The organism is Rahnella sp. AA, from assembly GCF_002834385.1.
Taxonomy (GTDB): Bacteria; Pseudomonadota; Gammaproteobacteria; order Enterobacterales; family Enterobacteriaceae; genus Rahnella.
Genome location: NZ_PITQ01000001.1, coordinates 576,714 through 634,384 on the forward strand (window position 1 = coordinate 576,714; position 57,671 = coordinate 634,384).

The following is a 57,671-nucleotide window of genomic DNA, read 5'->3' on the forward strand; positions in this document are numbered from 1 at the left end:
GCATGTCCCATGCTTTTATCCTCACTCAAACCTTGAATTGAGCAACGTCGAGCCGGAGAGTGAGTCATGCCGAGAAAAATGAAAACCATGGACGGGAATACGGCAGCAGCCTATGTGTCTTATGCCTTCACGGATGTTACCGCGATTTATCCCATAACCCCTTCGACTCCGATGGCCGAGAGTGTCGATGAATGGGCCGCGCAGGGTAAAAAAAACCTGTTTGGCCAGACCGTGAAAATCATGGAGATGCAGTCTGAGTCCGGTGCCGCCGGTGCCATCCACGGTGCATTACAGGCCGGTGCTCTGGCGACCACCTATACCGCCTCGCAGGGGCTGCTGTTAATGACGCCTAACATGTACAAAATTGCCGGTGAACTGCTGCCGGCCGTTTTTCATGTGAGTGCGCGTGCTCTGGCAACCAACTCGTTGAATATCTTCGGGGATCATCAGGATGTCATGGCTGTCCGTCAGACCGGCTGCGCTATGCTGGCGGAAAGCAGTGTCCAGCAGGTCATGGATCTGGCGGCGGTCGCGCATCTGACGGCCATTAAAGGGCGCATCCCGTTTATCAATTTCTTTGATGGTTTCCGTACCTCCCACGAAATTCAGAAAATCGAAGTTCTCGATTATGAGGAATTAGGCTCGCTGCTGGACTGGGATGCCGTTGCGCGTTTTCGCCAGAATGCGCTGCATCCGGATCATCCGGTTATACGCGGCACGGCGCAAAACCCGGATATTTATTTCCAGGAGCGGGAAGCATCAAATAAATTCTATATGGCTCTGCCGGAAATGGTGGAGTCCTGTATGTCCCAAATCAGTAAACTCACCGGCCGTGAGTACCACCTGTTCAACTATTATGGTGCGCCGGATGCTGACCGGATGATTATCGCGATGGGTTCTGTTTGTGAAACCATTCAGGAAACTGTGGATTATCTTAACGCCAGCGGTGAGAAAGTCGGCGTACTGACGGTGCATCTTTACCGGCCATTCTCCCTGAAGCATTTTTTCAAATACATTCCCAAAAGTGTCAGCAATATTGCCGTTCTTGACCGGACCAAAGAGCCGGGGGCACTGGCGGAACCGCTGTATCTGGACGTGAAAAGCGCGTTTTATAACAGCGACTGGCGTCCGGTGATTGTCGGTGGCCGGTATGCGCTGGGCGGTAAAGATATTCTGCCTTCCCACATTATTTCTATCTTCGATAATCTGGCTTCCGAACGCCCTCGTGATGGTTTTACCGTCGGGATCAACGACGACGTAACCTTTACCTCGTTGCCCCGCTCAGCCCGTGATCTCGACACGTCATCTGCCGGAACGACCGCCTGTAAATTCTGGGGGCTGGGATCTGACGGCACCGTCGGGGCTAATAAAAGTGCCATCAAAATTATCGGCGACAAAACCGATATGTATGCGCAGGCCTACTTTGCCTATGACTCTAAAAAGTCCGGCGGCGTTACGATGTCGCATTTGCGCTTTGGTCACAACCCGATTAAATCCCCGTATCTGATCGACAAGGCCGATTTTATTTCCTGCTCACAACAATCCTACGTCACCAAGTATCACCTGCTGGCAGGGCTGAAACCGGGAGGAACCTTCCTGCTGAACTGTAGCTGGGATGTGGCGGAGCTGGACGAAAAACTGCCCGTCGCCATGAAACGCTTTATTGCTGAAAACGATATTCAGTTTTATATCGTTAATGCCGTCGGGACAGCCCAAAAGCTGGGGCTGGGCGGGCGTTTCAATATGATCATGCAATCCGCTTTCTTTAAGCTGGCTGACATTATTCCACCGGCCCGCGCCGTGGAATATCTGAAACAAAGTATTGAGCATGCGTATGGCAATAAAGGCCAGAAGGTTGTGGATATGAACAATCTCGCCGTCGACAGCGGTATTGAATCGGTGGTGCAGGTCAGCGTACCCGGGGCATGGAAGCATCTGGAAGACAAAGCCGTGTCACCCAGAACCTTGCCTGCCTTTATCAAAGATATTCTGATCCCGATGAACCGGCAGGAAGGTGATTCGTTGCCGGTCAGCATGTTTAACGGCATCGAAGACGGGACGTTTCCGTCCGGCACGGCGGCTTACGAAAAACGCGGTGTGGCGATTAATGTACCCGTGTGGCAGACCGACAAATGTACCCAGTGCAACCAGTGTGCCTTTATCTGCCCGCACGCGGCTATCCGACCTGTTTTGATTTCTGAAGAAGAAATGCAAAACGCACCGGCAGGTTTCAGCGCCAAACTGGCCAGCGGCGCTGAAAATGCCTGGTATCGCCTCGCGATTTCCCCGCTCGATTGCTCCGGTTGTGGAAACTGTGCCGATGTCTGCCCGGTAAAAGGCAAAGCGCTGGCGATGCAACCGCTGGAATCGCAGGAACATGAAATTGCGCTGTGGGAACATGCGCTCAGCCTGGCACCAAAAGCCAATCCGCAAAACAAATTCACTGTGAAGGGCAGCCAGTTTGAACAACCTCTGCTGGAGTTTTCCGGTGCCTGCGGCGGTTGCGGCGAAACCCCTTACGCCAAGCTGGTGACACAACTGTTTGGCGACAGAATGATGATTGCCAATGCGACCGGATGTTCCTCCATCTGGGGCGCGAGCGCGCCTTCTATTCCTTACACCACTAACCATAAAGGGCAGGGGCCAACCTGGGCTAACTCGCTGTTTGAAGATAACGCTGAGTTTGGCCTCGGGATGCTGCTGGGGGTTGATGCCGTCCGCGATACCCTCGCAACGCATGTTAAAGCAGCACTCGATAATGCATCGGAAGCCCCGCTGGATACGGAACTCACCGCTTGCCTGAGTGACTGGCTGGCAAATAAAGATCAGGGCGAAGGCACCCGCGAGCGGGCGGAAAAAGTCGTGGCGCTTCTGGCCGGGCAAACACCAGGGAAAAACCCGCATACCGACAGTATTTATGCGCACCGTGATTATCTGGCAAAACGTTCTCACTGGATATTTGGCGGAGACGGCTGGGCCTACGATATCGGCTTCGGGGGGCTGGACCATGTGCTGGCATCAGGCAAGGACGTTAACGTTCTGGTGTTTGATACCGAGGTGTATTCAAACACCGGCGGTCAGTCGTCTAAATCGACACCGGCTGCCGCCATTGCGCAGTTTGCCGCCAACGGCAAGAAAACCAGGAAGAAAGATCTGGGAATGATGGCGATGAGCTACGGCTATGTTTATGTCGCACAAATTGCGATGGGAGCTGACAGGAATCAAACATTACGGGCGATTGCTGAAGCTGAGGCGTATCCGGGGCCTTCACTCATCATCGCCTACGCGGCCTGTATCAACCACGGTTTGCGTATTGGTATGGGATGCAGCCAGCGTGAAGCCAAACGCGCTGTCGAAGCCGGATACTGGGCAAACTACCGCTATCACCCTCAGCTAAAGGAGACGGGTAAAAATCCGTTCATCCTCGATTCAGATGAACCTGAAGAGGATTTCCAGGAGTTTCTGTCTGGCGAAGTGCGCTATTCGTCGCTTAAAAAACAGTACCCGGAATTTGCCGAATCTTTGTTTAAAAAGACCGAAGACGACGCACGCGAAAGACGCGAGGGCTATAAAAAACTCGCGTCATCCTGAGTGGAAACGGCGGGTCGTAATGGCGATAACGTTTTAATAAACCTATGATATATAAGGAGATGATTATGGCTACAATCGGTATTTTTTTTGGGTCTGATACCGGACAAACAAGAAAAGTCGCAAAACTTATTCACCAGAAACTGGACGGGATTGCTGATGCTCCTCTGGATGTCAGGCGCGCCACCAGCGAACAGTTTTTGTCCTACCCGGTTTTACTCTTAGGAACGCCAACGCTGGGGGATGGCGAGCTGCCGGGTGTCGACGCCGGCAGTCAGTATGACTCCTGGCAGGAGTTTACAGACACGCTTTCAGAAGCTGACCTGACCGGTAAGACGGTGGCATTATTTGGGCTGGGCGATCAGCTTAACTATTCCAAAAATTTTGTCAGCGCTATGCGCATCCTGTATGACCTCGTTATTTCGCGTGGTGCCAGCGTGGTCGGTAACTGGCCGCGTGAAGGCTATAAGTTTTCGTTTTCCGCCGCGCTGCTGGAAAGCAATGAATTTGTCGGCCTGCCGTTGGATCAGGAAAATCAATATGATCTGACGGAAGAGCGCATAGACAGCTGGCTGGAGAAGATTAAGCAAGCTGTACTCTGACGGAGAAAATAGCATTTGTACGCCATCTGAAGACCAGCTAAAAGGCTGGTCTTTTTACAGATCTTTCACACGCCTCTGCGTTTTCAGACTGACATGCCCGCATTTTTATTCCCTCGTTTTTTATTCGTCAATCAGACTGTTGTCTGCCCGACGTTTTTTATTATTTATCCCTGTTATTTGATAACCTCCTGCAAGTGAACGCGATAAAGCATGACTTAAGTGAAATATTTAACATTTGGTCTGTGATTATTTAAGATAACTCTTTATAGCTTCAGCCCGTAAAAATCGGATAATTGCCTTTATTTTATTGAAATATCGGCCATTAGGCTATTAGTCCATCTTATTAAGATATCTCTTAGAGATTTTAAAGATAAAGGAAAAAGTTAATTAAGATACATATCTGTGTATAAAAAACCAATAGTTTAGTATTCCTGCGTTATTTTTCAGAAAATAACCTATTTATGGTGTTTTAGTGTTTATTTTTGGTAAAAAATTAAAGCTAAATTTACTCTCAAAATAGAGTATTCTCCTGTTTTAATGTAAAGATTTAGGTAGATCAGTGTTCAAATGAAACACTGTGAATGAGAGGTATTCTTAATGAGATAGTTCTTAGATTTTACCGGATATTAATGTCAAAGCGTCGTATAGCTCACATTTCCGAGGGTGATAACTAGCTTGCATAGGAATTCGCCTAGTAAAGAGTGATGAATTTAACGATAAGATAGTGTAAATCGATCGGCAAAACCTATTGTTTGGTGTGATTATGAGCGAGAAAAACGATTTGAAGAGTTTCGGCTGCGTATTACTCTACATACAGTTACTGAAAAGGTTTAAATATGATTTAAGACGAATTTAATGATTCGTTTTTCTTATATTGTTCTGAGAGTGCTTTATTCTTTCCTGGATTTTCGGGGCAGAGTTTGAGCGTTTTTAAACCCACATGATTAGGCGGCCCAATGCCTCGGGTAATAATCTGGAGTGAGTGCCAATTTACCAAATTGGCGTTGAAAGAAATAATCTCCAAGAAGCTACCTTACGTTAACGGTGTCATCTCGTTTGATCAGGATGATGAGGTAAACTTCTATACAAAAGATTATCTGATCATCGACCCATCAGGCGGTGGTTTCCATAAATGCTACGAGTTTTTGAGAGAGAATTTGAATGTTTTAGACCCGGAGAGGATCCTCATTGTATCTTCTGCGGTCGATGTATTGATGCTGGAACTGTTGCTAAAAAAAGAGTTTAAGTTTCTTAAAAAGAAGAAAACACTTTCTGCAATAGCCGGTGAGGTCGAGCAGTTTATCCAGCTGCAGGGCATCGCAATTAACAAGGAGTCGTTTAATTACAATATTACGAAAATGGAAGAAAAAGTTTTAGTGATGATGATGTCCGGCCTGTCAGTCACGAGCATTTCAAATATTTTAAAGCTCAGTGTGAAGACCATAAGCGTTCACAAATGCAATTCATTAAGAAAGATAGGCGTTGATGCGAGCAGCAGCTCGGCTTTGTTCTTTTTGCATAAACATACTGTGGGAAACAGAATTGTCAGGTAAAAAATAATTATTTTCTAAGCGATAATCGCATTTTTTGAATCGCATTTTTTCAGGGGGAGTAGATGCATCCGGTGAAGAGGAGTTTTCCAGGCTATATCTATGAACCCATTGTCTCTGTCGCCGGAGTCTTTCTGGGCTTTGAGCTGGTCAGGAAAATAGAAAGTAATGAAAGCCTAATAAACTCAAGTGATTATGACGATAATCTGGCAACGGAAAAGAGAATAAGGATATTTTATGATCAGCTAACTATCGCTTGTGTGAATGAAAGAGTGTTTATCGATAATAAATTTTTATTATCGATAAATATCGACTATGAAATCGCTGTTCATATAACCAATAATCAGGCAATACGAAAAATGCTCCAACAGTATTGCTATATCAGATTGGAGGTTAACGAAGATTTTCCGGAGTTCAGTAACGGAGCCGGGCGGCTGGTGCTTCAGTCTCTGTCAGCGTGTTGCCCGCTGTGGTTGGATAACTTTGGAGCAGGAAAAACCAACCTCACTCTGGTCATGCAGGAAAGGTTTGAATATATAAAAATTAGCAAGGTATTTTTTTGGCAACACCAGGGAACCATTTCACTTAGAAAAATGATAGATCATCTCAACCCGTATTGCTCAGGCGTGATAGTCAATGGTGTCGAAAATTCACAGCATCTTGAGTATTTAAGCGGCAGTAATATCCGGGCAATGCAAGGGGCCTTGTGGAACCCTTATTGTCAGGATGAATTAATACAGTCTTTTTTTTGATGACGTAAATATTTATGGTGATGAAATCACTAACATGGTTTGTTAGTGTCTTCGTTATTATAAATTTATGAATATATATCGCCTGAAATATTACGGCGAGGGGTGATTGCGTTAATTATTATTTGAGTTTGATAGGGCATATTGGTGGCCGTAAACCAGGGGCGGTAGCGTAGCAAAATTTAAGGAAGACATCAGAATGTAAAATAATTACGCATTTCTTCTCGCGACGTAAGTTAATCAGCGATAGTTTTATGTTTTCATTAAAAAGACTGATGCTGAGAACCTTCTCTTCGACATGATATTAATCATCATAAAAATCACTTCCTGCAACTCATGGGGCGGTGATAATTATCGCTAATTACTGTGAGGTGTATATGACATTTCTCACCAGGAACCTTTGGGCGAGCTTATTACTCGCTTTATCCGATTTTCTCAGCTTCACCCTTTCACTGTATCTGGCAAAGTGGATACTCAGTGGCGCGATGACACACTTTGAACAACGTATTCCCGATGCACAAACTTCAGGATGGATTGCACTGCACAGTGTATTAGCATTTTGTTGTGTAGCGTGGTTCCACTTAAGGTTAAGGCATTATTATTATCGCAAGACGTTTTGGTTCGAACTGAAAGAAATACTTCGTACGTTGTTAATTTTTGCTTTGATCGAAATTGCGGTGATCGCGTTTGCTAAATGGTACTTCTCCCGGTATTTGTGGGTGCTGACCTGGATGCTGGTACTGGTATTGGTACCGCTGGCAAGGATGATGACCAAACGGGCGCTGGACTCCTTTGGCCTGTGGGAACGGGATGCGATTATCATTGGCAGCGGCAATAACGCCAGAGAGGCTTACAGTGCGATAAAGAGCGACAGGAATCTGGGATTACGTGTCATCAGATTCATTTCAAGTGAGCGCGACGACCAGCCCGGCGATACGATTGAGGGCGTGGCGGTTATGCCTTCTGACGAAAACTGGGTACGGACCCGTGTCGATAAAAAGACCCAGTTTATTGTGGCGGTAGAATCGCATCAAAGCGGCATCCGTAATGCGTGGCTGCGGGTATTTATGATCAACGGCTACCGTTCGGTTTCGGTGATACCGACCCTGCGAGGTATGCCGCTGGATAACACGGATATGTCATTCCTCTTCAGTCAGGAGGTGATGATTTTTCGTGTGCACCAGAATCTGGCGAAATGGTCTTCGCGCGTGACCAAACGGTTGTTTGATATTGTTGCTTCTCTGGCGATTATCGTTTTGCTCTCGCCTTTGCTCATCTATATCAGCCGAAAAGTCAGAAAGGACGGCGGCCCGGCAATTTACGGGCATGAGCGGATTGGTCAGTCAGGTAAGCCGTTTAAATGCCTGAAGTTCCGTTCGATGGTAATCAACTCGAAAGAGGTGTTGGAAAACCTGTTAGCCACGAACCCGGAAGCACGCCAGGAGTGGGATCTGACGTTCAAGCTCAAGAGTGACCCGCGCATTACACCTATTGGCAATTTCCTGCGCAGAACCAGTCTGGATGAGCTGCCACAGCTATTTAACGTTCTGAAGGGGGAGATGAGCCTGGTCGGCCCACGGCCAATCATTACCGCTGAGCTTGGGCGGTATTACGATGAGGTGGAGTATTATCTGCTCAGCAAACCGGGTATGACCGGGCTTTGGCAGGTCAGTGGTCGCAGTGAAGTGGATTATTCAACGCGAGTCTACCTTGATGCCTGGTATGTAAAAAATTGGTCAATGTGGAATGATATTGCCATTTTATTTAAGACCGTCGGTGTTGTACTGAGAAAAGAGGGAGCTTACTGATTCATTTTAATCATTTTCTATCATCATATTTTGAAGCCGATATGCCAAGCTTCAGACTATTCATAAGATGACAATCTTTCTCAGTACTATTCTCTCCTCGATTTTAATATCTTCATGCCTCAGGTAGGGTTATCTGAATACTGCGGCATGAAAATATTTTAGTTTTTCTTACTATCTACACACAGGAATAAGAAATTGAGACTGTCGGATTAGAGTGGGGAGAACTCTGACTGGCAGATATTAAACCTGACTATAGATGACGTGATATAATGAAAAATAGTTTTTTGAGTCTTTCGCTAATGGTATCAACATTGGGATTGTTAAGTGGTTGTACTGTCATTCCTGGACAGCACCTTAATACGACGGGGAAGAACGTCGTAGAACAGCCTGATAATAACTACAATATTGATAAGCTAGTCAATATTTATCCCCTGACCCCCTCTCTGGTAGATAGCCTTCGCCCTGAATCGGTCACGGCACGCCCTAACCCGCAGTTAGACCTTCAGCTAAAAAATTATGAATATCGCATTGGCGTCGGTGATGTATTAATGGTGACGGTATGGGATCACCCGGAGTTAACGACGCCAGCGGGGCAATACAGAAGTGCAAGCGATACGGGTAACTGGGTTAATTCGGATGGAACAATTTTTTATCCCTATATTGGTAAATTAAAAGTAGCCGGAAAAACGGTCAGTGAAGTCAGAAGTGAAATTAGCAATCGTCTGGCAACGTATATTGAAAGCCCGCAGGTCGATGTCAGCATAGCGGCTTTCCGGTCTCAGAAAATTTATACGACAGGGGAAGTCGTTAAATCGGGCCAGCAACCGATTACGAATATCCCATTGACCATTATCGATGCAATCAATGCCGCAGGGGGGCTGGCGCCGGATGCTGACTGGCGTAATGTCGTGCTGAACCACAACGGTAAAGATAGCCAAATCTCGCTGCATGCCCTGATGCAAAAGGGGGACCTGACTCAGAACAGGCTGCTTTATCCCGGGGATATCCTCTTTGTACCGCGCAATGACGATTTGAAAGTGTTTGTGATGGGCGAGGTGGGTAAACAGAGCACGCTCAAAATGGACCGTAGCGGTATGACGCTTGCTGAGGCGTTGGGGAGCTCAGAAGGGGTTTCCCAGAGCATGGCCGATGCGACCGGGATATTTGTTATCCGCGCGTTGAAGGGGGATAAACAAGGAAAGATCGCCAATGTCTATCAGCTGAATGCGAAAGATGCATCTGCAATGGTGATGGGTACGGAATTCCAATTGCGACCTTACGATATTGTCTATGTGACGGCTGCGCCTGTTGTCCGCTGGAACCGTGTTATATCGCAAATCGTGCCGACCATCTCTGGTGTGCATAATACCATTGAGGCCATTCGTTATATTAACAACTGGTAACAACTGGGATTTAATATGTTTGACTCTGTCTTGGTGGTGTGCACAGGTAATATTTGTCGCTCGCCGATTGCCGAGAGGATCTTAATTAGTCACCTGCCAGAGCTGAATGTTAGCTCGGCAGGAATAGAGGCGCTAAAAGGTAAGGATGCGGATGTCTCAGCAATAGCTGTTGCTGAAAAACACGGGCTATCCTTATGTGGTCATAAGGGAAAACAATTTAACTTCACGCAAATGCAAAAATATGATCTTATTTTAGTCATGGAAAGATTACATATCGAATACATCACTAAAAACCACCCAGAGTGCAGAGGGAAAACGATGTTGCTTGGACATTGGATGGATAAAAGAGAAATTCCCGATCCTTACATGAAGGGGCCGGAGGCATTTGAGTTTGTTTTTCGATTAATTGACCAAGCTTGTCAGTATTGGGTTGATAAACTCAGTACATAACTAATCAGGGAATTAACGCATGCGGTCAGCAATTTCAGTTACTCCACATGATAATGAATCGAAAGAGTTTGATTTAAATCGCTTGTTTGGTGCGCTATTAGACCATTATAAGCTGGTTGTCAGCATTACGGTGACAATAACTATACTTGCTGTTATATATACATTATTGGCTACACCAATATACAAAGCTGATGCTTTAATCCAGGTTGAGCAAAAACAAGGTAATGCCATTCTTGACAGCATTAGCCAGATTTTGCCCGAGACCCAGCCGCAATCACAACCTGAAATAGCATTGCTACAATCGAGAATGATTCTTGGTGATACAATTGATGATCTTAATCTTCAAGCTGATGTATCGGAAAAGTATTTTCCGATCTTCGGAAGAGGCATTTCCCGCTTAATGGGTGAAGAAAATCAAAGCATTAAAGTAAGTAAGCTATTTATACCTAAGCACAGTTCTGCTACACCAGAAGTCACCCTGACAGTCATAGATAAAATGCATTACACAATTAGCGTCGATTCTAATGACTACAATGGTCAGGTAGGTGTCCTCGTAGATAACCCGCAGGTTTCTATTTTAGTCGACAGAATAGATGCGAAACCTGGTACGAAATTTTCGGCAAAATATTCAAATAAGCTGGATGTGATTAGTGATCTGCAAAAAAATATATTAGTTGCGGATGAAGGGAAAGATACCGGGATGCTCACACTGACATTGATGGGAAGCGACCCTGCGAAAATATCCCAGATACTGAACAGCGTGAGTAACAATTATTTAGCTCAGAATATTGCCCGACAAGCAGCACAGAATGAGAAGAGTCTAGATTTCTTACAAATCCAATTACCGAAAGTACGTTCAGATCTCGACAATGCCGAGGATAAAATGAACGCATATAGACGCGAAAAGGATTCTATTGACCTTTCTCTGGAAGCCAAATCAATACTCGATCAGATTGTTAATGTAGATGATCAACTCAACCAATTAACATTCAGAGAGGCTGAAATTTCTCAATTGTATACAAAAGAGCACCCTATTTATAAAGCTCTTTTAGAAAAACGTAAAACACTACAAGATGAGAAAGATAAACTGAGTAAACAGGTATCTGCTATGCCTGTGACCCAGCAGGAAGTTTTGAGATTGAGCCGCGATGTTGAATCCGGGCGTGCCGTCTATATGCAACTGCTAAATCGTCAGCAGGAGCTAGAAATAGCTAAATCAAGTGTTATTGGCAACGTCAGAATCATCGACCATGCAGTGACAGAAACTAAGCCAGTCAAACCGCAAAAAATAATCATTGTCGCAATTGCTTTTATTTTAAGCTTGGTGTTGTCTGTCATTATTGTGGTGTTAAAGGAATTCTTGCATAAAGGCGTTGAAACACCTCAGCAACTGGAGAACCTGGGATTAAATGTCTATGCAAGCATCCCTAACTCTGATTGGATGATGAAAAATGCCAAAATAATGTTAAGCAAAAAAAATAAAAATGTAATAAATGGGGCTGAAGAAATGTTGGCTATTGATAACCCTACTGATATTGCCATAGAGGGAATAAGAAGCCTGCGAACAAGTTTGCATTTTGCCATGATGGAATCCGATAATAATGTCGTAATGATTTCCGGGCCAAACCCAAGAGCAGGAAAATCATTTATCAGTGCCAACCTGGCTGTTGTTATGGGACAGGTCGAGAAAAAAGTCTTATTGATCGATGGTGATATGCGTAAAGGCCTCTTTCATAAAGTCATGGGTCTCCCAGACAGCATAGGACTCTCGGATCTTCTTGCGAAAGACATTAATTACGAAGATGTCATAAAACCAATTAAAAATTTGAATATTGATTTTATAGGGAGAGGAAAGATACCCCCAAACCCTGCGGAACTCCTGATGAGTACCAGATTTGAGAATTTTATCAAATGGGCAACTAAAAATTATGATTTAATTATCATTGATACGCCGCCAATACTTGCTGTAACAGATGCTGCAATAATCGGTCGATTTGCTGGAACAAGCTTGATCGTAGCCAGGTTTGAAGAGACAACGACGAAAGATATAGAATTAAGCATGAGGCGTTTCGAGCAAAGCGGCGTGAATATATCCGGGTGCGTATTGAATGGTATTATAAAACGGCATAGTAGTTACTATAATTATTATGGTTATGAATATACCAGTGCATCTAACAAATAGAATATTATGCATTTAATTCTAAGGGTATTGTAAATTAGAAGGTTAAAATATGCATAGGCGAAGTTTCCTTACCTTAACTTTGCTGACTCTGGGGCTAAAAGGGCGGTTGTCCCTAGCCTCAGAGGAGGGGAAGCCTCTCAATATAACTCAACATTTACTGGATCTAATTTCCTCAGGTCAATCAGTAAATATCCCTGCAGGGAATTACGTTATTGATGCTGCGTCTATACAACTTCAGTCAAACAGCAGAGTCGCATTTTCAAAAGACGCCGTTTTCAAAGTGAATAAAACAGGTAGTGGCGAAGTTTGTATATTTTTAATCGATGGGAAAAGTGATATAGAGGTTAGCGGCGGTGTTTTTTATTATGATGACGATACTGTGGATGTCATTAAAATAGTAAATCACTCTGCGGATATATCAATAAATGAAATTATCTGCCAGGGGTGCCGATTGGTTGTGTCAGATGTGATGAAAAGTTATGACTTGATCAGTGACGGTGACCTTAATTCGCGTATTAACATAACAGGATGTAAAGGCTCTTCATCGATAATAAACACGAGGAGAGCTTTTATTGAATTGCACTATACCAAAGAATCTGCTTGTGAACATTGCATTATAGATGGTTATTATCATGGAATGATGTTTTGGGGGGGGGATTCAAATCCGCAACAAAATGGGGCGGTTGGCAACGCAAGAAAAGCATTTCAACTGAGATTCAAAAACAACAACATAAAGAATGTCCAGCTCGGAGGCATTTGGGGGTCTATGGGTGACTCTGTTTCAATAGAATCTAACTATCTCGATAATGGCAGAGATGTTGGGATTGATTTTGAAGGTTGCAATAACTCTTTTGCAATAAACAATGAAGTAAAAGATTTCCGGCATGGGGGATTAGCTACGTTTTTTTTGTGTAATAACATCAGATTTGAAAATAACGTATCAATATCCACTAAAAAGGAAAATATTGTTGCTGCGATATTTAATTCGACGCTAAAGCAAGAAAATAAAAACATATCATTTATTAATAATAACTTTATCGGTGATGGTGTACTGTCTTCATTCACTCAGAATGGTTCTGTGAGTGAACTGCTGATCAAAAATAATAAATTCACCAATGTATTGATAACCTTGATAAGTCCAAATAATGGTCGTATTGAAATTTCAGGTAATAATTTAGGGTTTACTATATTACCCCGTGAAGGGGATTTTATCGTTAATGTCTCAAATTCGCTAACGACTGAAAGTATGTTAATTCTACAAGAGAATAACATTCATAGCGACAAGAAATGGTTTTCAGGTGAGCCTGTATTTCATATAAAGACTTTGGAAATGAGAAATACAGGTGTTAGACCTCTTGTAAAAGACAATCTGATCGAAGAAAAATTACTGCCAAATCCTGCTGTTATATTAAAACTTATTCAGAAGTGAATGTATATATTATCTCTTCAGGGTACAAGATGATAAAATTAAGAAATTTTTTACTTTTCATAACATTCGCCTTACCTAAGGCGGGTGCGAAAATAGGTGGATTCCCTCTCTATGTCTCGTTGATTAGTAGCCTTTATTTCATGGTCTCTGGTCTGCCCTATGTCTTTAAGAGGAAAGCAGAGCTTGTATTTGTGCTCGTTCCCGTCATCCTTGTCCTGATTATGTTTTTATTTAATCAGCTATCATTTACGGGGAGTGAATATTATGGTGGTGGATACTTGGGCTTTGCTTCAGTCATTGCCTATATTACATCATTTTTCTCATTTCTTTGTTACTACGGTGCGTTGAAAATAAGGAGGCCTGAAGAGTGGAAAAGAAATATTTTATTCATATTTTACATTCTGGTTGTTTATGCACTCATGCAAAAGATATTCGGTGATTACAATGTTACAATTCCGGGTATAACAGCAAACTATCAAGATGCTATAACTCCTGATTTCTTAGCAGGCAAGAATAATATGATTTGGGGGATCGGGTATTTAAAAGCTACGTCGACTTATCAAAATGGGAATTTATTCGGTGCAAACTTATTACTAATCGGATTCACCGTTATAGCCAACAGCCGGGTAGATGGCAAAAAAACAATAATCCCTCTGTCTTTTCTTTGCATTGTTGTGTTGCTTACCGCCTCCGTTTCAATTTATCTTGGTCTTATTATTGGTTTGCTGTGGATGTTTTTTACATCAAAAAACAACTCAGGCGGTACAGTAATAATTTTCCTGTTTGGGATGCTTTTCCTTACTGCCGTGTTATTGGTTGTGTTTAGTACGGATAATATATTTTCTGAGATAATTAGAGAGAGAATATTTAACCGCGATCTCTCACAAGGTAGTGGGAGAATAGAAAAAATAAATGAATATCTCGATTTGGTTGGGGATAATTTTTGGCTCCTGATTAATGGTATGCTCTTTTTCAATAGGAAATTTGATGAGATATACGAAGTTTTACCTGTGGCGATATTACAAATATTTGGTCTTCCTTTGCTTGTTTTTTACACGTGCTTTCTATTTTCTAAGTTAAAATTAATAATCAAATCTCCTTATATACTCCCGTTTGTGGCTTATTTTTCTGCATCACTCTCTGACGGTGCATATTGGCTTCCGCCTACGGCAACCAATCTGTTTATTCTTTTAGGACTCTGTACCGCCTGGAGCATTAAGGGGAATCCTGTACCACTTAATAATTAAAGTACGGTATTCATAGCATAAATTTTTCTACTTTGAGATTAATATGCTCAAAAATTTAAGAATAGCAGTTTTATTTGTGTCTCCTATTTTAGGAGGGCATGAGTTAATGGCAGTTAACCATCTTAAAAAATTGAATGGCAAAGGGGTGAAAATATCTTCTTTTGTTCCTTCTAATAATGAGAAGCTGATTGAATTAATGCAGATTTCATCATTGGACTATAAGTTACATAACGTCCTTCACAGGAAAGTTGAAATTATTCACTCGTTTGTTAATGCTAAATATTTAGCACAGTCTTCTGCTCTTTTGAGAAAGATAAGTCATCTCTTTGATTTTATCGTTGTAGTACAAGGTGATATCGAACTGGGTGCAGGATTAATAAATACAGCTAAACGATTGTCTTTAGATAATATCGTTAGTTATATTCCATATACACATAGTTTTGAAACAATGGGTAGTAAATTTTCTAAAGTGAAAGATGTGCTGGCAAAATATGTTTATAAAAATTGTGATAAATACATAACAATATGTAATCAGTTTTCAGATGATCTGAAGATAAAAAACCCAAATGCTCAAGTGAAAGTTTTGAGAAATTTTGTTGATAGGCCTAAAGATTCAGGTACAAAGTTTACGGAAGTTAGCGATTATGCATCAACTGATGTCATTACTATTCTTATGGCAGGAAGAATATCCTTTCGACAGAAAGGTCAGGATACGCTTATCCAGGCACTAAAAATGATCAATAGAAGTGTCCAGATTAAGCTTAATATAATCGGTGATGGACCCGATTATGATAAATTGGTTGAGTTATCCTCTGGGTTGAAAAAAAATGTTGTTGTTACGTTCTTTGGGTGGAAGAAGGATGTATGGAAACATGCCCGGCATGTCGATTTGTTAGTTATACCATCAAATTATGAAGGTGTACCATTAATAATGCTTGAGGCACTTAAACGGAATATACCTATAATTGCCCCAGCACGTGATGGCATGCTTGATTATCTTGATGGGAAATCGTTATATCCTGTTGGTGGCGTAGAATATAGCGCTCTTGCGGATAAAATTAATGAGTTCATTGATAACCAGTCTGTCATATTGAAAGCAAAATATTGATTTCAATTCAACATGGTGTGTTTTTTATGAAGAAAATATTGATTGATAACAGGTGGAATGGTTCTGGTGGTATAGGAACTTTTGCTTGTGAAACAAATAAAATAAATTGTTATGAAGATGCAGGATTCAAAGGCAAGCCTTTTAGCCCTTTAGACTCTTTAAAACTAACGATAAAAACAATTTTTATTAGAAATAAAGTATTATTCTTTCCGGGATATATTCCTCCATTCTTTTCTCGTTCCCCTTATGTGATCACGCTTCATGATTTAAATCATCTGGATCGGCCAGAAAATTCTAGTTTGTCAAAAAGGTTATTTTATAGGTTTGTAATTCTCAGAGGATGTAAAAAGGCTAAATACATCTTTACAGTTTCTGAGTTTTCGAAAAAAAGAATTTTGGAATGGTCGGGTGTTCCGGAAGAAAAAGTAGTCAACGTAGGTAATGGCGTGTCCAGAGATTTTTACCCCCATGGAGATAATATGGGGTATTCATTTGAATATTTTCTATGTGTAAGTAATAGAAAGACTCATAAAAATGAAGTAGGTACATTAGAAGCATTCAAGAAAGCCATGATTCCCCACACAACAAAGTTAGTTTTCACAGGGGTAGAAAATGATTTCATGAAAAATAAAATAAAAGCGTTAGGGCTTTCAGATAGAGTGATATTTACGGGGTTCATCAAAAATGAGGAACTACCCAACGTTTATCGAGGGGCGAAAGCACTTATTTTTGTTTCTTTTTATGAAGGATTTGGGTTGCCCGTTCTCGAGGCCATGGCGAGCGGTGTTCCTGTGATTACATCTTTGACAACTTCTTTAGGAGAAATTGCGGGAAATGCAGCCTTATTGGTTGATCCTGAAAATATCGATGAAATCTCAGATGCTATTTATCGGGTCAACAATGATGAAAGATTAAGAACTGATTTAATCAATAAAGGTTTACTGCATGTAAATAGTTATTCATGGGAAAAGACGGCTCACGAAATAAATTCGCATTTAGAATTGATATAAATATATTAGCTCTGCTAAAAATCACCTAAATGATTTATTGTTCATTGAACCACTAACACAAGAGACTATTACGTGGTTGATAAAAAGTTGATGGCCAAAAATACACTGATGCTGTATATAAGAATGTTGCTTATTATGTTTGTGACATTCTATACATCACGTATGGTTTTGAAAGCGTTGGGGGTCTATGACTTTGGCTTATACAGTGTCATTGGCAGTATCATTATTCTTTTCTCATTCATCCAAAATGTCTCTGCTTTGGCAACACAAAGGTTTTTATCTGTCGGGCTAGGGCGCGAGGATTATGAATGGAGCAACAACGTTTTTAACACCAGTATTATTGTGCATTTAATGATATGTCTTTTAATCCTGGCGGTCGCGGAAACCTTCGGATTGTGGTTTCTCATTCATAAGCTGACCGTTCCTGCGAATAGAATGACGGAAGTTTTTTGGGTATATCAGATATCGGTTGTTTCTCTTCTTTTCCAGATAATGCAGACGCCTTTCATGGCCGCATTGATTGCTTGTGAAAAAATGGATCTTTTTGCAAAGATAGGTGTTTTTGATGCTTTTCAGCGCTGGTTTATGGTTTTTGTTTTTACACTTCTGAGCTTTGAAAGCAAAATTGTAAGCTACGCACTATTTCTTCTGGCAGGATACTTTTTAGTTTTTATTACGTACTTTATTTTATGCATTAGAAGATTAGAAATCTGTAAAATTAACCTAAAAGTAAAAGGCAACTCAGCGTTAATTAAAGAGATATTTTCATTCTCCGGGTGGTCCATGATAGGTTCACTGAGCGTCGTGGGGCTATCACAAGGGATCGCACTGCTTACTTACCATTTCGTTGGCGTCGTTGCAAATGGTTCAATTTGGCTGGCTGAGCAAATTCTCATCGCCTTTAATCGTATTATTGGCACATTGCAAACAGCGATCAACCCTCAAATAATTAAGCAGCACTCAATTGGTCATATACATGAAGTGTCTTCACTTCTGTCATTATCCTGTAAACTAACGGCATTTGTTGTTCTGATATCGGCAATACCCGTATTCATTGATGCTGACGTGATTGTGAAGATCTGGCTGAACCAGGCTCCACCTTATCTGGTTGAACTGATAAAAATCGTGGTTATTTATATATTGATTGACTCTTTGTCTGGTCCGTACATAACCGCTATATATGCAATAGGTCGCCTTAAAACGTATCAGGTTACAGTATCATCCATTATGATCGCCTCTCTGGTACTCTCTTTTTTATTATACGCAGCCGGATTTTCTATTTACGTATCGTATTCTTCCAGGATAGCGTGTGCTGCATTTCTTCTTCTTTTTCGGGTCATGTTTGTCAGCAGAGCGACCGGGATAAGTATTAAAGTATTTTTATTCAATGATTTTCCACGTCTTGCTTTTGTTGCTTTGATTTCAATTGTCGTTAGTCACTATGTTAATTATTACCTGGCAAGGGATCTCTGGGGGCTAATTATTCTTACTGCGTTTAATTTTATCTTTGTTACCGTTATGCTTGCTATTTTTTCTATAAACTCTGTTGAACGACAGGGAATATCGGCATTAATAAAAAAACGATTTTAATTTCAATCGTTATTGCTTTTAAAAAGGTGGGGTATGAATAATAAGTTTGGGGTTCTGACATATGAGAGTGATATCTATGTCAAGCGTAACTGGATTAATCTTGGTGATTATGTTCAGAGTATCGCTGCAAGGCAGTTTTTACCTTCTGTAAATTATTTTGTTCCTCGTGACCATTTAAACTCATATCAAGGTGACGATGTTAAGATTATTATGAATGCCTGGTATATGGACATACCACAAAACTTCCCTCCGTCAAGTAAGGTTAGCCCGCTGTATGTTTCTATACATATAAACTCTACAATTGCTGATGAATTTTTCACCCCGGCGACAATTGAGCACTTTAAACAAAATGAACCTATCGGGTGCCGGGATTTCTACACCCGGGATTTACTCATTAAAAAAGGTGTAGATGCTTATTATTCCGGGTGTATGACGTTGACGCTTGGCGAAACATATAAGCGAGATAACGTCACTGACGATATTTATTTTATTGATGTAATGTACGATTCGATGACCTTGCCTGAGCTCATTAGAAAACCGTTGCGGTTTGCGAAAAGAATATTAAATGGCAGGGCTTTTGAGTTCAGGCACAGGAATAAAGTGTTGAGGAAGTATTTCACAGATGAACTGCTCAGCAAGGCAAAGTTTGAAACTCAGATTATAAAATATATATCGGCCAATGAAGGATTTGAGCTTGCTGATAATTTTCTAAAGCGCTTAGCCAATGCAAAACTGGTCGTGACCTCCCGCATTCACACCGCATTACCTTGTCTTGCTATGGGAACGCCCGTTATTTTTGTTAATGGTGGTTTTAAAAATAAAGTTGATAACTGTCGTTTTGACGGGCTTTTTGATTTCTTCAATAGAATTGACGTTGATAATCATGCGAATTCCAGCGTGAATTTTAAATATTCTGATGGGAGAATTGGAATAAACACGTCGATAAAGAACAAGGATCTTCATGCCGAATTTGCAGAGAAATTAATAAATACGTGTGATGTTTTTTCAAAGAATTAATTCACTTTAATCTTTACGCTTTTGCGTCATACCGGCTTTTCCCGCTATTGAATAATGGAATTCTTAATAGCCCATCAATTCCGGTTTTTCTGTAGAGGTAAGCCATTATATAAGAGGGTAATCATGATCCTTCCAGTCATTATGGCCGGTGGCACGGGCAGTCGTTTATGGCCGATGTCCCGTGAGCTTTATCCAAAACAGTTCCTTCGCCTTTATGGCGAACAATCAATGTTGCAGGAAACAGTAAGCCGATTAAAAGGTTTTGAGGTATCTGAACCTCTGGTTATTTGTAACGAAGAACACCGTTTCCTGGTTGCCGAACAATTAAGACAGATTAACCAACTTTCAAATAATATTATTCTCGAACCCGTTGGCCGCAATACAGCTCCCGCCATTACGCTTGCTGCGCTCAGTGCTATCGATAACGGTTATGATCCGTTATTGCTCGTACTGGCTGCTGATCATGTAATCGAGAACCCTGCGGCCTTCCACCAGGCCGTTCAGAATGCGATTCCTTTTGCCGACCAGGGCAAGCTGGTGACTTTTGGTATCGTGCCTTCAGGGCCGGAAACCGGATACGGGTATATACAGCGAGGTACAGAATTCAGCGGCGGTTCCGGACCTGCTTTTCAGGTTCGGCGGTTTGTCGAGAAGCCTGATTTACCAACGGCACTGCAATATCTGGAGAGCGGCGAGTATTACTGGAACAGCGGCATGTTTTTATTCCGTGCCAAACGTTTTCTCGAAGAAATGGCTACTTACCGGCCCGATATACTCGAAGCTTGTCTGAAAGCGATCGAGGCATCTCATTCTGATGAACAGCAAGATTTTATCCGTGTGGATAAAGAGGCTTTTATTGCCTGCCCGGATGAGTCGGTTGATTACGCTGTGATGGAGAAAACAACGGATGCGATTGTTGTTCCTTTAGACGCGGGTTGGAATGACGTGGGGTCTTGGGCGGCACTGTGGGAAGTGAACAATAAAACGGCGGAAGGAAATGCCGTGTCCGGCGATGTATTTACTCATAATGCAAGCAATTGCTATATCAATACGGATGAAAAATTAGTTGCCGCTATTGGTGTAGATAATCTGGTTATTGTAAATACTAAAGATGCTGTCTTAGTTATCGATAAATCACAGGTTCAGGACGTTAAGAAAGTCGTCGAATATTTAAAATCCAGCCAGCGCCGGGAATATCGTTTGCATCGTGAATCATACCGACCCTGGGGACGCAATGATAATGTGGTGAATACTGCCCGTTATCACGTTAACCGGATAACGGTTAAACCAGGTGGCCAGTTTTCTCTGCAAATGCATCATCACCGCGCAGAGCATTGGGTCATACTCTCTGGTACCGCCAGGGTTATTCTGGAAGATAAAAACTATCTGCTTACTGAAAATCAATCGACTTTTATTCCTATTGGTACCCAGCACATGCTGGAGAACCCGGGGAAAATTCCTCTGGAGCTTTTGGAAATTCAGTCAGGCTCATATCTGGAAGATGACGATATTATCCGTATAAAAGATCATTATGGTCGCTGTTAATCTGAGGATGGAATATGTCAGATAAATTGACTTGCTTTAAAGCGTACGATATTCGCGGTGAATTAGGTGCCGAACTCAATGAAGATATTGCTTACAGAATTGGTCGGGCTTACGGCGAATATTTGAAACCCAAAAAGATGGTGTTAGGTGGCGATGTGCGTTTAACCAGCGAAGCACTGAAACTGGCACTGGCAAAAGGTCTGCAGGATGCGGGCACTGATGTCGTCGATATCGGCATGACGGGAACAGAGGAAATTTATTTTGCCACATCCCACCTGGCTCTGGATGGCGGAATAGAAGTCACGGCCAGCCATAATCCGATGAATTACAACGGTATGAAGCTGGTTCGGGAAGCATCCAAACCTATCAGCGGAGATACAGGGCTTCACGATATTCAGCTTTTGGCTGAAGCTGATAATTTCGACACTGCTGAGCCGGAAAAACGAGGGAGTTATGAGCAAACCTCGGTATTGGAAGCCTATATCGATAAGCTGCTCAGTTTTGTCGATTTAAAGAATTTTACGCGTCCGCTGAAGCTGGTATTTAATTCTGGTAATGGTGCTGCCGGACATGTGATTGATGCCATTGAACAACGGTTTATTCAGGCCGGAGCGCACGTCGAGTTCATTAAAGTCCACCATAGCCCTGATGGTACCTTTCCGCATGGCATCCCTAACCCGCTGTTACCTGAGTGCCGGCAGGATACGACTGACGCAATCATTAAACATAAAGCCGATATGGGCATCGCGTTTGATGGCGATTTTGACCGGTGTTTCCTGTTCGATGATGCGGGCAATTTTATTGAAGGCTACTATATCGTTGGTTTGCTGGCTGATGCTTTTTTGGAAAAAAATCCCGGCTCCCGGATTATTCATGATCCACGCTTAAGCTGGAATACTATTGATATAGTGACTGGCGCGGGCGGTATTCCTGTTATGTCGAAAACCGGGCACGCATTTATTAAAGAACGTATGCGTCAGGAAAACGCCGTCTATGGCGGAGAGATGAGTGCCCATCATTATTTTCGCGATTTTTATTATTGCGACAGTGGAATGATCCCGTGGTTGTTGGTTGCTGAACTATTGCATGTCAAAGGGAAGTCTCTACGGCAGTTAATTAATGATCGGATCACCGCATACCCCGCTTCGGGCGAAATTAACAGTTACCTTCCGCAACCGGGCGAATCGATTGCCAGAGTACTGGCTATGTATGAAAATGAAGCGCTTAACGTTGATCACACAGACGGTATCAGCCTGGAGTTTGATGAGTGGCGTTTTAATCTTCGCAGCTCTAATACTGAACCCGTTGTCAGGCTCAATGTAGAATCAAGGGCGAACAGTAAGTTAATGCAGGAACAAACCAGACGGATCCTTTCTATACTTCGTAGTATGTAATTATCGGGCTTTTGTCTAAGTGGGCAATATTCCTTTTTCACTAGAGGTATGTTGCTCATTTTTAATCACTCGATTTTTTATTGCTTTATTTTTATAAATACAATCAAAATCATATTCATGGGGTTTTAAATTATGTCACGTGACGTAAGTGTAGGGATTATTGCTGACTGGCTGGTGACATATGCAGGGGCTGAGAAAGTGATTGCGGAATTTATCCGGTTATATCCGGAGTCTGACATTTATTCTGTTGTTGACTTTCTTTCAGATGACTCACGAAAATTATTTTATGGCAAAGAGTCCCAAACCTCTTTTATTCAACGATTACCTTTTGCCAAAACAAAATACCAACAGTATCTGCCTTTAATGCCCCTGGCGATTGAGCAGCTTGATGTGACGAGGCACGATATTATCCTTTCCAGCAGTCATGCGGTCGCAAAAGGCGTTCTTACCGGTCCTGACCAGTTGCATATCAGCTATGTTCACTCGCCGATCCGTTATGCATGGGATTTTCAGCATCAGTATCTGAAGGAGACCGGGCTGAACAAAGGGCTAAAAGGCAAGCTCGCACGCTGGTTTTTACATAAAATCAGGATGTGGGATTACCGGACTGCCAACGGCGTTGATCACTTTATTGCAAATTCCCATTTCATTGCCCGCAGAATAAAAAAGGTCTATGGGCGTGATGCCGATGTGATTTATCCCCCTGTTGATGTTGAACGATTTACTTTGCAGGAAAATAAAGAAGATTTCTATTTTACGGCTTCCCGCATGGTGCCTTATAAGCGGATAGATCTCATCGTTGAGGCGTTCAGCCAAATGCCAGATAAAAAGCTGGTAGTGATCGGTGATGGGTCCGAAATGGCTAAAATAAAATCGAAGGCGGGTAAAAATATCGAAATACTCGGCTATCAGCCTGATGATGTGATGCAAGATTACATGCGCCGGACAAAAGCATTTGTTTTTGCGGCAGAAGAAGATTTTGGTATTACGCCGGTAGAAGCTCAGGCCAGCGGGACGCCGGTTATTGCGTTTGGTAAAGGAGGCGTTCTTGAAACTATCAGGCCTTACGGTGAGTCTAACCCTACCGGCGTTTTCTTCACTGAACAGACTGTCGCTTCGTTGTTACAGGCTGTACGCCAGTTTGAAATGGTTAAGGATTCCATCCTGCCGTCTAATTGCCGTGAGAATGCATTAAAATTCTCTGCGCAAAGATTCCATCAGGAGTTAGATGTGTACATCAAAACGAAGTGGCAAGATTTTAACGAGCATAAAAAAGTTGTTTATTAATCTTCATTTAAAAAAATTTATTTAAGGTTATCTCGTCTTTGCATTTTTAACTCATCTTATACTCAATGACTTTGCAATTATAATCGGGCATTCAGTTTGATGCGGATGTTAAATTGTAATCAAAGGACTTTATATGTCTAAAGTTGCACTCATTACCAACATAACCGGGCAGGATGGGTCGTATCTGACTGAGCTTTTATTAAAAAAAGGCTATAAAGTTCACGGCGTCAATCTGCATTATACGCAATCTGCGGAATCTGTCGGCGAGGTTCAGCGCCCGCACAATCCTCATTTATCGTTTCATGACTGCCACGGAGAAAATGCGCAAGGGCTGGATGATTTACTTGCCACTCTCCGGCCCGATGAAATTTATAATCTGGATGTTGCGGAGCCTGTGATTATCGAACCTGCATTTTCGGAACACCCGGCTCATGGTGCGGGGATCAGCGCATTGAGAATGCTGGAAGCAATCCGTGCACAAGGGCTTGAACACAGTACCCGCTATTATCATGCTTCATCTTCCGAATTATGCGGTCTGGTTAAGGGAATGACGATAAACGAAATGGTGACGTTCAATCCTCCGTCATCGGCTGCCGTGGCGCAAATATGCGATTTTTGGGCGGCCGTGAATTATCGGGAGACTTTCGGTATGTATGCCTGCAATGGCATTCTCTTTAATCATGAATCTCCCCGCCGTAGTGAAAATTTTGTCACCCGTAAAATTACCCGTGGTTTAGCGAATATTACGCAGGGGCTCGAAGGGTGTCTCTATCTTGGCAATCTGAATGCCCTGCGCGACTGGGGGCATGCCAGGGATTACGTCAAAACGCAGTGGCTGATGCTGCAACAGGCTAAACCCGAGGATTTTGTCATTGCGACGGGCGTGCAATATACGGTGCGTCAGTTTGTCACTTTCGCCGCGCTGGCGTTAGGGATAAAGTTGCGGTTTGTCGGTAAAGGGCTGGAAGAAAAAGGTGTGATTGCCGCCATCATCAGCCCGGTTGCTGCCGCGCTGAAAGTCGGAGATGTGGTTGTGGCGATTGATCCTCGTTTCATCCGCCCTGAAGAAATCAGCCAGGTTTCAGCGAACCCAACCAAAGCCCGTCGGCAGCTGGGCTGGGTGCCGGAAACGTCATTGCGGGATTTAGTCATCGAGATGGTGCAGGCGGATCTTACCACCGCCAAAGAGGCTGCCCGGCTGAAATTGTATGGATGACGTCTTTTGATCCCACCGAATCACCGGATATAAGAAGCCGAAGAATGCACACACATTCTTCGGCTTTTTTTATCTCAATTTTTAGTGCAACGGGAGGTCAGACGGTCGGAGACAGCTCTGTTTGAACCGCGGGTTTTAACGCCGCATACATAATTCCTGTCATGGCAGTCCCGGCAATAATTGCCAGCAGGTACATCAGCACATGCCCCACCGCATGCGGGATAGCCAGAACAAATAATCCGCCATGCGGGGCCATCAGCGTGCAACCAAAGAACATGGATAATCCACCGGCCAGCGCGCCCCCGGCCATCGTTGAAGGGATCACCCGCATGGGATCGCGTGCCGCAAACGGGATTGCTCCTTCAGAAATAAAGCACAACCCGAGGACAAAAGAAGCCTTACCCGCCTCGCGCTCCTGCTGTGAAAATTTCGATTTTGCTATCCAGGTGGCGACGCCCATACCCAGTGCGGGCACCATCCCTGCGGCCATGATGGCTGCCATTGGCTGGTAGGATTGTGAGGCCAGCAGCCCGACGCCAAATGTATACGCCGCTTTATTTACCGGTCCACCCAGGTCAAAACACTGCATCGCCCCCAGAAGGATCCCCAGTAATACCGCGTTGGCTGTCGTCATGCCCGCCAGGAAATTAGTCAGCCCCGTCATGACCGCGGCCACCGGGCCGCCAACGACATATATCATAACCAGCCCGGTGACCAGAGACGCCAGCAGCGGGATCACCAGCACCGGTTTTAATGCCTCCATCGACTGAGGCAGAGTGATGGCCCGGGCAATATATCGGGCAACGTAGCCTGCGAGAAAACCGGCCACTATGCCTCCTAAAAAACCGGCTCCGCTGGTTGTGGCCAACATCCCTCCAATCAGGCCGGGTGCAAGACCGGGGCGGTCAGCAATCGAAAAGGCAATAAAACCGGCTAATACGGGCACCATCAGGGCAAATGCCGCTTTGCCACCGATTTGCATCAAAGCCGCCGCCAGAGTGCCTGGCTCTTTAAATGCCTGAATGCCAAAAACAAATGACAGCGCGATGCACAGCCCGCCTGCGACAACCAGGGGGAGCATATGGGATACTCCCGTCATCAGATGCTTATAAACGCCGGGTAATTCTGATCTGGCTGATGCCCCGGAATGAGAACCTGCGGCCTCAAAAAGTGTGGCAGATTCAAACGCGCGGGCAATCTCCTGAGCCGGTTTTTTTAACGCCGCACCGGTGCTGGTCCGGTAAACCTTCTTTCCATGAAAACGGGATAAATCCAGCTCAATATCCGCCGCAATGATGACCACATCAGCGTCCTGTATTTCCGCTTCCGTGAGTGCATTTTTGGCTCCAACGGAGCCCCGTGTTTCGACTTTGATCCAGTCGCCTTGTTGAGTTGCTGCGATCTGGAGGGCTTCAGCAGCCATAAAAGTATGCGCCACACCGGTAGGACAAGCAGTGACGGCAATAATACGTTTGCTCATAGGGTACGCCTTATATTTTAATAAAGTTTGTGGGTAAGGCTGGTTTTTATTTTTCTGAATAAGATGTTTTATCTTTTTTATGGGTCTTAATTTATCTCCGTTTTTATTGTCTGGAATACGCTGCCGCCTTTTTAAAGAGTTCTTCTGAAGGTCTGGCACCGGTATAAAGAGCAAACTGTTCAACAGCCTGAATAGCAAAAACCTCAGAGCCGGTGATGACTTTTTTATTTTTTTCTCTGGCATAGCAAATCAGCGGTGTTTGTTCCGGCAGGGCAACAACATCGAAGATGACTTTGGCAATATCAACTTCCTGTGGCGTAAACGATAATTTATCGGCGTCTTCGCCGCCCGCCATGCCGATAGGGGTTGCATTAATTAATAACTCAGGCTGTAAGCCTTCCATGTCCGGACGCCATTCATAACCGCAGAACTCCGCCAGATTGCGCCCGCTGAGTTCATCTATCGCGATAATATAGCCTCGTTTAAAACCGGCATCTTTTAGCGCACACGCCACCGCTTTTGCCATGCCGCCGCTGCCACGTAAAGCGAAGCTCAGCTCAGGTGAGACCTGATATTGTTTTAGCAAAGTCGCGATGGCGATATAATCAGTATTATAAGCTTTCAGATGTCCGCCGGTATTAACAATAGTATTGACTGAATTAATTGCCTTTGCCGACGCATCCAGTTCATCAACCAGTGCAATACATTCTTGTTTAAAAGGCATTGAAATTGCACAACCCCGGATCCCTAATGCCCTGACCCCCTGAATGGCCGCGGATAAATCCGTGGTGGTAAAGGCTTTATAAAGAAAGTCCAGATCCAGGGCGTCGTAAAGGTAATTATGAAAACGGGTGCCAAAATTACTTGGCCGTGCCGCAAGTGACATACAGATTGTGGTGTCTTTATTAAGATGTTGTGTCATGGCTTTATCCGGAAATAATAATGTTATCCAATAGCGACATTCACCGGTCGGGTGGGGAAATATCGCTGCAGTGATGCTCCGTTATCTGCTTTCAGCGCGTTAGATCTTGCCGTCCCCAAAATAATGGACTAAAAAGATGAGATTAAAAACTGCTGAGTTTTTTCTCTGAAGGTTCCTCTTTTATGAACGGGCGACGACTCGAACAACATTACCGGCGGCTGCTGGCGCTCTATCCGCAGCGGGATGCCATCACAACTTTGCAGGTGCTTGCCGACGCGCTTTGTTGCAGCAAGCGCCATATGCGGGCAATGCTGGTGAAGATGCAGGAAGCAGGGTGGCTGGAATGGCACGCCAGCCCGGGGCGTGGCCATAAGGCCCGGCTTATTTTGCTGAGCAATGAGCACCAGCTGCTACTGGGAAAAGCGGAACATTTGCTGGATATCGGTGATTTAAGCGGTGCCGCCAGCTTGCTGGGTAATGAAAAAAATCTGGTCGCATCCTTGTTGCGTGCCAGGCTGGGCTACAACGTGCGTGATGATTATCAGTCGTTGCGGGTTCCTTATTACCGCACGATGCTTAATCTCTATCCCGGCACTCCGCTGCGCCGCTCAGAGCTTCACCTGGTCAGGCAGCTGTTTAATGGCCTGACCCGCATCAGTGAAGAAAGCGGAAATGTTGAAAAAGATCTGGCGCACTACTGGCATAACATTGACCCCCTTCACTGGCGCTTTTACCTGCGCCCCGGAGTGCAGTTTCACGACGGACGGGGACTGACCAGCCAGGATGTTGTGGTCTCATTAATGCGCAGTGCGCGTCTGCCGCTGTTTTCGCATATCAGGCAGGTGACTGAGCAAGGGACGCTGAGCGTTCTGATTGAACTGACTCAGCCTGATGAGCTTTTACCCCAGTTACTGACGGATGCTGCCGCGATGATCCTGCCTGCCGACCATGGTTCGCGGGTTGATTTCTCCTCGCATCCGGTGGGAACCGGGCCTTACCGGGTATGTGATAACGATGAGTGGCATTTGCGGATGTGCGCATTTGATAACTACTTCGGTTTCAGAGGATTGCTTGACGAAGTGGAAGTGATTATCTGGCCCGATCTGGCACCTGATCATCACGATTTACGCAAACCTGATCTCCCTGTTCCCTCTGCGTGGTTAAGCTCCAGCCTCAGCGATATCGATTATGCCTCCGGGCTGGCGGCAAGCCTGAGTGGCAAACCTTCAGATTTTTCACAAGAGATGTTCCTTGAACAAGGCGGCTATTTTTTGCTGTGTGACGCCCGTTCACCCCGCTGGCAGACGATTGAATGCCGGCGATGGATCCGCGAAAAACTGAATCCATATTTGCTGGTACAGCATTTTATCGAGCCTGTCCGGCCATTTTGGGTTCCCGCAATCAGCCTGTTGCCGGGCTGGTTCCATAGCCTGGAAAGCGGAGATGTTGTACATCCGTTCAGCCATGAAGCGCCCGGGAACCTTCCGGCAGTGCTCCGGCTGGCTTACCACCGCCAACATCCTGAATATCCGATGCTCGTCGAACAAATGCAAAAAATCCTCGGAGGGGAAGGGGTTCACCTGGAGATTGTGCAACTCGACTATGAACAGTGGGCCAAAGGGGAGGGCGAGGCCGATCTCTGGCTGGGCACGGTTAATTTCCCGGTGCCTGAGGCGTGGAATGTCGGCGCATGGCTGTCAGGAATGCCGCTGTTGCAGCATTCTATTTCCGGCGGTAATCCGGACATTTTCAACGCATGGCAAAAACAGTGGCGTGAAGGCTCCCTCAGCGCGAATCAGCTAACACAAAACGTTATCGGGCAAGGGTGGTTACAACCGTTATTTCATCACTGGATGCGCCTCAAAGGGCCGGAGCAGGCGCAGGGTATCCATCTGAACAATCTGGGATGGTTTGATTTTAAAAGCACCTGGATGGAACCCGGACCCGGGCAGTAATACGCGACCTGATATGGCGAAAGGTATTTTGAATCTGGCCGGATGGCCGTTGTGTATGCTGATGCTGCCATACCCGTTTTTCCTCAATACATTCATCTTCCTTATCGAGTTTGCACTGTGCCTGTAAAAAAGGCCTTTGCGAGCTTGTCTTTGAAAGCTCAGATTGCCCGTTACGTGACGCCCCGCTAACCCAATCCTGCACGGCGATGCCGGATCAGCGCGTAAAACTGACTCCGGTAATTCAGTGCGGCTATTTGCCGGGAAATATTAATTTCTGAAGAGTAAGAATGAGCAGGTTTTCTTGAGTAGTTGAGATTACTTGAAACTAAAGTTATATGGATTTTAACGTAAATTATTGAATTAGATCAGTTTAATTAACGTTTGTCCAAAGTTTGCCGATATTCTCATTTCACCATCTGCCTCATTTTTTATATGAGTACTTCTTACAATTCAGGAGAAAAAATGAACATAACCCAGCGTCTTTTGCTGACGTTCACACTGTTATCTGCGGCACTCATTGCTTTGGGCATTGCTGCCATCTTGCTCATTTCGGGTTTTCAATCCCGCTTTGAGGAGGTACAGGTCAACGCGATCCCTTCCATAAAACATCTCAGCCAGCTCATCGATCAAAGCAACAAACTTTCACTCACGCTTTACAAACACCAAAGCCAGACTGACAACAGCAAAATGCCGCCGGTTGAAGCACTCATCCAGCAAAACATCGAGGGAATAAAATCCCAGACGCAGTATTACCTGGAGCACGATATTTCGAGTAATGAAGACGAGAGGCTGACCCATGTGGCTTCTGATTACATTCGCAAAGTTGAGGACAATCTCCCGGCGTTTCTGGCCGCTTCCCGCGCGCATGAGGACGATGTGACGCTGGGCCTGATAGAAGGAGATAAGGGCATTGGCGAGGCAATCCGCAAGATGGTTGAGAATTATCAAAAGCAGCTGACCCTTAACATTAATATCGGAGAAGGCCTGCGGATGACCAACCGTTCTATTTTCCACGAAACAATGTGGGGTGTTGGGGCTGGCGTGACCGTCGCCATCTTGTTGCTGGGCATTCTGGGGCTGACCACTATCTTACGGGTGCGTAAAAGCCTTCTGGCTATTGGCGATATCATGAAGAGTGCCAGTGATAATCTTGATCTCACCGTCAGTGCTGATGCCAGCCGACATGATGAAGTGGGAAATATGGCTCACGCATTCAACTCTCTCATGCAGCGCGTTTCCGCTGCGCTGTTGTCAGTGGGGGGCGCTTCTCAGTCGGTCAGCAGTGCTTCCGCGCAAATTGCTGCCGGAAATGAGGATCTTTCCTCGCGAACCGAACAGCAGGCGGCTTCTCTGGAAGAAACGGCAGCCAGCATGACACAGCTCAGCGAAACCGTACGTCAGACTGCTGATAACACGCGTCAGGCCAGCCAGTTAGCCGGTAACATGAACACCTTGTCGGAAAAAAGTGCGTCATCATTGCAAAAAATGCTGACGACGATGGGTGATATCCGCAGCAGCTCCCGCAAGGTGACTGAAATTATCACGCTGATTGAGGGCATTGCTTTCCAGACCAATATTCTGGCGTTAAACGCTGCTGTTGAAGCGGCCCGTGCGGGTGAACATGGTAAAGGTTTTGCCGTCGTCGCCGGCGAGGTCAGAAATCTTTCGCAACGTTCCACCAGCGCGGCACGGGAAATCAAAGAACTGCTTGATGTTTCCTACACCCTTATAGAAGCAGGTGCCGTTCAGGCAGGGGATGTCGGGGATAATATGACGGGTATGGGAAATGCCATCAGACAGGTCACTGATTTGGTGAACGAGATCGCCGCAGCCGCTATGGAGCAAAGCCAGGGGATCTCACAGGTCCATCAGGCCGTAAACCAGATGGATGACGTCACTCAGCAAAACGCCTCCCTGGTTGAAGAAGCGTCTGCAGCCTCCCGTTCATTACAGGAGCAGGCGGACAGTCTTGCAAGGCTTGTCGCAGAATTCAGGGTCAGGGAAGCAGGTCAGGGCTCGCATGCCTCTGCCCGTCAGGCTCAGCCTTCACTTGCGGGACTTGGGCAAAAAACGCGACAACCCGTAACGGATACTCCTGACTGGCAAAGCTTCTGACAGAATTTACTGGCAGAAGTAAAACAGTCTGAAACAGGGAGAATCTCGATGGAAATGGCTCAGCAACCGTCAGAACATCTTGTCAAACATGAAGTCCTGATTGAGACATTTGAACAAATGGTGGCTTTAATGAACCAGCTCGCCACCGGTGAATATCATTCGATGGAGCTGTATCTCAATAATTGCAGGCATTTTAGTCAAAGCAGCCAGGAGGCCCAAAAAATACTGGCGGATCCGTCTTTCAGAGAATATCTCATGAGGAATGACGTTGTTCTTTTTTACAGTATCAATAGTGTCAATATGGCATTCGGAATGATGAAAAATCTTCTCGATAATATAAACCGGCTGGTTTCTTTCGAAGGGGATTAGAAATACCTGCCCTGTCTGATGATTTACAGGCTCACCTCTGGCCCGGTGAGCCTGTAAGGATGATGTCCTGAGCCACTATTTTGGAAGTCCCATTCCAGGATGTGGCCGGAAACGTACCATCGTCTTTCGGGTTGAAGGTACTGCCGGGCGGGGGACGTTCCGGTGTCAGCTGTTCGGTAAGCTGACAGAAACGATTGTAGTGGCCAATGAAAATTGGCCACTACAGATCTACCTTTTAGAGTTGGCTTGAGTCGTATGAAAAAGTATTTGTTGTATCGTTTAATAAATATATCTCGGTTGGACCAGGTAAGAGTTTGTTATAAATTGTTTTAAAGTAATGCCAATAATGTATTGTTATTACTATAAATAACTGTTGACTTAATTTCACCCCAGTAAAAATGGAGTTAATAGGAGGATTTGAAGTGCAAAGAGATAATTGTTCATTTTTGTCATTTTACGGAAATTAAATCTTAATCAAATCGTAATAATTACAAACTAATTTCATTTAACTATTACTGCAAGTGTAAGTATCCCGATAAAACGGCCCATTCACTTTTAGAGATCTTCCGACATACTGATTATGTCCACCTGAGGAGATCGCTATGCGTAAAATCCGATTCACCGAGCACCAGATCATTGCCGTCCTGAAATCAGTCGAAGCGGGCAGGACCGTCAAAGATGTGTGTCGCGAGGCCGCTATTTCCGAAGCCAGCTACTACAACTGGAAGGCGAAATATGGCGGGATGGAAGCCGCTGATATCAAAAAGATCAAAGATCTTGAGGACGAGAATCGTCGCCTCAAACAGATGTTTGCCGATATCAGTCTGGAATGCCGGGCGCTGAAAGACGTTATTGAAAAAAAGCTTTAAAACCAGCGATAAAGCGTGAGCTTGTCAGCTATCTGACAGCACAATTTGCCATGAGCTTACGCCAGGCGTGCAGGACGTTATCGCTGAGCAGGACGGTGTTTCGTTATCAACCGGATATGCGACGTGATGAAGCGGTGATCCAGAGGCTGACTGAGGCGGCTGAACGCTACCCCCGCTACGGATTTAAGAAGCTTTTTCATGTGCTTCGCAGGCAGGGCCACGTCTGGAACCACAAGCGTGTACACCGGATTTACTGTCTGCTAAAACTGAATTTTCGTCGCAAGGGTAAACAACGCCTTCCGGTGCGCAATCCAGCCCCGCTGGCAACGCCGGAAGCGCTCAACCAAAGCTGGTCGATTGATTTTATGCACGATGCGCTGACATGTGGCCGACGTTTTCGGACTTTCAACGTCGTTGATGATTTTAACCGTGAAGCGCTGGCTATTGAAATTGACCTGAATATCCCGGCGCAGCGCGTCGTCCGGGTGCTGGACAGGATAGTGGCAAACCGTGGATATCCGATGAAGATGCATATGGATAACGGGCCAGAACTGGTTTCACTGGCACTGGCGCGATGGGCCGAAGAACATGGTGTGTTGCTGGAATTTATCAAGCCGGGAAAACCGACGCAGAATGCGTTTATCGAGCGTTTTAACCGGACATACCGGACGGAGATACTGGATTTTTATCTGTTCAGAACCCTGAATGAGGCGCGGGAAATTACGGAGCGCTGGCTGACTGAATATAACGGCGAGCGGCCTCATGAATCCCTGAACAACCTGACGCCGGAAGAGTACCGGCTGATGGCTGAAACCCCGGAAATCTCAAAAAGTGCGTGGGACTAAAACGGGTGCGCTTGCAACTATACCCACAGTTGTACCCTCGCAAGGTACTTGATGTGGGTTGAAGTTGATTGAGTTGGGTGGAATTAACATATTGTAGACGTGCTGATTTCGGCGGGCTCAGAACGCAAAAACGGACCTCCGTGGAGGTCCGTTGATATGAATTTGGTGCCCGGACTCGGACAATGCTGCGAAGCGGCTTTGTACAGCGCTTGCGCTGGCCCCGAAGAGGTGAGTCTCAGTATGAGACGAATAATCGAACGGAGTTCGATGGAGAGTCCGTACCTCAGAAAGCAAAAAACCAGCCGTTAAGCTGGTTTCTTTAAATTTGGTGCCCGGACTCGGAATCGAACCAAGGACACAGGGATTTTCAATCCCTTGCTCTACCGACTGAGCTATCCGGGCAACGGGGCGCATTAAACCGTATTGGGCATGTGTCGTCAACGGCTTTTTGTGACAACAGTGGGGTTCATCATCTGAATGATGCTTTTTACGTCGATTTGTCGATTTAACTGACAGAACCCGTCAGTTGACCTGAAACCGTGTGTACAGAGATGAATTTTTTGCGGCGGATATTGACGCATTCTGTAAGAAATTCGCGCAACGTTCAGGGTTGAACAGGGGGGGAAAAGATGCCATTATTGCGCCGATTTATTAAACAACTCTGATCCCGTTTTCACGCGACAGCTCAAGAGGGTTGCGGCATGGCTGGTTTATCACATCGCACTGTTTGTCAGTGCAAAAATACTCTGATGTTGATCTCCGGGTGCTGTAAACACCACGATTTCAGTTTTCCTCCTTTTGCAGATCCTTTCATGCGGTAAGGCTACCGTTTGCTCGCTGTTAGACATTATTAAAAACAGAGAATTAACACAGAGCAGTCCTCTGATTTTACTGTTGTCTATCAGACGTGGCCGGGCCTGAAACTCGATTTGTTACCGCTTTGCCCTCACGGCATTGTTCCGTCACACTCGATATCTTGCTCTTGCCAACGTCATTTGCCGGGCTGGACTCTGCGCACTCTGTTTTTAAGACGTATGAACCAGCCTATTGCCGTGCCCTCTGGCACACCCTCTTACTTAACCGTTTGAGAGTCTCAATGAAACACTTAAAACTTGCAGCCAGCGCTTCCGTCGCCCCTTATCTCCAGACCGCGCGTCTGGTCGTTGACTTGCGTCGTGCGGATTACGCCGATGTGGCAGCCATCATTATTTCTGTTGGTGATCTGAATCATGGCCGGTTGGCGGAGATAGAAACTCTGGGGTTTGGGATCCCCGCGTTTGTTGCCGTGCAGGGAACTGAGCAGGTTTCGCCGGAGTTTTTACCGGTGCTCAAAGGCGTGATCACCCTATCTGACGCTAATCAGGCATTTTATGCCGCGCAGATTGAATCGGCTGCGCAGGCTTATGAAGAAGCGCTGTTTCCACCGTTTTTCGATACGTTGAAAAAGTACGTCGAAATGGAAAACGCCACCTTCGCATGTCCCGGGCATCAGGGTGGGGAGTTTTTCCGTCGCCATCCGGCAGGGCGCCAGTTTTATGATTTCTACGGCCCGAATATTTTCCGTTCTGACATGTGCAATGCAGACGTCAAGCTGGGCGATTTACTGATCCACGAAGGTTCGGCTAAAGATGCTCAAAAGTATGCGGCCAAAGTGTTCAATGCAGATAAAACCTATTTCGTGCTGAACGGCACGTCTGCTGCCAATAAAGTTGTGACGAATGCATTGCTGACCCGTGATGATCTGGTGCTGTTTGACCGCAACAACCACAAATCCAATCATCATGGTGCGCTGTTACAAGCGGGGGCAACGCCGGTATATCTCGAAACGGCGCGTAACCCGTTTGGCTTTATTGGCGGTATTGATGCGGCCTGTTTTGATGAAACCTATCTGCGTAAGCAAATTAAAGATGTCGCGCCACACCGGGCGGGTGAGAAACGTCCGTTCCGCCTGGCGATTATCCAGCTCGGCACGTATGACGGTACCGTATATAACGCGCGCCAGGTGGTCGATAAAATTGGTCATTTGTGTGATTACATCTTGTTTGATTCCGCATGGGTAGGCTACGAGCAATTCATCCCAATGATGAAAGAGTGCTCACCGCTGTTGCTGGAACTTAACGAGAATGATCCCGGTATTATCGTCACACAGTCAGTTCACAAACAGCAGGCAGGTTTTTCACAAACCTCGCAGATCCATAAAAAAGACAATCACATCAAAGGCCAGAAGCGCCATTGCAGCCATAAAAAGCTCAACAATGCCTTTATGATGCACGCTTCTACCAGTCCGTTTTATCCGCTGTTTGCCGCACTGGACGTTAATGCGCGTATCCACGCCGGTGGCAGTGGAAAACATATGTGGATGGAATGCGTGAAGCTTGGCATAGAAACCCGCAAAATGCTGCTCGACCAATGCTCCATGATTTTGCCGTTCGTTCCGCCGGTTGTGGGCGGCAGGCGCTGGCAGGATCATGAAACCAATGAGATGGCTAACGACGTCAGTTTCTTCGATTTTGTGCCGGGTGAAAGCTGGCATGCCTTCTCCGGTTATGCTGAGAAGCAGTATTTTGTCGACCCGTGCAAATTGCTGCTGACTACGCCGGGGATCGATGCTTCCAGTGGCAAATATACGGAGTTCGGCATACCGGCGACCATTTTGGCGAACTATTTACGCGAAAACGGTATCGTGCCGGAGAAATGCGATCTGAACTCGATTCTGTTTTTGCTGACGCCAGCCGAAACGCCGGCCAAAATGCAGTTGCTGGTGGAGGAGTTGGTGCGCTTTGAGCAGTACATCGAAGAAGATGCCCCGCTCAGTGAAGTGCTGCCAACGGTTTATCGTAAAAACGAAGACCGGTACCGCAATTACACGATCCGCCAGCTTTGTCAGGAAATGCATAATCTGTACGTCAGCTTCGATGTGAAGGAGCTGCAAAAAGAGATGTTCCGCGAGAAAAGCTTCCCAAAAGTGGTGATGAACGCACAGGACGCGCACAACGAGTTTATCCGCGACAACATCGAGCTTGTGGCCATTGGTGATGCTGAAGGCCGTATCGCAGCAGAAGGAGCATTACCTTATCCGCCGGGCGTACTGTGCGTGGTGCCTGGCGAGCTGTGGGGTGGGGCTGTGCAGCGCTATTTTATGGCGCTGGAAGAGGGCATCAATCTGCTGCCGGGCTTCTCCCCTGAACTTCAGGGGGTCTATATCGAGAAAAAACCGGTCGGCTGGAAGCGGGTTATGGGATACGTACTCGCTGAATAAAAATAAGGAGTGCCCGTCTTGTGACGGGCATTTTTCTCAGGCAGTGAAATATTGTGATATAGCTCGAATATATGTGAAACGAGCCGCTGCATTAGAGATACCTGCGTCACAGTTGATTAAAAGCATAAAACATAAGTGAGAAATCAGAATACTCAGAGTGGTTTTGAAGAATTATAACTAATGCAGGACTCTCTTTTAATAAAGGTGACTGCATGTCAGCATTAACTGAAAAGATCACTGTCAGAGAAAAACTGGGGTTTGGATTAGGTGATGCAGCCAGTCACATTGTTTTTGATTCCTCTGTTGCTATTCTGGCTTACTTCTATACAAATATTTATGGTCTGCCTCCCGCAGTAATGGGAACGCTTTTCTTACTGGTCAGAATTCTGGATGCTATTACTGACCCTATTATGGGGGCTATTGCCGACCAGACTAAAAGCCGTTGGGGGAGATTCCGTCCCTGGTTACTGATCATTTGTATCCCCTTTGCCGTAAGTTGTGTACTGGTTTATTCAACGCCTGACTTTGAACAAACCGGTAAAATCGTTTATGCGGTGTTTGCTTATATTTTTATGACAATAATGTACACCGCAATCAATATTCCATATTGCTCGTTAGGTGCTGCGATTACGGCGGATCCGCAAGACAATCTTTCCCTGCAATCCTGGCGTTTTGCCATTGCGCCTATTGGTGGCGCCATGGGCACGGCGCTGATCTTACCGTTAGCCGATTTTATCTCACCGGCAGACCGGGCGAGCGGCATGCAGTGGGCGATGGGCATCTTCGGTGCCATTGGCTGCCTGATGTTTTTCGTTTGTTTCCTGACAACGCGTGAACGTATTACTCCCGTGAAAGAAGAAAATATGAATATTCTGCGGGATGTTCGTGTTCTTTTACAAAATGACCAGTGGCGAATTCTTTCCGTTTATAATCTTGCCATGTTGTGCGGTGTTGTCGTTCGCGGCAGTTTATTAGTTTACTTTGTGCAATATGTTCTTCATCAGGGCAGCGGGATTATTTCAATATTCATGATTGCGACAACGATCGCTGCTGTTGTGGGAAGTTTATTTGCCAAAAAATTGGGAACATGGATGTGCAAAATACGTGCATCTGTGTGGGTTAATATATTAAGTGCACTGGCAGGATTACTTTTCTTTATTTTACCAACAGACTATTGGATCCCGGCATTTATCGTGCATATCGTTCTCAATTTATTGCAGGGGATCAATGCCCCGTTGCAATGGTCAATGATTACCGATGCAAACAATTATGGAGAATGGAAAACACAGCGCCGTATTACGGGGATGAACATCGCCGCTAATATCTTTGTGATCAAGCTGGGTGTGGCGATTGGCGGTGCACTGACGGGATGGGGATTGGCATGGTTTGGTTATCAGGCCGGTGTGGAGCAACAAACACCTGAAGCGGTGCGGGGCGTACTGATTTTATTTACTGTTTTACCGGCAATTTTTTATCTGATTACTGCATTCTCTATCCGTTATTATCATCTGACAGAGGACCGGATGAACAATATTATCGATGACCTTGGAAACGGAAAATTCCAGGCTCAGAACTAAGTGATCGTCTGCCGCTCCCCGTTTCACGAGGAGCGGCAGTACTCTGAACGTTAGTCTACGCGACGGTAGCTGCGCTGAGTATTGTTCACTTTGTACAGATAGCGGCGTGATTCGGCGGACGGATGTCGGGTCGTTAATGTATCGTACACGTCACCCGGTGCCATATTGTTGATGATATTAAACGCCTGCGTTTTATTGCTGGAGAAGACCCGTAATACGCTGCCAGCACCGCCATTGTACGCGGTAATTACCGCATAACGGCGTGACGTCGGGTTACTGATGTTCCCCAGATAAGTCGTTTGCAGCATGGCCAGATATGCCGTACCGGTATTAATATTATTTTGTGGATCAAACAGATAGCTTCGGCTCGGTTTACCCCATTTCCCTTCGGCTTTAAAGACATCAGCCCCGGCAGAGTGTTGCACAACCTGCATTAATCCCAGTGCATCGGCGTTACTCACTGCATACGGGTTGAATGCGGATTCGGTCTGCATAATCGCAAGTATTAATGACTGGTCGACACCATATTTAGCTGATGCTTCACGGATCATCGGCAGATATTTGTGCGCACGCTGATTCAGGTGGTTTGGCACCATCTGGATTGTCACGGAGTAAATCACATGCATGCCAGACTGACGGCGCATCAGCTTATTCTGGATCAGGTAATCGGCAAAGCTGGACGCACGGCCTTCCCAGCGGATTGGCTGACCAGTATTGTCGAGGACCTGTCCGTAAAGCATGGGTTCACGGCTGATCTGAATGTCATTGGCGTCAGAATAAAGGTCTACGTTACCCGGATCATCGCCGACCAGTAAGGTGCTGACGATCGCCTGACGCAGGCTGGTGGCCGGATCTGTGCCAGAAATGGTTTCGATAGTAATGGTACCCGCATCAAAGTTGATGTGGCTGCGGGTATAGTACTGATCGCTATATTTCACGTAGTCCTTCGGACCGGCGATCAGTACCTCGTTCATACCCCAGATATTCTCGATGTTATGGGCAAACTGACCCATCAGAATATCGAATCCGTTGGTGTCTTTTACGTAAGCTTCGTTGAACTGGTCTTTCTTACTGCCGGAACAGGAAATCAGCATCGGTGCGATAACCAGCAAAGCTAAAATTTTCTTCATCTTAAAAGCCATTTCTGATGAAAAAAGCAGGCGCCCGGAGCACCTGCCTTAATAATTAATCATTGATTTTTAATGATTATTTTGATGGCGGGGTATAGCCTTCAATATGAACATCCTGACCTTCAAACAGGAAGTTCACCATTTCCTGTTCAAGCAGTTTACGGTCATCGGGGTTCATCATGCTGAGTTTCTTTTCGTTGATCAGCATGGTCTGTTTCGTCATCCACTGTGACCAGGCTTCTTTAGAGATTTCGTTGAAAATACGTTTACCAATCTCGCCAGGGTATAGCTGAAAGTCTTGCCCTTCGGCATCGCGCTTGAGAAAAGTGCAAAAAATCGTTCTGCTCATGCTAATTCCTTATCGATCGTTCTTTTGGGTCGGTTCTTTTGCCAGTTGTGTCAGTAAACGCTCAACCGGCGCGGCCAGCCCGACGGATTGCGGTTGCGCTAAGTTATACCAGAGACCCGCACCTTCATCCATGCAACCCGCAGCAGAACGCAGATTTAACCACATCGGGACAATATCCAGATGGAAATGGCTGAAAGTGTGACGAAAAGCGGTCTGCTGCTGCAACTGGTTTTGCGTAACACCGTATTTTTTTAGCCCGACCGACAGCTCGTCTTCGGTTGCGAATTGCGGAAAGCAAAACAGCCCGCCCCACAGGCCGACTGGCGGTCGTTGCTCCAGCCAGACTTTGTCTTCCTGCTGGATCATCAGCATAAAAGCCGTTTTTTCCGGCAGAGTAACTTTCGGTTTTTTGCCGGGATATTTTGCCCAGCTGTGGTGTGCATAGGCTTCACAACCCGATTTCACCGGGCACAGTTCGCATTTCGGCTTGCTGCGGGTGCAGACCATCGCCCCTAAATCCATCATCGCCTGATTAAACTGCGCAACGCCTTCTGCGGGCGTGACGTCTTCGCTAATTGCCCACAAACGGTTTTCGGTTTTCTTTTCGCCCGGCCAGCCGTCAACGGCGTAACAACGGGCCAGCACGCGCTTCACATTACCGTCTAAAATGGGATAGTGCTGGTTTAACGCCAGTGACAGCACTGCGCCTGCGGTCGAACGACCAATGCCCGGCAGCGCGAGAATTTCATCAAAAGTCGTCGGGAACGCGCCATTGTGCTGAGTGGCAATAGTTTGCGCCGCTTTATGTAAGTTACGCGCACGGGCGTAATAACCCAGGCCTGTCCACAGGTGCAGTACCTCATCGAGCGGTGCGGCAGCGAGATCGGACACTGTCGGAAACCGTTCCATAAACCGTTCGAAATAAGGAATAACGGTAGCGACCTGGGTTTGCTGCAACATCACTTCGGAAAGCCAGACTTTATACGGTGTTTTTGCGATTTGCCATGGCAGCGTTTTGCGGCCATAGCGCTGATACCAGTCGAGCACCAGCGGCGAGAAACTCTTGGCTTCCATCATGGGTGAATAACAGTCCGGCAGGGTTAAAAGACGGGGCTGATCACATCACAGTTCCCGTCTGGCTGTAAACCGGAACTTTCCGCACTGTAATGACGGATTTCCTGCCCGCAAGCCTTGCTAATCGGGAGTAAGTTTGGATAATGCGCCTTTCCTTATATTTAGTGACCAAAGCACAGGCATCCGCGCGCGGGTACCGCGTCTTGCCAATCGGAGTGGAAACACCATGAAAAACGACGTCATTTCACCGGAGTTCGATGAGAGCGGTCGCGCGATGCGCCGTATCCGCAGTTTTGTCCGCCGTCAGGGCCGTCTGACTAAAGGTCAGCAATATGCGCTGGACAACTTCTGGCCGGTGATGGGCGTGGAGTTTCAGACTGAAACATTGGCAATTGACACCTTATTTGGCCGCTCAGCCCCTGTCGTGTTGGAAATCGGTTTCGGAATGGGCACTTCGCTGGTCACGATGGCGAAACAGAATCCTGACCAGAACTTTATTGGTATTGAAGTTCACTCCCCGGGCGTGGGCGCTTGTCTGGCTACGGCGCACGAAGAGGGGGTCAGCAACCTGCGTGTAATGTGCCATGATGCCGTCGAAGTGCTGGAAAAAATGATTCCGGATGGTTCACTTGATATGGTGCAGCTATTCTTTCCTGACCCGTGGCATAAAGCGCGTCATAATAAGCGCCGTATCGTGCAGCCTGAGTTCGTCGAGAAGCTACGTAAGAAATTGAAAGTGGGCGGCGTATTCCACATGGCAACCGACTGGGAGCCCTATGCCGAACATATGCTTGAAGTAATGACCAGTTTAGAAAGCTGGGTGAACTTGTCGCAGGAAAATAACTATGTTCCGCGCCCTGAATCACGCCCGGTAACCAAGTTCGAAATGCGTGGCCAGCGTTTAGGCCACGGCGTGTGGGATCTGATGTTTGAGAGGAAGCAATAATGGCTAAGAATCGCAGTCGTCGTTTACGTAAGAAGTTACACATTGCCGAGTTCCAGGAACTGGGCTTCTCTGTAAAATGGCGTTTCCCGGAAGGCACCACGGTTGAAACCATTGATGAATCACTGGATAAATTCATCGACGGTGTGATCGAGCCAAACAAACTGGCGTTTGACGGCAGTGGTTATCTGCAATGGGAAGGCCTGATTTGCCTGCAAGACATCGGTCACTGCACTGATGAGCATCGCGCTCAGGTCAAAAAATGGTTGGAAGACCATAAAATGGAAGACGTTGAAGTCAGCGATTTATTTGATATCTGGTGGGACTAACTCCCGCAGATTCATAAAGATTTCTGAAATTAAAGGTGCCTTTCTGGCACCTTTGTTACATCTGGAGGAAGGACGTTGGGCACCGAACTTGATAACAGTTTGCTGGAAGATATTCTTGCACAGGTCAGGCCGCTGATTGGCCGGGGTAAAGTGGCTGATTACATCCCTGCGCTGGCGGAAGTCAGCCCCGATCATTTAGGGATCGCCGTGTGTACCACGAAAGGCGAAATCTTTCGTGCCGGTGATGCTAATACCCGGTTCTCCATCCAGTCGATCTCTAAAGTGCTCAGCCTGACGCTGGCGCTGACCCGCTATCAGGAAGGTGAAATCTGGCAGCGGGTCGGCAAAGAGCCTTCTGGCCAGCCGTTTAATTCATTGGTACAGCTGGAGCTGGAGCAGGGGAAACCGCGCAATCCGTTTATCAACCCCGGTGCGCTGGTGGTCTGTGACATGCTGCAAACTCGCCTGACCGCGCCGAAGCAGAGAATGCTGGAAGTCGTGCGTCAGCTGGCCGGATCGGCAGATCTCAACTACGATCGGCACGTCGCACGTTCAGAGTTCGAACATTCCGATCGAAATGCAGCAATTGCTTATCTGATGAAGTCTTTTGGCAATTTTGATAACGACGTCATCACGGTTCTGCATACTTATTTCCACTACTGTGCATTGCGCATGAGCTGTGAAGAACTGGCGAGGACGTTTGTTTATCTTGCCAACAAGGGGCACCCCCTCGGTAATGAACAACCGTTGATCGATGCCCGCCAGGCAAGGCAAATTAACGCGCTGATGGTGACCAGCGGGATGTACGACGGTGCTGGTGAATTCGCTTATCGCGTGGGTATGCCGGGCAAATCGGGCGTTGGGGGTGGCATCATTGCGATCATACCCGGCGAGATGTGTATTTCGGTCTGGTCGCCGGAACTTGATGCAGCGGGGAACTCTTTGGCTGGTATTGCTGCCTTAGAATTACTGGCGCAACGTATTGGCCGTTCAATTTTTTGAGTTTGTTGTCTTAAGGGAGAGTACATGTTAGTAAAAAGTGGAGTGGTAAAAACCGGTTTGGCTGCGTTGCTGGCGCTGAGCGCGTGGAGCGCACAGGCCGACTATCAGTGTGCCGTACAACCTAAAGATGATGTCGTCATCAAACCGCAGACCGTGCAGGTTGTAGGTAACAGCGGCGATTTGCTGATCACGCCAAACGGCAACGTGACTCTCAATGGTAAAGATATCACTCTGAGCGCTAAACAGCGCCAGGAAGCAATTGATTACCAGGCTGCGCTGCGGCGTGACCTGCCGTGGATCGACCAGGGGGCTACAGCGCATCTGGAAAAAGGCCGCGTCGCCGTGGACCGTGTGATCGTGAACAAACTGGGCAGCGACAGCAACGTACGTAACCGTCTGGTGACGCTCGACAAACAGCTTAAAGAGCAAATGAATCTGATTATCGAGCATCGCACTGATGGCCTGACGTTCCACCATAAAGCCGTTGAACAGGTGAAACAGAACGGCCAGAAACTGGTGGAACAAACCATGGGCGGCGTGATGCAAGACAGTATCAATGAGATGGGCCTGAAACAAGCCACCAGCGGCGGCAACCCGCTACAGGCGATGATGGGCAATCTCGGCGGTCTGCAACAGGCCGTGCAGGAAGAGTGGAACAAACAGGAAAAAGAATTCAAAGCTTTCGGCGATGACGTCTGCAAGCGCGTGACGAATCTGGATACTCAACACAAAGCCTTGCTGGCGGATTTGAAGCAGTAATTCCTCACCTCAAAGTCCAGAAACAAAAAAACCGCAATTAAGCGGTTTTTTTGTTGGGAAAGGCAGTTAGCGCTACATCTCCCAGGATTCTACTTTCGTGAATATCGCGAAAGCCAGCACTCCAACAGCGGCGATATTATACTCAATTTAGCCTCGCTGCAATCTGAAACATAGGTTGATTCTTCAGGATTAGTATAAATTTTTCATGCGGTACAATTAAGTTACGCAATGATATTGCGGGTGATAATATCCTGTCGGGACTAATTCATTCGTTTAGCGACGGACCACCGGGCTCAGGGATTGGAACTGTCACACCGCGAAAGTCAGCACTCCGACAAATGCTGGCTATTTGCCACGTTATCCCGGCGTGATTTGGTGAAACGCGGTTTCTTCAGGAAACTGCAAATATGAAGAAGTGCATTTATGCGCTACTCATAGTGCTCGGTTCTATGATGATGTCTGGCGGTGATGGGTTGAACGTTAACGTTTCGCACGTCAATTTCAGCGTCAATATAGGCCAGCACTGAGCACTTCAGGAGCCGCCCTTAGGGGCGGCTTTTTGCTATCCGATTTACTCACCCAAAAACAGTTCCAGCAGTGAGTTCAGGAACAGTTTTCCTTTGCGGGTGATCTGCCAGTGCGTTTCGGTTTCCAGCAGATATTCTTTGCTGATGGCTTCATCGAGCTGTGCGCGTATCACCGATTCATCCAGTCCGGTATACAACCCAAATTCTTCGCGCGGTGCGGCTTCGAGCAGACGGAAGCGGTTCATGAAGAATTCAAATGGCAGATCTTCGGTTTCCACCGGATGCTGTTTGTCCATGTAACGTCCCTGCATATAACCCCGTGGATGTTTGGTTTTAACCGTCCGCAGGATTTGCCCGTCGGGCTGCGTCAGCTTGCCGTGCGCACCGCAACCGATGCCGAGGTAATCTCCGAAGCGCCAGTAGTTGAGATTGTGCTGGCACTGATAGCCAGGTTTTGCGTAGGCAGACGTTTCGTATTGCTGATAACCGGCGGCCGTCAGCAGCCGATCGCCTTGCTCAAAGATATCCCACAGGGCGTCGTCATCCGGCAACGTTGGCGGGCGCGAGGCATACATCGTATTGGGCTCGATGGTCAGCTGATACCACGACAAATGCGGCGGGTTCAGCGCGATGGCCTGACGCAGATCGTCCAGCGCTTCTTCCAGCGTTTGGTCCGGTAAACCGTGCATCAGGTCCAGATTGAAGCTGCGCAAATTCAGACCGGTCGCCAGATGTGCGGCGCGTTTGGCTTCATCCGGGCCGTGAATACGCCCTAAACGCTCCAGCTTTTGCGCATCGAAACTTTGCACACCTATTGAAATACGGTTCACACCAGCGCGCTGATAGCCGCTGAAGCGATCTGCTTCAACGGTACCCGGATTAGCTTCCATCGTGATTTCCGCACTGGCATCGAGCGGTAAACGTGCGCGTACGCCATCGAGCAGATTTTGCATCGCTTCGCTGCTCAGCAGGCTGGGAGTTCCGCCGCCGATAAAAATTGTCCCCACGCTGCGACCCGCGGCCAGATGCAAATCTGCATCCAAATCGGCCAGCAGATGCGCGACATAATCGTCGTGCGGCACTTCACCCTTTAACGCATGCGAGTTGAAATCGCAGTAAGGGCATTTTTGCACGCACCACGGGATATGAATGTAGAGACTCAGCGGCGGCAACTTACGCATTCTTCTGTACAGCCTCTTTCATCGCCGCCAGCAGCAGTTTCAGCGCCTGACCACGGTGCGATACTGCACTTTTTTCTTCACGCGTCAGCTCTGCGGCTGTTTTGCCCAGCTCAGGGACGAAGAAAATCGGGTCATAGCCAAAACCGCCTTCACCGGCTTGCGCAAAAGCAATTTCACCCGGCCAGCTGCCGTGGCACACCAGCGGCGTCGGGTCTTCTGCGTGGCGCATGTAAACCAGAACGCAATGGAATTGTGCGTTGCGCTCCCCCTGCGGAACGTCTTTCAGCGCGACGAGCAGTTTGTCGAGATTTTGCTGATCGCTGGCGTCAACACCGGCGTAACGCGCGGAATAGATCCCCGGCGCGCCACCCAGAAAATCAACGGCCAGACCGGAATCATCGGCCACTGCCGGTAAACCTGTTTCGGCTGCCGCGTGGCGGGCTTTGATAATGGCGTTTTCAATGAACGTCAGGCCGGTTTCTTCAGCGGATTCAACGCCGAGTTCAGTTTGCGCGACCACGTCCAGGCCGAACTCTGCCAGAAGATGGGCGAGCTCACGGACTTTACCGGCGTTGCCGGTAGCTAAAACGACTTTCTTCATAAAAAATAATGTCCTGAAGTGAATCTGAATTGAAGTTACTCAGCGAGCAGTACCGCGACCTCAGCCGGGATATTTTGCGGATTCGTAATGCGGACTTGTTTATGGCGGCCCAGCTCGCCCTTTTCAATGCTGACCTGACTTTTGGCGACTTTAAACTGTTTCGCGAGAAATTTCACCAGATGCGTGTTGGCCTGGCCGTCCACCGGCGGCGCGGTGATGGCGACTTTGAGTTCGTCGCCATGCAAACCGACCAGGCCGTCGCGGCTGGCTTTGGGCTGAATCATCAGCCGCAAAACCAGCTCACCGGACTGCCAGAAAACCGGGCTTAAAGCTGGAACCACAGCGCACCCAGCAGATCCATACCGAGATAATTCAGCATATACAGGATAAGAATCACAATCATCGCGGAGAAATCAATGCCGCCCATGGCCGGAAGAATACGGCGAATTGGTGACATCAGCGGTTCGGTCAGCTGCATCAGCAGAAAATCCATCGGCCCACGACCCTGGCTCACCCAACTCATCAGGGAACGGATGATGACCAGCCAGAACACAAGATAACCCGCTGCTTTAACCAGCCCGATAAGCCCGATCAGCAGGCTGCTCAGGCCAAAGAACAGTGCACCGCTTTGAATCAGTAACAGTAGCGGGAATTTGATCGTGCACAGAATGAATGCCAGCAGCAGGCTTGCGCTGTCAATCGGCCCCAGAGGCGGAATAATACGGCGCAGCGGGCCGATCACCGGCTGAGTAATTTTCACCACAAACTGTGAAAACGGGTTGTAAAAATCAGTACGAGCCCACTGCATCCAGATGCGCAGCAGCAAAACCATGACATAGAGGTCAATCAGTGTCTTGACCAGGAAAGTCAGCGTTAACATGCGTTACCCTTTGAATTTTAATTAAAACAGTTTTTCCATTTCCTGCGCGCGGGTAATGGCGGCCTGCATGGCCTCGGAAATGATCTCCGGCAATTTATGGTCAGTGAAAACCTTCAGTGCTTCAAAGGTCGTCCCTCCTTTGGAGGTCACATTCTCACGAAGTTGTGACAATGGCGTGTCCGGGCTGGCGGCCACTAATGCGCTGGCACCGCTGGCGGCTTGCTCGACGAGCATCCGCGCGGTTTCTGCGCTGAACCCCAGTCGTTGCGCTTCGGCCTGCATCGCTTCCATAAACAGGAAGAAATACGCAGGTGCGCTGCCTGCTGCGGCAATAATGTGGTTGATACCCGATTCGGTATCAACCCAACAAACTTTACCGACAGCGCTCATCAATTCGCCGCTGTAATTACGGTCAGCTTGTGAAACCTGTTCCGGCGCGAACAAGCCGCTCATGCCTTGCCCGACCAGGGATGGCGTGTTCGGCATAATTCGCACGATATTCAGGTTATCGCCAAGCAGTTCGCAAAAACGCGACACACTGACGCCAGCGGCAATCGACAGTACCAGCTTGTTGCTAAAATCCACGTCTTTTTGCAGTGTTTTACACACGTCTGCCATCATTTGTGGTTTCACGGAAAGCACAACGACATCAGCGGCTTTCGCGCAGCCGCTGTTATCACTGCTGCTTTGTACGCCATATTTCTCCGCCAGCGCATCACGATGCGTAGTGGAAGGGGCACAAACGCTGATCAGATTTGCCGGATAGCCGCTTTCGACCAGGCCAGAGATAATTGCACTTGCCATATTACCGGCACCGATAAAACATACTTTACGATGTTGCATTCATGCTCCTAGCGTTTAATGGGGGCTGAATTAAGCCAATCAAGAGTTAAGCCGTAAAACCGGAACGCGCCGGTTACTGTTTTGCACTGTAATCACGGGCGCCGAAAATGGCGGTGCCAATACGAACCATTGTACTGCCTGCTGCGATGGCTGCTGGCATATCGTCGGTCATGCCCATTGAAAGCGTATCCGCCTGCGGGCAAATAACCTGTAAATCTTTCAGGGCATCACGCATCTGGCTGAACACGTCTAACTGGCGTGCGTAATCGGTTTCTGCCGCGGGGATCGCCATCAGACCGCGCAGATTCAGGTTAGGCATCTCCATGATCTGCGCCGCCAGAGCTGCGACATCTCCCAGCGCAATACCGGATTTGCTGGTTTCGTCGCTGATGTTTACCTGAATCAAAACCTGCAATGGCGCTAAATCAGCCGGACGTTGTTCATTCAGACGTTGGGCTATTTTCAGACGATCAAGGGTGTGGCACCAGTCGAAATTCTCTGCCACCAGACGGCTTTTGTTCGATTGTAATGGCCCGATGAAATGCCAGGTGAGCGCAGGCTGATGCCCGGCAAAGTGGGCAATTTTATCCACGCCTTCCTGCACGTAGTTTTCACCGAAAGCTAACTGCCCGGCGGCGATAGCTTCTTCGACAGCGCTCGCAGGTTTTGTTTTACTGACTGCAAGCAAAGTAATTTCTTCTGAAGGCCTGCCGCAACGTTGTGCAGCGGCTGCGATTTTCTCGCGAACATTCTGTAAGTTCTGCTCAATAGCGTTTTGCTGACTCAGGCTCATAAGGACTCGGGAGGATTTCAACATGGATATTGATGGATTAGTGGAACGTAGTGTAAAGCAAAATGCCTCAGATCTGCACCTTTGTACCGGCTATCCGCCGATGTTACGCATTGATGGTGAATTATGCCGCTGTGAAGATCTGCCGGTCGTAAAGGCATCTCAGATGCAGGCGCTCAGCCAGCAGTGGCTGGACACTGCACAACTTGCCTGTCTGCATCAGGCCGGACAAGTGGATAAAGCGCTGACGCTGGGGACGGGCGTGCGGATGCGGCTCAACATTTTTCAGCAATGGCACGGGCTTTCCGCAGCGCTGCGGCCCATTCCGGCGGATTGTCCGGACTTGACCACTCTTCGCGCACCGGAAATTTTACAGCAGCTGATTATGCAGGAAGATGGCTTGATTCTGGTCACCGGTGCGACCGGTAGCGGGAAATCTACTACGCTGGCGGCGCTGATCCACTATCTCAACTACCATTCGGCGCGGCACATTATTACGCTTGAGGATCCTATCGAGCTACTTCACATCAGCCAGCGTTGCCTTATCCAGCAACGTGAGCTGGGGCAGCATACGCGCTCTTTCCACGAGGCCGTTCGCGGTGCCCTGCGTGAGGACCCTGACGTTTTACTGCTGGGTGAACTGCGCGATACCGAAAGCATCCGGCTGGCGCTGACCGCGGCGGAAACCGGGCATCTGGTGCTGGCAACCTTGCATACGCGCAATGCCACACAGGCGATTGACCGGCTGGTCGACGTTTTTCCCGCAGAAGAAAAGGCGTTTGTCCGGGCGCAGCTGGCAGGCAGTTTGCGTGCGGTAATTGCCCAAAAGCTGGCGGTAACGAAAGCAACGGAGGAACAGCAGGGTGGAAGGGTGGCATTGTTTGAAGTGCTGACATCAACGCCGGGCGTGTGCAATCTGATCCGCGAGGGGAAAACGCATCAGCTGGCGGATGTGCTGCAAACCGGCGCACAGGCCGGAATGCAGACATTTGCGCAAAGCCGACAGCAGCGGCAAAGCGCCGGATTACTGGCTGCGGATCAGGGCTGACTCCATTGTTTCTCGAACCAGCTTTCCAGGATGATGACTGCAGAAGCCGCGTCTACGCTGCCTTTATCCAGCGCGCGAAAACCGCCACGGTCAAACAAATCCGCGCGGGCTTCAACGGTGCTCAGGCGTTCGTCATGCAGCTCCACCTGAACGCCAAAACGGCCATGCAGACGGTTGGCAAACTTACGTGCACGGGCCGTCAGTGGCTGTTCTGTGCCGTCCATGTTCAGCGGCAGGCCAACCACGACCAGATCCGGAAGCCATTCTTTCAGCAGTTTTTCGATCTTCTGCCAGTCCGGCGTGCCGTCCTGCGCTTTAAACGACGTCAGCGGCCGCGCCGTGCCGGTGACTTCCTGGCCGATCGCAAGGCCGATGCTTTTCGTGCCGAAGTCGAAGGCGAAAACCGTACGGTTACCCATTATGCGTGCCCTGCGTGGGTGGCAAGCTGGCTGACATCCACGCCGATCATTTTCGCAGCTTCACGCCAGCGGTCTGCAATCGGTGTGTTGAACAAAATGTCGCTGTTTGCTTCAATCGTCAGCCATGAGTTTTCCAGCAGCTCCTGTTCCAGTTGCCCCTGTTCCCAGGCTGCATACCCGAGCGCCACCAGCACATTTTTCGGCTGGTCAGGCGTGCCCAGCGTTTCGAGAACGTCTTTGGAGGTGGTGATCATGGTGCAGTCTGAAATCCGGATACTGGAACCGAAACCTTCACGTGGCGTATGCAAAATAAAACCGCGATCGTCTGCCAGCGGGCCACCGGAAAACACCGGACGGTCGAGGCGGATGGCCGGATCACGTGGCTCAGGGCTGATATCGAGCTTATCGAGCACATTTTCGACGGTGAAATCTTCGACCAGTTTATTAATCACCAGACCCATTGCGCCGTCTTCATTATGTTCACAGATATAGACGACCGAACGTTTGAACTGAGGTTCGTCCAGCCCGGGCATCGCAATAAGAAAGTGATGTTGTAGATTCATGGTATGTAGGATGTTTAACCTCAAAATAGAAACAAAATCAGGCAAGCCAGTTTATTACGGCAGCGTCATCAAAAAAAGCGGGCTATCCGGCAGAGCGGATAACCCGTTAATGACGGTATTGCGTGATCAGCGTGCAGCCAGACGCTTTTCGATAGCGTCCATCAGCATACCGGTGATCGAAATCGGGAATGCCGCTTCGATTTCACGCGCACAGGTCGGGCTGGTGACGTTAATTTCAGTCAGGCGATCGCCGATGATATCCAGACCGACAAAGATCAGGCCCTTTTGCTTAAGAATTGGTGCCACGGTGCGGGCAATCGCCCAGTCGCTTTCGCTCAGCGGACGTGCTTCACCGCGGCCACCGGCAGCCAGATTGCCACGGGTTTCACCTTGTGCAGGAATACGCGCCAGGCAGTAAGGCACCGGCTCGCCGTCGACAACCAGAACGCGTTTGTCACCGTCTTTAATAGCAGGCAGGTAGTTTTGCGCCATGCAGAAACGGCTGCCGTGTTCGGTCAGCGTTTCGATGACAACCGAAACGTTCGCGTCTTCCGGTTTCAGGCGGAAGATGGATGCGCCACCCATGCCGTCGAGCGGCTTGAGGATCACATCAGTGTGTTCTTTATGGAACGCTTTCAGCTGCGCCGAGTTGCGTGTCACCAGCGTGTCCGGTGTCAGTTCCGGGAACCAGGCGGTGAACAGCTTTTCGTTGCAGTCGCGCAGGCTTTGCGGCTTGTTGACGATCAGCGTGCCTTTTTCTTCAGCGCGTTCAAGGATGTAAGTGGCATAAATAAATTCGGTATCGAACGGCGGATCTTTACGCATCAGGATCACGTCGAGTTCCTGCAGGGCGATATCCTGTTCGGTGCCGAATTCATACCAGCCGTCGTAATCTTGCTTCACGCTGAGCTTTTTGGTGGTCGCACGGCCTTCGCCGCCGCGCAGATACAGGGAATTCATTTCCATGTAATGCAGCTCGTAGCCACGACTTTGCGCTTCCAGCAACATAGCGAAACTGGTGTCTTTTTTGATGTTGATGGAAGAAATCGGGTCCATCACGATGCCAAGCTTGATCATTTGGTCTCCTCTTAACCCAGATCGCCGAAACGAACCTGTAAGGCCGTTATCGCGGTGAGTGCTGTAGTTTCTGTACGCAGAACACGGGGCCCCAGCAGGATATCAGTAAATCCGTAGCCGGAGGTCATTGCAATTTCATCGGCGGATAAACCGCCTTCCGGGCCGATCAGCAGGCGAACATGATCCACCGGCAGTGGCAGGGTATTGATGCTGTGGCTGGCGCGCGGATGCAGGTTCAGCTTCAGGCTGTCGTCCTGTTCGGCGCACCAGGCTTCAAGCTGCATGACCGGACGAATTTCCGGAATGCGGTTTCGGCCACACTGCTCGCAGGCAGCAATGGCAATTTTCTGCCACTGCTGCAATTTCTTTTCCAGACGCTCGCCGTCCAGTTTTACGCCACAGCGTTCGGAAAACAGCGGCGTAATGGTATTCACGCCCAGCTCGATGGATTTCTGAATGGTGAATTCCATCTTCTCGCCGCGTGAGATCACCTGGCCGAGATGCAGATTCAGCGGCGATTCATTGTCTGACAGCACGCCTTCGCTCAGGCTGACGCGCACGCTCTTCTTATCCACCTGCGTAATGCTGGCGTCGAAGACCTGATTACTGCCATCAAAAAGCTGAATGACCTGACCAGGCTGCATGCGCAGAACGCGCCCGACGTGATTCGCGGCATCTTCACTGAGCGCAATTTCGCTGTGCGCGGTTAACGGTTCAGGGTGATAAATGCGGGGTATGCGCATGTGAGGCTGCTGTCCTTAAAGTCTTGAGAAAGTTTATTTTGGCGACATTAGTCCGCATTGTCGCGAACTAATGTGCTCTGATAATGAGTTTAATACTAAGTTAGCTTTTTCTTTGTGCGCAAGCTTGCTGAACGTACGGATTATGATTTCCCTGCACATTCGCAATGCGGTTGTCGCGCTCGCATTCCCAGGCTGTGACCGGATACTGACGATCCCAGGCGGTAAACAGCTGAGTCTGCTGGCGTGACAAATTCAGCTTGTACTGGTCGCGCATGTAGAAATAGGTACGGGCGATGGCTCCGCGCGCACGGGCTGGCGGCTCAGCGGCTTTGGCTTTGAAGTCTATTTTCATCTCGCATTTGCCGTACTGGCCTTCACCGCCGTTCCACTGGCTGTACATGAAGTTGTTGCGATCGCCGTTCACTTCGCCGATGGCCGGTTCAAGATTATGCAGGTCAGTTTCTATCTGACGATAGTCAGCGCTTTTCGCACAGTTCTTGCGTCCGCCGTCCTGCCAGCATTGCATCTGGTGGCCGAACTGCCAGGCGGGTACGACGTGTTCCCATTCAATACGGTTAGCGCGCTGCTCACTTTTGCGGACTTCGTAGCCGCAGGATTTCAGATCCGGCGTGCCTTTTTTCCCCTGCCAGCTGATGTCGCAGCCACAGTAGAACGTTGGTGCGCCCTGATTAATTTTGACTGCCGCGGCTTTGGCCTGAGTGAAATTATTGATGGCGTTGCCAGACTGGCTGAAAGCGCTCAGCGGTGCCAGGGCGCCGATCAACAGAAAGGATAAAAGTGTTTTACGAAACATGTTTCCGAATAACCCAAGTGTAAAAGGCCGCAAGGGTAACGGATGCGAAGCGGTGTGACAATCAGACAATACGGCTATTGAGTGATTGAAAAATCAGCAATTAGAGGTGCCTTTAGCGTTAAAACGTAACAGCTCGCCGCAATGACGGCAGCGGTATTCCGACTCTTTACGCATCACCTTATTGTGGCGGCGAACCGTCAGCTGATGGTCGCGGCAGGCGCACAGATACGGGTAGGTTTTGCTCTGCACTGACGCCACTTCGAACTTGTGCGTCCGGCTGGCCGAAACGCCCAGCACATGTTCCATCATCCAGCGCCATTCTTTGCCGTGCGGAGCCGGTGCCCGCCCGAAGCGTCGGTAAACCAGCAAATGCGCCAGTTCGTGCGGAACCACTTCATCAATAAAAGGTTGCTGGTTTTCCATTAGCAAAACGGGATTAAGACGGATTTGCCAGTGCTGGAGGTACGCGCTGCCCGCGCTGGTGCCGCGTTGCTGATACGTGATTTCCGGCTCCGCGTAATCGGTGCCAAAAAACTGATTTGCCATCTGGAGTTTTTCCCGCAGGCAGCGCATGACGGCTTGTTGCAGGGCGATGGGAAGGCGTGAGGTTTTCATCAGGCGAAGGATAAATCTGTGGGAAGCGAGATGCAATATTGAATTCCTCCCCTTTGCAGGGGAGGAATAGCGGTCTTACTTACCGATGTCGCGCAGTGCTTCACCTTTCATCAGGTTGCGTTCGATGTGTTCCAGAGACACGTTTTTGGTCTCAGGGATCAGCGCAATGGTGATGAAGATGAACACAACGTTCAGCGCCGCGTACACCCAGAAGGTGTTGGCGTTGCCGAGGCTGTCGAGCATGGTCAGGAAGGTCGCGCCCACGATCATGTTGGCAATCCAGTTAGTCGCGGTGGAAACGGTGATACCGAAATCACGGCCTTTCAGCGGCTGAATTTCAGAACACAGAACCCAAATCAGCGGACCGGCACTCATCGCAAAACCAACGATGAACATCAGCAGCATCGCGATAGAGAAGTATTTCGCGGCATCTGATACCACGCCAATATGCAGCATTGTCCCGAGCACGCCCATACCGACGGCCATAACCAGGAAGCCCAGTTTCAGGGTCGGTTTACGGCCCCAGCGGTCCACCAGTCCGATGGCGATAAAGGTCGCCAGAACGTTAACCAGACCGACAATGACCGTGCCCCACATTTGCTGAGACGTGCTGGCGAAACCGGCAATGCCGAAGATTTTCGGTGCGTAATACATGATGACGTTCATGCCGGTGAACTGTTGCATGACCTGCAACAGGATGCCGAGATAAACCGCACGGCGGAAGTTTTTGTTGTTAGTGAACAAACCCCAGCCGCTTTGTTTTACTTTCAGGCTTTCACGGATTTCATCCAGCTCACGTTTCGCCTGTTCGCTGGAATCACGCAGTTTTTCCAGAACACGGCGGGCTTTGCCATCGTCACCGCGTGCGGCCAGCCAGCGCGGGCTGTCTGGCAGGAAGAACACGCCAATCAGCAGTAACAGGGCAGGGATTGTGATGACACCCAGCATCCAGCGCCATGCGCCGGTGTAGCTGAATGCCGTATCCGACAGGTACGCCGCCAGAATACCGATGGTGATCATCAGCTGATACATAGAAATCATGCTGCCACGGATTTTTTCAGGTGCGATTTCTGACAGGTAGATCGGCGCAGTGTAAGACGCGACGCCAACCGCCAGACCCAGCAGGACGCGGGCAATAATTAGGATTTCTGTGTTTGGCGCGAAGGCGGAGCACAGGGAACCGGCAACGAACAGGATCGCGCCAATCATCAGGCTGTACTTACGGCCAATGCGGAAGTTCATCCAGCCACTGCCGACAGCGCCGACGGCGGCACCAAACATCATGGAGCTGACCACCCATTCCTGCTGGTGGCTGGTGATTTGAAAATCATGGCTGATAAACGGAAGGGCACCAGCGATGACGCCGATATCTAAGCCGAACAACAGCCCGGCCAGCGCAGCGAGAAAACACACAAAGAAAGTCACGCTTTTGTTCGAGCGTTTTCCTTTGGTCGAAGTTGAGTTGTTCATCCGGTCTCCAAAATAATGCAATCGTTTTGAGTTTGTAATAATGCTTAGGCTGTTATGTTATTTACCCTGTACACAGCTTAACGTGAACCCGGTCACAGTGTTGTAATCGTTTACACTAATAGGTGTGATTGGACGTATTGTTCGGCAAGGGTTTCAAAGAGATATGCAACAGGGAAGGGGGTTCACGCAGAGTAATAGCCCATTACTTGATTTATATCAATCAAAATTATGTGACATATTTTTAATCATTAAATTAATATATTAATTTATAACAAGTTATTATCTGTAACCGTTTTCATTGGTCGTCTAAAATCAGATTCCATCCCTATTTATTCCCCCGTCATTGCGTAAATCCGGGCAATAAAAAACCCCGCCGTAAAGGCAGGGTTTGTATACAGAACCGTCTGAAAATTTATTTCACGCCAGCTGCTTCACGCAACTGAGCCGCTTTGTCAGTTTTTTCCCAAGGGAAATGTTCGCGACCAAAGTGACCATACGCAGCCGTTTCTTTGTAGATCGGATGCAGCAGATCCATCATCTGAATCAAACCGTATGGACGCAGATCGAAGAACTCACGTACCAGCAGGGTCAGTTGTTCGTTAGAAACTTTACCCGTACCGAAGGTTTCCACCATGATGGAAGTCGGTTCAGCCACGCCGATGGCGTAAGACACCTGGATTTCACAACGGTCAGCCAGACCGGCAGCCACGATGTTTTTTGCCACATAACGTGCAGCGTAAGCGGCAGAACGGTCAACTTTAGAAGGATCTTTACCTGAGAATGCACCGCCGCCGTGACGAGCCATGCCGCCGTAGGTATCAACGATGATTTTACGTCCGGTCAGACCGCAGTCGCCCATCGGGCCGCCAATAACGAAACGGCCAGTCGGGTTGATGTGGTATTTGGTGCCGGCGTTCAGCCACTCTGGTGGCAGTACAGGTTTGATGATTTCTTCCATCACCGCTTCCTGCAGATCTTTCAGCGCAATGTCTTCAGCGTGCTGTGTTGACAGTACAACCGCATCAATGCCGACAATTTTGCCTTCGTCATACTGGAAAGTGACCTGGCTCTTCGCATCGGGGCGCAGCCACGGCAGAGTCCCTGCTTTGCGAACTTCAGCCTGACGCTGCACCAGACGGTGCGCGTAAGTCACGGGTGCTGGCATCAGCACGTCGGTTTCGTTAGTGGCATAACCAAACATCAGGCCCTGGTCGCCCGCACCTTGTTCCAGAGGGTCAGTACGGTCAACACCCTGATTGATATCCGGAGATTGTTTACCAATAGCGCTCAGAACGGCGCAAGAGTTGGCATCGAAACCCATGTCAGAATGGATATAGCCAATTTCGCGAACAGTCTGACGTGTGATTTCTTCAACGTCGACCCATGCGCTGGTGGTGATTTCACCGCCAACCAGGACCATGCCGGTTTTGACATAAGTTTCACATGCAACACGTGCTTTTGGGTCTTGCTCTAAAATTGCGTCCAGTACCGCATCAGAAATCTGGTCAGCGATTTTATCTGGATGTCCTTCCGAAACTGATTCGGACGTGAAGAGGTGTTTAGCCATTATGTTCTTTACCTTACATACGACGGGTTAGATATCACTGCATAGCACCGGGGAGAAGGGCAGATGAGGAGCACAGCTCGTCATTGTCGCAATGCGTCCTGCATGTCCCCATTAGGCAAAGCCTTGAAGCAGTTTGCGCATTAATCCCTAAAATTGCTACGGACGGATTAACATCTGGACGGCTATTTTAGGATAGGCCGTGTGCCGAAAGCCAGTCATTTCTGTGACGAACATGGCGTTATTGTGCGGGTTTGCAGTGATATTCACGCATGGAAACAATCTGTACGTCATTTTCATTTTGCAATTTCAGCAGGTTGCCGGTATAAACGGCGCGCGCTGTACATATTTATAGAGACTGTAGATCCCAGCGTATTCCAGTGA

48 protein-coding genes and 1 tRNA gene are annotated in these 57,671 nt (G+C 47.6%); 29 read left to right on the top strand and 20 right to left on the bottom strand.

Features of this window, described 5'->3' with window-relative positions; genetic code table 11:
* The first annotated feature begins 66 nt into the window (after window positions 1-66).
* The 18 genes from nifJ to CWS43_RS02655 all read left to right on the top strand — a co-directional run bounded on the left by nifJ (window position 67) and on the right by CWS43_RS02655 (window position 25,175).
* A complete protein-coding gene (nifJ, locus tag CWS43_RS02570) occupies window positions 67-3,591 on the top strand; it encodes a pyruvate:ferredoxin (flavodoxin) oxidoreductase (protein ID WP_101075284.1) in 3,525 nt (1,174 codons plus the stop codon).
* 65 nt (window positions 3,592-3,656) lie between these two features.
* Window positions 3,657-4,190 carry a flavodoxin gene (locus CWS43_RS02575; protein WP_101075285.1) on the top strand — a complete coding sequence of 178 codons (534 nt, stop codon included), beginning with the start codon at window positions 3,657-3,659 and terminating at the stop codon, window positions 4,188-4,190.
* 956 nt (window positions 4,191-5,146) lie between these two features.
* Window positions 5,147-5,743 (top strand): helix-turn-helix transcriptional regulator, encoded by a 597-nt coding sequence (locus CWS43_RS02580; protein ID WP_101075286.1) that lies wholly within the window; start codon window positions 5,147-5,149, stop codon window positions 5,741-5,743.
* A gap of 62 nt (window positions 5,744-5,805) precedes the next feature.
* Complete coding sequence (locus tag CWS43_RS02585; RefSeq protein ID WP_101075287.1) at window positions 5,806-6,492, top strand: EAL domain-containing protein; 687 nt, start codon at window positions 5,806-5,808, stop codon at window positions 6,490-6,492.
* 374 nt (window positions 6,493-6,866) lie between these two features.
* Window positions 6,867-8,297 carry an undecaprenyl-phosphate galactose phosphotransferase WbaP gene (gene wbaP, locus CWS43_RS02590; RefSeq protein WP_101075288.1) on the top strand — a complete coding sequence of 477 codons (1,431 nt, stop codon included), beginning with the start codon at window positions 6,867-6,869 and terminating at the stop codon, window positions 8,295-8,297.
* 269 nt (window positions 8,298-8,566) lie between these two features.
* Window positions 8,567-9,700 (top strand): polysaccharide export protein, encoded by a 1,134-nt coding sequence (locus CWS43_RS02595; protein ID WP_101075289.1) that lies wholly within the window; start codon window positions 8,567-8,569, stop codon window positions 9,698-9,700.
* A gap of 15 nt (window positions 9,701-9,715) precedes the next feature.
* Window positions 9,716-10,150, top strand: a complete 435-nt coding sequence (locus tag CWS43_RS02600; protein ID WP_101075290.1) for a protein tyrosine phosphatase — start codon at window positions 9,716-9,718, stop codon at window positions 10,148-10,150.
* A gap of 19 nt (window positions 10,151-10,169) precedes the next feature.
* Window positions 10,170-12,332, top strand: a complete 2,163-nt coding sequence (locus CWS43_RS02605) for a polysaccharide biosynthesis tyrosine autokinase (RefSeq protein ID WP_101075291.1) — start codon at window positions 10,170-10,172, stop codon at window positions 12,330-12,332.
* A gap of 49 nt (window positions 12,333-12,381) precedes the next feature.
* The gene (locus tag CWS43_RS02610; protein ID WP_101075292.1) at window positions 12,382-13,761 is read left to right on the top strand and encodes a right-handed parallel beta-helix repeat-containing protein; all 1,380 of its coding nucleotides are present in this window, start codon (window positions 12,382-12,384) and stop codon (window positions 13,759-13,761) included.
* Between the two features lie 29 nt (window positions 13,762-13,790).
* On the top strand, window positions 13,791-15,008 hold the full coding sequence (locus CWS43_RS02615; protein ID WP_101075293.1) for a hypothetical protein: 1,218 nt from the start codon (window positions 13,791-13,793) through the stop codon (window positions 15,006-15,008).
* Between the two features lie 43 nt (window positions 15,009-15,051).
* Entirely contained in the window at window positions 15,052-16,116 is a 1,065-nt protein-coding gene (locus CWS43_RS02620) for a glycosyltransferase (RefSeq protein ID WP_101075294.1), read from the top strand.
* Window positions 16,117-16,142: 26 nt separating this feature from the next.
* Window positions 16,143-17,126 carry a glycosyltransferase family 1 protein gene (locus tag CWS43_RS02625; RefSeq protein ID WP_101075295.1) on the top strand — a complete coding sequence of 328 codons (984 nt, stop codon included), beginning with the start codon at window positions 16,143-16,145 and terminating at the stop codon, window positions 17,124-17,126.
* Between the two features lie 72 nt (window positions 17,127-17,198).
* Window positions 17,199-18,716 (top strand): hypothetical protein, encoded by a 1,518-nt coding sequence (locus CWS43_RS02630; RefSeq protein ID WP_101075296.1) that lies wholly within the window; start codon window positions 17,199-17,201, stop codon window positions 18,714-18,716.
* 33 nt (window positions 18,717-18,749) lie between these two features.
* Window positions 18,750-19,733, top strand: coding sequence for a polysaccharide pyruvyl transferase family protein (locus CWS43_RS02635; protein ID WP_101075297.1), 984 nt, complete (start codon window positions 18,750-18,752; stop codon window positions 19,731-19,733).
* Window positions 19,734-19,856: 123 nt separating this feature from the next.
* Window positions 19,857-21,278 carry a mannose-1-phosphate guanylyltransferase/mannose-6-phosphate isomerase gene (locus CWS43_RS02640; RefSeq protein ID WP_101075298.1) on the top strand — a complete coding sequence of 474 codons (1,422 nt, stop codon included), beginning with the start codon at window positions 19,857-19,859 and terminating at the stop codon, window positions 21,276-21,278.
* A gap of 14 nt (window positions 21,279-21,292) precedes the next feature.
* The gene (cpsG, locus tag CWS43_RS02645; protein ID WP_101075299.1) at window positions 21,293-22,672 is read left to right on the top strand and encodes a phosphomannomutase CpsG; all 1,380 of its coding nucleotides are present in this window, start codon (window positions 21,293-21,295) and stop codon (window positions 22,670-22,672) included.
* 132 nt (window positions 22,673-22,804) lie between these two features.
* The gene (locus CWS43_RS02650; protein ID WP_101075300.1) at window positions 22,805-23,959 is read left to right on the top strand and encodes a glycosyltransferase family 4 protein; all 1,155 of its coding nucleotides are present in this window, start codon (window positions 22,805-22,807) and stop codon (window positions 23,957-23,959) included.
* A 133-nt stretch (window positions 23,960-24,092) separates the two neighbouring features.
* On the top strand, window positions 24,093-25,175 hold the full coding sequence (locus CWS43_RS02655) for a GDP-mannose 4,6-dehydratase (protein ID WP_101075301.1): 1,083 nt from the start codon (window positions 24,093-24,095) through the stop codon (window positions 25,173-25,175).
* A 97-nt stretch (window positions 25,176-25,272) separates the two neighbouring features.
* Here the strand turns inward: CWS43_RS02655 and CWS43_RS02660 are convergent, their stop codons facing one another.
* The gene (locus CWS43_RS02660; RefSeq protein WP_101075302.1) at window positions 25,273-26,655 is read right to left on the bottom strand and encodes a fructose-specific PTS transporter subunit EIIC; all 1,383 of its coding nucleotides are present in this window, start codon (window positions 26,653-26,655) and stop codon (window positions 25,273-25,275) included.
* A 103-nt stretch (window positions 26,656-26,758) separates the two neighbouring features.
* Entirely contained in the window at window positions 26,759-27,577 is an 819-nt protein-coding gene (locus CWS43_RS02665) for a shikimate 5-dehydrogenase (RefSeq protein ID WP_101075303.1), read from the bottom strand.
* A gap of 182 nt (window positions 27,578-27,759) precedes the next feature.
* On the opposite strand from CWS43_RS02665, the gene CWS43_RS02670 reads away from it, so the two are divergent.
* The 4 genes from CWS43_RS02670 (at window position 27,760) to CWS43_RS02685 (ending at window position 33,730) form a co-directional block, all read left to right on the top strand.
* Window positions 27,760-29,532 carry an SgrR family transcriptional regulator gene (locus tag CWS43_RS02670; protein ID WP_101075304.1) on the top strand — a complete coding sequence of 591 codons (1,773 nt, stop codon included), beginning with the start codon at window positions 27,760-27,762 and terminating at the stop codon, window positions 29,530-29,532.
* Between the two features lie 462 nt (window positions 29,533-29,994).
* Window positions 29,995-31,647, top strand: coding sequence for a methyl-accepting chemotaxis protein (locus CWS43_RS02675; protein ID WP_101075305.1), 1,653 nt, complete (start codon window positions 29,995-29,997; stop codon window positions 31,645-31,647).
* A gap of 48 nt (window positions 31,648-31,695) precedes the next feature.
* Window positions 31,696-32,016, top strand: coding sequence for a hypothetical protein (locus tag CWS43_RS02680; RefSeq protein WP_101075306.1), 321 nt, complete (start codon window positions 31,696-31,698; stop codon window positions 32,014-32,016).
* Window positions 32,017-32,618: 602 nt separating this feature from the next.
* Window positions 32,619-33,730 (top strand): IS3 family transposase gene (locus CWS43_RS02685; RefSeq protein WP_101075307.1). Its coding sequence is split into 2 segments (ribosomal slippage): window positions 32,619-32,880 and window positions 32,880-33,730, totalling 1,113 coding nucleotides; the frame shifts between segments, so codons are not numbered across the junction.
* Between the two features lie 326 nt (window positions 33,731-34,056).
* Here the strand turns inward: CWS43_RS02685 and CWS43_RS02690 are convergent.
* Window positions 34,057-34,132 (bottom strand) — tRNA-Phe (locus CWS43_RS02690).
* A 694-nt stretch (window positions 34,133-34,826) separates the two neighbouring features.
* On the opposite strand from CWS43_RS02690, the gene speF reads away from it, so the two are divergent.
* A complete protein-coding gene (gene speF / locus CWS43_RS02695) occupies window positions 34,827-36,989 on the top strand; it encodes an ornithine decarboxylase SpeF (protein ID WP_101075308.1) in 2,163 nt (720 codons plus the stop codon).
* A 212-nt stretch (window positions 36,990-37,201) separates the two neighbouring features.
* Window positions 37,202-38,566, top strand: a complete 1,365-nt coding sequence (locus tag CWS43_RS02700; RefSeq protein WP_101075309.1) for a glycoside-pentoside-hexuronide (GPH):cation symporter — start codon at window positions 37,202-37,204, stop codon at window positions 38,564-38,566.
* A 50-nt stretch (window positions 38,567-38,616) separates the two neighbouring features.
* On the opposite strand, the gene mltC is transcribed toward CWS43_RS02700, so the two are convergent.
* The 3 genes from mltC to mutY all read right to left on the bottom strand — a co-directional run bounded on the left by mltC (window position 38,617) and on the right by mutY (window position 41,122).
* The gene (gene mltC / locus CWS43_RS02705; protein ID WP_101075310.1) at window positions 38,617-39,696 is read right to left on the bottom strand and encodes a membrane-bound lytic murein transglycosylase MltC; all 1,080 of its coding nucleotides are present in this window, start codon (window positions 39,694-39,696) and stop codon (window positions 38,617-38,619) included.
* Between the two features lie 76 nt (window positions 39,697-39,772).
* Window positions 39,773-40,045 (bottom strand): oxidative damage protection protein, encoded by a 273-nt coding sequence (locus tag CWS43_RS02710; protein WP_101075311.1) that lies wholly within the window; start codon window positions 40,043-40,045, stop codon window positions 39,773-39,775.
* A gap of 9 nt (window positions 40,046-40,054) precedes the next feature.
* The gene (gene mutY, locus CWS43_RS02715; protein WP_101075312.1) at window positions 40,055-41,122 is read right to left on the bottom strand and encodes an A/G-specific adenine glycosylase; all 1,068 of its coding nucleotides are present in this window, start codon (window positions 41,120-41,122) and stop codon (window positions 40,055-40,057) included.
* Between the two features lie 223 nt (window positions 41,123-41,345).
* On the opposite strand from mutY, the gene trmB reads away from it, so the two are divergent.
* From trmB to CWS43_RS02735, 4 genes are all read left to right on the top strand, one after another.
* On the top strand, window positions 41,346-42,065 hold the full coding sequence (gene trmB / locus CWS43_RS02720; protein ID WP_101075313.1) for a tRNA (guanosine(46)-N7)-methyltransferase TrmB: 720 nt from the start codon (window positions 41,346-41,348) through the stop codon (window positions 42,063-42,065).
* Window positions 42,065-42,391, top strand: a complete 327-nt coding sequence (locus CWS43_RS02725; RefSeq protein WP_101075314.1) for a YggL family protein — start codon at window positions 42,065-42,067, stop codon at window positions 42,389-42,391. The genes trmB and CWS43_RS02725 overlap by 1 nt, the downstream gene beginning before the upstream one ends.
* Before the next feature lie 75 nt (window positions 42,392-42,466).
* Window positions 42,467-43,393: a glutaminase B gene (glsB, locus tag CWS43_RS02730; protein ID WP_101075315.1), complete on the top strand. Its 927-nt coding sequence runs from the start codon at window positions 42,467-42,469 to the stop codon at window positions 43,391-43,393.
* 24 nt (window positions 43,394-43,417) lie between these two features.
* Window positions 43,418-44,152: a DUF2884 domain-containing protein gene (locus CWS43_RS02735; protein ID WP_101075316.1), complete on the top strand. Its 735-nt coding sequence runs from the start codon at window positions 43,418-43,420 to the stop codon at window positions 44,150-44,152.
* A gap of 571 nt (window positions 44,153-44,723) precedes the next feature.
* Here CWS43_RS02735 and hemW read toward each other — a convergent pair.
* The 6 genes from hemW to CWS43_RS02765 all read right to left on the bottom strand — a co-directional run bounded on the left by hemW (window position 44,724) and on the right by CWS43_RS02765 (window position 48,977).
* Entirely contained in the window at window positions 44,724-45,860 is a 1,137-nt protein-coding gene (gene hemW / locus CWS43_RS02740; protein ID WP_101075317.1) for a radical SAM family heme chaperone HemW, read from the bottom strand.
* On the bottom strand, window positions 45,853-46,461 hold the full coding sequence (locus tag CWS43_RS02745; RefSeq protein WP_101075318.1) for an XTP/dITP diphosphatase: 609 nt from the start codon (window positions 46,459-46,461) through the stop codon (window positions 45,853-45,855). The genes hemW and CWS43_RS02745 overlap by 8 nt, the downstream gene beginning before the upstream one ends.
* A 35-nt stretch (window positions 46,462-46,496) precedes the next feature.
* Window positions 46,497-46,802 carry a DUF167 family protein YggU gene (gene yggU, locus CWS43_RS02750; RefSeq protein ID WP_101075319.1) on the bottom strand — a complete coding sequence of 102 codons (306 nt, stop codon included), beginning with the start codon at window positions 46,800-46,802 and terminating at the stop codon, window positions 46,497-46,499.
* Complete coding sequence (locus CWS43_RS02755; protein WP_101075320.1) at window positions 46,787-47,341, bottom strand: YggT family protein; 555 nt, start codon at window positions 47,339-47,341, stop codon at window positions 46,787-46,789. The genes yggU and CWS43_RS02755 overlap by 16 nt, the downstream gene beginning before the upstream one ends.
* Window positions 47,342-47,362: 21 nt before the next feature.
* Entirely contained in the window at window positions 47,363-48,184 is an 822-nt protein-coding gene (proC, locus tag CWS43_RS02760; protein WP_101075321.1) for a pyrroline-5-carboxylate reductase, read from the bottom strand.
* 73 nt (window positions 48,185-48,257) lie between these two features.
* Complete coding sequence (locus tag CWS43_RS02765; protein WP_101075322.1) at window positions 48,258-48,977, bottom strand: YggS family pyridoxal phosphate-dependent enzyme; 720 nt, start codon at window positions 48,975-48,977, stop codon at window positions 48,258-48,260.
* Window positions 48,978-48,999: 22 nt separating this feature from the next.
* On the opposite strand from CWS43_RS02765, the gene CWS43_RS02770 reads away from it, so the two are divergent.
* Window positions 49,000-50,022 (top strand): type IV pilus twitching motility protein PilT, encoded by a 1,023-nt coding sequence (locus CWS43_RS02770; RefSeq protein WP_101075323.1) that lies wholly within the window; start codon window positions 49,000-49,002, stop codon window positions 50,020-50,022.
* Here the strand turns inward: CWS43_RS02770 and ruvX are convergent.
* From ruvX to metK, 8 genes are all read right to left on the bottom strand, one after another.
* Window positions 50,013-50,441 (bottom strand): Holliday junction resolvase RuvX, encoded by a 429-nt coding sequence (ruvX, locus tag CWS43_RS02775; RefSeq protein ID WP_101075324.1) that lies wholly within the window; start codon window positions 50,439-50,441, stop codon window positions 50,013-50,015. The two genes, CWS43_RS02770 and ruvX, sit on opposite strands and share 10 nt — an antisense overlap.
* Complete coding sequence (locus CWS43_RS02780; RefSeq protein ID WP_101075325.1) at window positions 50,441-51,004, bottom strand: YqgE/AlgH family protein; 564 nt, start codon at window positions 51,002-51,004, stop codon at window positions 50,441-50,443. Before CWS43_RS02780 ends, ruvX begins: the two co-directional genes overlap by 1 nt.
* A gap of 126 nt (window positions 51,005-51,130) precedes the next feature.
* Window positions 51,131-52,081: a glutathione synthase gene (gene gshB / locus CWS43_RS02785; protein WP_101075326.1), complete on the bottom strand. Its 951-nt coding sequence runs from the start codon at window positions 52,079-52,081 to the stop codon at window positions 51,131-51,133.
* An 11-nt stretch (window positions 52,082-52,092) separates the two neighbouring features.
* On the bottom strand, window positions 52,093-52,824 hold the full coding sequence (gene rsmE, locus CWS43_RS02790) for a 16S rRNA (uracil(1498)-N(3))-methyltransferase (RefSeq protein WP_101075327.1): 732 nt from the start codon (window positions 52,822-52,824) through the stop codon (window positions 52,093-52,095).
* A gap of 100 nt (window positions 52,825-52,924) precedes the next feature.
* The gene (endA, locus tag CWS43_RS02795) at window positions 52,925-53,638 is read right to left on the bottom strand and encodes a deoxyribonuclease I (protein WP_101075328.1); all 714 of its coding nucleotides are present in this window, start codon (window positions 53,636-53,638) and stop codon (window positions 52,925-52,927) included.
* A gap of 93 nt (window positions 53,639-53,731) precedes the next feature.
* Window positions 53,732-54,253, bottom strand: a complete 522-nt coding sequence (locus tag CWS43_RS02800) for a SprT family zinc-dependent metalloprotease (RefSeq protein WP_101075785.1) — start codon at window positions 54,251-54,253, stop codon at window positions 53,732-53,734.
* A gap of 75 nt (window positions 54,254-54,328) precedes the next feature.
* Window positions 54,329-55,723 (bottom strand): sugar porter family MFS transporter, encoded by a 1,395-nt coding sequence (locus CWS43_RS02805; protein ID WP_101075329.1) that lies wholly within the window; start codon window positions 55,721-55,723, stop codon window positions 54,329-54,331.
* A gap of 412 nt (window positions 55,724-56,135) precedes the next feature.
* On the bottom strand, window positions 56,136-57,290 hold the full coding sequence (metK, locus tag CWS43_RS02810; RefSeq protein ID WP_101075330.1) for a methionine adenosyltransferase: 1,155 nt from the start codon (window positions 57,288-57,290) through the stop codon (window positions 56,136-56,138).
* Window positions 57,291-57,671: the final 381 nt, after the last annotated feature.

Coding starts and splice junctions, on each gene's coding strand:
- nifJ (WP_101075284.1), top strand. CDS start 67: ATGCCGAGAAAAATGAAAACCATGGACGGGAATACGGCAGCAGCCTAT.
- CWS43_RS02575 (WP_101075285.1), top strand. CDS start 3,657: ATGGCTACAATCGGTATTTTTTTTGGGTCTGATACCGGACAAACAAGA.
- CWS43_RS02580 (WP_101075286.1), top strand. CDS start 5,147: ATGCCTCGGGTAATAATCTGGAGTGAGTGCCAATTTACCAAATTGGCG.
- CWS43_RS02585 (WP_101075287.1), top strand. CDS start 5,806: ATGCATCCGGTGAAGAGGAGTTTTCCAGGCTATATCTATGAACCCATT.
- wbaP (WP_101075288.1), top strand. CDS start 6,867: ATGACATTTCTCACCAGGAACCTTTGGGCGAGCTTATTACTCGCTTTA.
- CWS43_RS02595 (WP_101075289.1), top strand. CDS start 8,567: ATGAAAAATAGTTTTTTGAGTCTTTCGCTAATGGTATCAACATTGGGA.
- CWS43_RS02600 (WP_101075290.1), top strand. CDS start 9,716: ATGTTTGACTCTGTCTTGGTGGTGTGCACAGGTAATATTTGTCGCTCG.
- CWS43_RS02605 (WP_101075291.1), top strand. CDS start 10,170: ATGCGGTCAGCAATTTCAGTTACTCCACATGATAATGAATCGAAAGAG.
- CWS43_RS02610 (WP_101075292.1), top strand. CDS start 12,382: ATGCATAGGCGAAGTTTCCTTACCTTAACTTTGCTGACTCTGGGGCTA.
- CWS43_RS02615 (WP_101075293.1), top strand. CDS start 13,791: ATGATAAAATTAAGAAATTTTTTACTTTTCATAACATTCGCCTTACCT.
- CWS43_RS02620 (WP_101075294.1), top strand. CDS start 15,052: ATGCTCAAAAATTTAAGAATAGCAGTTTTATTTGTGTCTCCTATTTTA.
- CWS43_RS02625 (WP_101075295.1), top strand. CDS start 16,143: ATGAAGAAAATATTGATTGATAACAGGTGGAATGGTTCTGGTGGTATA.
- CWS43_RS02635 (WP_101075297.1), top strand. CDS start 18,750: ATGAATAATAAGTTTGGGGTTCTGACATATGAGAGTGATATCTATGTC.
- CWS43_RS02640 (WP_101075298.1), top strand. CDS start 19,857: ATGATCCTTCCAGTCATTATGGCCGGTGGCACGGGCAGTCGTTTATGG.
- cpsG (WP_101075299.1), top strand. CDS start 21,293: ATGTCAGATAAATTGACTTGCTTTAAAGCGTACGATATTCGCGGTGAA.
- CWS43_RS02650 (WP_101075300.1), top strand. CDS start 22,805: ATGTCACGTGACGTAAGTGTAGGGATTATTGCTGACTGGCTGGTGACA.
- CWS43_RS02655 (WP_101075301.1), top strand. CDS start 24,093: ATGTCTAAAGTTGCACTCATTACCAACATAACCGGGCAGGATGGGTCG.
- CWS43_RS02660 (WP_101075302.1), bottom strand. CDS start 26,655: ATGAGCAAACGTATTATTGCCGTCACTGCTTGTCCTACCGGTGTGGCG.
- CWS43_RS02665 (WP_101075303.1), bottom strand. CDS start 27,577: ATGACACAACATCTTAATAAAGACACCACAATCTGTATGTCACTTGCG.
- CWS43_RS02670 (WP_101075304.1), top strand. CDS start 27,760: ATGAACGGGCGACGACTCGAACAACATTACCGGCGGCTGCTGGCGCTC.
- CWS43_RS02675 (WP_101075305.1), top strand. CDS start 29,995: ATGAACATAACCCAGCGTCTTTTGCTGACGTTCACACTGTTATCTGCG.
- CWS43_RS02680 (WP_101075306.1), top strand. CDS start 31,696: ATGGAAATGGCTCAGCAACCGTCAGAACATCTTGTCAAACATGAAGTC.
- speF (WP_101075308.1), top strand. CDS start 34,827: ATGAAACACTTAAAACTTGCAGCCAGCGCTTCCGTCGCCCCTTATCTC.
- CWS43_RS02700 (WP_101075309.1), top strand. CDS start 37,202: ATGTCAGCATTAACTGAAAAGATCACTGTCAGAGAAAAACTGGGGTTT.
- mltC (WP_101075310.1), bottom strand. CDS start 39,696: ATGAAGAAAATTTTAGCTTTGCTGGTTATCGCACCGATGCTGATTTCC.
- CWS43_RS02710 (WP_101075311.1), bottom strand. CDS start 40,045: ATGAGCAGAACGATTTTTTGCACTTTTCTCAAGCGCGATGCCGAAGGG.
- mutY (WP_101075312.1), bottom strand. CDS start 41,122: ATGATGGAAGCCAAGAGTTTCTCGCCGCTGGTGCTCGACTGGTATCAG.
- trmB (WP_101075313.1), top strand. CDS start 41,346: ATGAAAAACGACGTCATTTCACCGGAGTTCGATGAGAGCGGTCGCGCG.
- CWS43_RS02725 (WP_101075314.1), top strand. CDS start 42,065: ATGGCTAAGAATCGCAGTCGTCGTTTACGTAAGAAGTTACACATTGCC.
- CWS43_RS02735 (WP_101075316.1), top strand. CDS start 43,418: ATGTTAGTAAAAAGTGGAGTGGTAAAAACCGGTTTGGCTGCGTTGCTG.
- hemW (WP_101075317.1), bottom strand. CDS start 45,860: ATGCGTAAGTTGCCGCCGCTGAGTCTCTACATTCATATCCCGTGGTGC.
- CWS43_RS02745 (WP_101075318.1), bottom strand. CDS start 46,461: ATGAAGAAAGTCGTTTTAGCTACCGGCAACGCCGGTAAAGTCCGTGAG.
- CWS43_RS02755 (WP_101075320.1), bottom strand. CDS start 47,341: ATGTTAACGCTGACTTTCCTGGTCAAGACACTGATTGACCTCTATGTC.
- proC (WP_101075321.1), bottom strand. CDS start 48,184: ATGCAACATCGTAAAGTATGTTTTATCGGTGCCGGTAATATGGCAAGT.
- CWS43_RS02765 (WP_101075322.1), bottom strand. CDS start 48,977: ATGAGCCTGAGTCAGCAAAACGCTATTGAGCAGAACTTACAGAATGTT.
- CWS43_RS02770 (WP_101075323.1), top strand. CDS start 49,000: ATGGATATTGATGGATTAGTGGAACGTAGTGTAAAGCAAAATGCCTCA.
- ruvX (WP_101075324.1), bottom strand. CDS start 50,441: ATGGGTAACCGTACGGTTTTCGCCTTCGACTTCGGCACGAAAAGCATC.
- CWS43_RS02780 (WP_101075325.1), bottom strand. CDS start 51,004: ATGAATCTACAACATCACTTTCTTATTGCGATGCCCGGGCTGGACGAA.
- gshB (WP_101075326.1), bottom strand. CDS start 52,081: ATGATCAAGCTTGGCATCGTGATGGACCCGATTTCTTCCATCAACATC.
- rsmE (WP_101075327.1), bottom strand. CDS start 52,824: ATGCGCATACCCCGCATTTATCACCCTGAACCGTTAACCGCGCACAGC.
- endA (WP_101075328.1), bottom strand. CDS start 53,638: ATGTTTCGTAAAACACTTTTATCCTTTCTGTTGATCGGCGCCCTGGCA.
- CWS43_RS02800 (WP_101075785.1), bottom strand. CDS start 54,253: ATGAAAACCTCACGCCTTCCCATCGCCCTGCAACAAGCCGTCATGCGC.
- CWS43_RS02805 (WP_101075329.1), bottom strand. CDS start 55,723: ATGAACAACTCAACTTCGACCAAAGGAAAACGCTCGAACAAAAGCGTG.
- metK (WP_101075330.1), bottom strand. CDS start 57,290: ATGGCTAAACACCTCTTCACGTCCGAATCAGTTTCGGAAGGACATCCA.